Origin of the sequence: Flavobacterium sp. SOK18b, from assembly GCF_014156605.1 — a bacterium.
In the GTDB taxonomy this organism is placed as follows: domain Bacteria; phylum Bacteroidota; class Bacteroidia; order Flavobacteriales; family Flavobacteriaceae; genus Flavobacterium; species Flavobacterium tiangeerense.
In genome coordinates, this window is record NZ_QKNZ01000008.1 from 1 (window position 1) to 40,578 (window position 40,578).

Consider the following 40,578-nt stretch of genomic DNA (forward strand, 5'->3'; position numbering starts at 1 on the left):
AAAAAGGGAGTCCAAAATATTATATTTTGGACTCCCTTTTTTTATGAAGAAGTATAAACTAATTTAAATACTATACAAACATTTAATATGGCTCTTATGGCACGCTTACAGCATTAAAACAAACTAGAGCTTGCATCATGCAACACTATCCATTTCTTGTCACTATTGAGCTTAAAACTACCTATGTGCTCTTTGTTCCACTCATTAGGACCTATTAAGGACAGGAAATTCACTCCTTCGGCATCTCTATATAAATGATAAATTTCGCCTATTACAGGTTCAAAGGAAAATTTGGCACTATAGACTAATTCATTCCACTCATACTCTTGCATTAACTTTTCGTACTGTAATTTGAGTTCGTTAAACTTATTCCCGAGTTCTTTGTTTACATTATCAATTCCTCTGCTTTTCCAGGAAACTACATCATCAACACGTATAGCTGGCGCACCTACATTAGTAGCATACGGCAATACATTAGCATTGAATCCTTTTTCTTGATTGTAAACAACGTTATCTGGTTTCTTATTTTCCATGTTTTTTATACTTTTCAACTCTTCAAATTACTATTTTTGACGGTTGTGTCTTATTATTTGGGGTGCCAAAATAAATTTCAACACCTATGTTTGTTTAATATTTTAGATGCAAAGTTAAACAAAATTCACAAATCTACCATGCAAAATTGAAACTTACCAAAAATAGTTACGATCAATTAACTGTAACAAAAAAACACTATTGATTTCCTAGGATTTCAATAGTGTTTTTATAAAATTTAAAAATAATTTATCTTGGTGAAAGCCAGCCCTCAGGATTATTATAAGTTGTATTTTGAAGTATTAAGAATTTAATTATGGTTTTTCCCGTTTCACCATTCGTACGTACCCTTCCTATACTTTGCTTGATGCTTACTTTATCACCTTTACTCACAGAAACGGAACTTAAATTTTGGTACACCGTAAAATAATCTCCATGTTGTATCATCACCGCTTTATTTACTGGAGAGATTACAATAACACTTGTTACTTCTCCACCAAAAACGGCTCTTGCATTTGCTCCTTTATCAGTAGTAATTTCAACTCCGCTATTGTGAACCGTGATGGTATTGAACATAGGATGCGTTTGATTTCCATATCCTAGTGATATGAACCCTTTCTCAACAGGATAAGGAAGTCTACCTCTATTTGACCTAAAATTATCGGCGATTATTTTTGCCTCAGGAGTTAATTCAATTTTTGATGATGATACAGCCGCTTTTGATACTGGAGCACTAGGATTAGCTTTTGCTTTTTCTAATGCTGCTTTTCTGTTGGCCTCGGCAATTGCTTCTCTAATTAACCTATTGATTTGCCTGTCAATGGTTCTGTACTCTTGCTGACGCTTTTTAATTTCTTGCGCAATCTTGTTCTTGTCTTTTTTAATAGAATTCACTAACTTGAGTTGCTCTTGTTTTTCTTTTTCAAGAGACAAACGTTCCTTTTCATTTTCGGCAATCAACTTTTGTTTGGCCGTTTTTTGAATGTCTAATTTCTGATTGTAGTCTGCTAATTTATCGGTTTTTGTTTTTATTTCTTCCCCTTGCATTTTTCTATAACCGGTATACTGCTTCATGTATTGCGCTCTTTTATACGCTTGAAGAAAATTTTCAGATGATAGTAAAAACATAGCTCTACTCTCAGAAGAACGACTTTTATAGGATTTCACAATCATTTTTGCGTAATCCTCTTTTAGAATTTCAAGCTCTTTTTTAAGTTTATTAATCTGAACTTGATTAATATACATGTCATTTTTTAGCAATTTAGTTTGCTTTTCGGTGGTATTAATTAATTTCTCCTTGAGCTTAATTTTTGTACTCTGAATCACTACTACATTTACCGCAGATTTTTCTTTTTTCTTTACGGTTTGTAATAACTTTTCGTTTTCTTTAATTTCTTTTTGAATTTGTGCTTTGCGTTGTTCTAATTTTTCTTGTTGTGATTCTTGACTCCACAACAATGAAGTCATACAAATACAAATTAGGCTTAGGATAAATTTTGGCATGAGATAAAAAATATTTTTGCTAATTTACTTAATTAAAATTCTTTTGTACCCATTTGGTACACTATATGGAAAAGAAAGTTCCTCATTAAAGGAAACCGAATTGTATTCTAAATTGATTTCTGTACTTCCTTTTTTCTGAAAAGTATTGATCAGTAAGGCTGTAGGTAGTTTCATATTGTCATACTCTTTGCTTCCTAGATAGGCTACTTTTATCATACGCTCTTCTTTAGGTTGCGTAATTTCTTGTTTTTGAATTAAAAACTGATTGCTGTCTAAGAAAAATGATTTTTGTGTGTTTTCATTTGTTACAGCATCTAATCTATAGCATTGATCTAAAATTGTTTCGGTGTATTTGCCTTTTCTCAAATCATCAAGCGCCTGACCTAACAGCAGGTTTTGAATTTTAGAATAATCTAAATCTGTTCCTAACCATTGGCTTAAGCTGCTAAAATCACCTTCAAAATAACTATTATTTATTTTTTCATAATAACTCACTGTGGTAGGAGTTATCAAGGCTTTGGCCATAGTGATTCCTAAAAAACGAATGCTTACTAGAATTTGCTCGTCTTTCTTGATTCGTATTTCGGCGGTTACATTTTGAGTTTGTTTGTCGTCACTATACCGTGCACTAGATTTGATGTACAGGGTTGAAAAATCGGTTTTGTTGTTGTAATGGTTTTCAATAATTTTTTTGGCCGTCATGACATTTGTCTCAACAAGAGGCTCTTTTACTGTGGCTACAGCAACGGCCTTAGATTTACAAGAAACCATTACAAGCGCCAATAAAACCACATATATTCCTTTTTTCATTACTTTTTTTCTTTTAATAATTGATTTGCTTTTGAGAAAAATAAATCTTTTTTCTTAAAATCACCTAGACCATTATAGGCTTCTCCTAGTTGCTTATTAAAATTGATTTCAAGTTCCTTATTTTCTACTACATAATCCATGCCCATTTCTAAATAGTCCTTTGCTTTCTTGAATTGTTGCAACTGGTTGTACGCTAATCCGGCGTAAAAGTAAAACTGTGCTTGTGACGGATAGGTTTCTATCAAAGATTCGGCTTTGGGTGCAAGGCTACTAAAATTTTTCTGCTCCACGTACGCCTGAAACAAAAGTAAATTAGTCTCAAGGACATCACCCAATCCTCTTTGAGCTGATTTTTCATAATATACTACTGCCTTATCCCACTGCTTTTTATTTTGAAAAAATTTCCCAATTTCTTTGTTTACATCCACACTCGTATCATTATTAAACGTGGCGACTGCTTTTTCTAAATCAGGTGCGTACTGTGGATTTTTTTGTGTGAAAATTAAAAATTCATTTAAGATTCTATGCTTGATTTTTGAGTCAATTTTAGAACTTCCTAGAACCACATTCATTGCCGTAATGGCTTTTTGAGCATCATTGCCGTCAAGGTATGTTTTAAACAAACTGACTTGCGCCCACTCTGAATTTGGAATTGCTTTTTCTAACTTTTTTACAATTTCAAATGCTTTTGCATCTTCATTGTTCTTGGTATACAAAAAAATAAGACTGATATAATTGGATTCCTGCTGCGGATATTTGACAATTTGTTCTTCTAGATTATTGATTTCTAGATTTTGATATTTTCCTTGTGCCAAGATCTGGCTTTTGTACAATTCTCTTCTATCTGTTTTTCCTACTGTTTCATTGAGTTCTTGAATCAGTGCCAACGCTTTTTCAAACTGATTGGTACCCATATAAAGTGACGTTAAATCTTCTTTATACTTAGGGTCAAATTCTATCAATTTATTAATTATTGTTATACCTTGGGTAAAGTTTTTAGTTTCATAACTTACATCATACATCCCTATCCAATACCATCTGTTTTTAGGATCAAGCTTGGTAGCCGTTTCAAATGAGGTATAGGCATTTTGATAGTCTTTTAAAGCTAAATAATTTTTGCCCAGCTCAAAATAAACGGTTGCATCATTAGGTTTAAATTTATCAGCTTTTTCTAGAGCAACAATTGCTTTATCATAATTCTCAATCCCTTTTTGAAGTAACGATTCATAAAAAAGTTCTTGAAATTGATCTGTATCAAGCTTGATTTCTTCGGGTTCTGTTTGTGCGCATAGAAATGCCGGGAATACTAAAATTCCAAGTATAAAAAGTAAAAAAGCTTTGTTTTTCATATCTTATTACAACTCAATTATATCACAATTAGTACAAAAACCACATTGATTATTTTTGCCAGCGTTTCACAATTTAAAAAAATTCTTAAAACCTGTAAAACGCTGGTGCTTTTTTTATTCTAAAACAGAATAATCCCCAATACTGATGCTGGTAAAATTACCGTCAAAACTAGCGTAATTACCAATCATGGCATTGTCTAAAACGGCATTTTTTATATGCGAATGCGTTTGTACCAAACTGTTTTTTACCGTACTATTTACAACATGACAACCGTCACCAAGGGAAACATTTGGACCAACAGTAGCATTAATCAACACTACGTTTTTACCAATATAACAAGGTGGTATAATAGTTGCGTCTTCTAGTTTTACACTTTCATCAACTAAGGATTCACCATCATTATGTAAAAATCCTAACATTCTAGAATTGGTTTCTACAGTCACGTTTTTGTTTCCGCAATCCATCCACTCCTCAACTTTACCAGGGACAAATTTCATGCCTTTGGCCATCATTTGTTTTATTCCGTCATTGATTTGGTATTCGCCTCCGTGAATGATGTTATTGTCCAGTACCAACTGCAATTCGTTTTTAAGTACTGCAATATCTTTGAAATAGTAAATCCCGATAACCGCTAAATCTGAAACAAAAGTCGCTGGTTTTTCAACCAACTCAACGATTTCATTGTTCGCATTTAATTTTACCACACCAAAAGCTTCTGGTTGGTCTACTTGTTTTACCCAAATTACACTATCAGCAGTTGTGTCTAAGTCAAACTTGGCACGTATTAAGGTGTCTGCGTAGGCAATTACCGCTGGTCCGCTCAAGGAATCTTTGGCACACATAATGGCATGACCTGTTCCTAAGGCTTCGTTTTGGTAATAAATGGTTCCTTTGGCACCTAGTTTTGCAGCTATTGCCAAAAGTTCTTCTTCCACTTTTTGACCAAAACTTTCATGAATGATAAAAGCTACTTCGTCAATTTGTTGATTTAAAACTCCTGCGATGTCTTCAACCAAACGGTGTACGATTGGTTTGCCGGCAATAGGGATTAATGGTTTAGGAATGGTTAATGTATGTGGGCGAAGGCGTGATCCACGACCAGCCATAGGAACGATTATTTTCATATGAGCCCCCTAACCCCCGAAAGGGAACTACTACTAGGGGTGAGTAGGATTTAAATTTATATTCTTCTATTTGTAATTATAAATTCCCCCTTAGGGGGTAAGGGGGCTTTACTTTACTCCCGTACTACCAAAACCACCTTCACCTCTAGAAGTTTCTGATAATTCTTGAACTACAGACCACTCGGCGCGTTCGTGCTTTGCGATAACTAATTGCGCTATGCGTTCCCCGTTTTGAATGGTAAAATCTTCATTGGATAAATTTACTAAAATTACTCCAATTTCTCCACGATAATCTGCATCTACAGTTCCGGGTGCGTTCAGTACGGTTACGCCATTTTTTGCGGCTAGTCCGCTACGTGGTCTTACTTGTGCTTCGTACCCAATAGGTAGTTCTATAAAAAGACCTGTTTTTACGATAGTTCGTTCTAGTGGTTTTAAAGTAATTGGGTCTGTGATATTGGCTCGTAAATCCATTCCTGCCGAGGCGATGGTTTCATAGCTAGGCAAGTCGTGTTGTGATTTGTTGATGATGTTGATATTCATAATGTATTTGTTTGAGCTAGTTTTCAGGATCAGATAGTCTTTTTTAGGAAGTGCGCTTTTTTAGCCGTGACCGAAGTGGAAAGCCTTTTTTTATAAAATTGTATTTTTTTCGAGGGTGAAAAGAGCGACTGCAAGAAGCTCCTTTTGAGCCGTAGAAAAAAACAATTTTAGGAAAAAGCTTGAAACGAAGGGCGCGATAAGCTCCTAGAAAATTTGATACTACTTTGCTTTACGTTTTAGTATTTGGGTTAATAATTCTTTTTCGTTGTGGTATATAAAATAAAGGAACAGTAGCAATAGCGGGATTCCTACGAAATAATTCTCCCGGAATCCGTAAAATGAAATCGCTGAAAAACCGATTGAAATTATGAGATACATAAAAATTTTACGGCTGTCATACGGTATGGGGTAATATTTGTTTCCGAAATAATAAGAGATGGTCATCATGCTACCATAAGCGGCTATGGTGGCTATGGCCGATCCGTAATAACTCATGGTTGGAATTAGCAGGCAATTGAGCGCTAGTGTGATGATGGCTCCTACGATTGAGATGTAAGCACCTACATACGTTTTATCAATGAGTTTGTACCAAACGGAAAGGTTGGTGTAGATGCCTAAGAAAAAATTAGCCAAAATAATTAATGGCACTACTTTCATGGCTTCCCAATAGGACTCGTCCTGAATCATGATTACCTTTAAAACATCGGCAAAAACGATAACGGAGAGTAATATGAACGACCCAAAAATGACAAAATATTTGGTTATTGTGGCATAGGTTTGTGGTGCATCTTTACTATGAGCATGGCTAAAAAAGAAAGGTTCGATACCTAAGGTGTAGGCCGTACGGTACAAGACCATAAACAAACCGAGTTTGTAACAAGCGGAATATACGCCCACCTCTGCATCGGCAATATTGGCTGGTAGTAGTTCTCCCAATAAAATTTTGTCAAACTGATCGTTGATGGCAAATGCGAGTCCAGCTACCATAATAGGCATTCCGTATTGCATCATGCGTTTCCAAAGCTGGAAATCAAAATGCCATTTTAGTTTTAAATAATCAGGTGACAATACTACAAAAGTGAGCAAACTGGATACAATATTTGACACAAAAATATAGCCTATTTGATATTCTTCTTGGTATAATGTACTAAAAAAATGACTCGGATTTGACTTTGCAAAATGTGGCAAGTACACTAGGAATAACAAATTAAGCAAAAGATAGACTGTTACGTTTCCTATTTTTATAACGGCATACTGCAACGGTTTTTGTTGTACTCTTAACTTAGAAAAGGGAATTATTACTAGCGCATCTAGTACAAGAACCCAAATGGTATAGGTGATGTATTGGACATCTATATTTGACCATAGGGCTAATTTATTGCGAAACAGTAGCGCTAAAAATAGAAAAGATAAGGAGGTCCAAAAGATAGATACTGAGGCAGTTTCTAAAACCGATTTTTTATTGGTCTCCTTGTTGTAAAACCTAAAAAAAGCAGTTTCCATACCATAGGACAAAACAACATTAAAAATAATAAGCCAAGCAAAAATCATAGACACTTTACCAAACTCTTCTACAGGTAGGTATTTTGTGTACAAGGGTACTAAAAAAAAGCTAAACATCCTGGGAATAACCGTGGCTAGACCGTAAATAGCTGTTTGTTTAAAAAGACTTTTATATAATCCCAAAATGGTATGTGTATTAAAATTAAAGCGACAAAAATAAGAAATTCTTTGCTGCAATTGCTTGCGGTGGTGTTTTGTTTTAGTCTACCACCCGCTTGATGTATAGCCTTTCTAAAACGGTTCTTATTTAAGCTATTGCTGGATTACCACGTTTTTTATTTTATAAAAATACGTTTTGTGATTTAATTTATATTCTAAAACGGCTTGGTTAGGTTCTAGCTTAAATTTGGGTTGGTGTATTGCGGGTGCTTTATTGCCATATTCTTTGGCTGGATCTACGTCCAAAATAAGATCAGTGGTTGCTGCAGTGGCTTTCAAGATTCCTGTGAACGATAACTGTGAAGCACTTTGCAAGGCTGCGTGTTGCTTGTTATAATGAAATGAAATGAGTTCTAAATTTGCTAACAATGGTTGATCAAACTCTATAAAAAAAGTGTTTTTTTGGACAAATGTTTTTTTTATTTTTTGAGGAAAGTGCGATTGAAAATCTTGATTTGTTCCACAAGAGATAAAACTACATACGAACACTAAAAATAGGATATTTACAAAGCTTGTTTTCATACCAATGCGTTTTAGCTTAAACCGTCTTCGTTAATAATTTTTAAAAAATGAAATCCTTTAGGCGCGTATCCTTGATTGTAATAAAACCGATGTGCTGTAAAATTACCTGTAAAAGCATCGAGTACAATCATGGTACAGCCTGTTTCTCTGGCTACTGCATCTACATAATCAGTCATTATTTTACCTATTCCTTTTGAACGATGATCTGGATGTACAATAAAATTGTCAATTTCTAAATATTTACCAGACCACAATTTTGTCCCAGACCACAATCCCGAAGTTCCCACACAAACACCATCTTCATAGACTGCTATTTGCCTGTAGTTGTGCGGAATCATCTCGGTGAGATACGCATCGTATTTTTCTAGGGTAAATGTTGGGTACAAAAAACGCATCACCTCAATGTTAGCTAGCATTTCCTGTTTAGTAGTCAGTTCTTTAAGTTCTAATTTCATATTTGCTTTTCAAAAATGTAAAATTAGAGAAAAAGGAATGAGATTAAAAGTGATGATGGGATGAATTTTTGAGAAATCTAATCGAAAATTTTAAAATAAATAAGTGATATCTATAACGTAACTCTTGAAATAACAGCTTACAGCTTGCATTCATGGCTAAAATTATATTTTTTAAAATTATGATTTTCAATAATTTACAAATAAAGATTCATTAAAATTAAAAAACTGCTACTTGTAAAATCATAAACCTTGTTTAGTAAAATAGCAGACTTTATTTCCTAATATTTGTGCGATGTTTATCTCCTGCTATTTAAATAGACTATTTTAAGTGTATTTTTACCTAAACAGTAAGAAACATCCAGATGCAAGAAATTTTAAAAAATCAAATCGATAAAATTGTACCATTAACGGATGCTGAGTTTCAAGTGGTACTTTCTTATTTTTCAATAGGAAAGTACAAAAAACACCAATATATTCTGCAACAAGGAAACTCAGTTCCTTACGTTCATTTTGTTGTAAAAGGATTGCTCAGATCATTTTATTTAGACAAATCAGGCAAAAGTCATATTTTACAATTTGCAATGGAAGATTGGTGGATCACGGATAATCAAGGTTTTTATAACGAACAAAATGCTACATTAAACATTGATTGTTTAGAGGATGCACAAACTTATTACATTTCGCTAGAAAACAGAACTAAATTATGTAGCGAGCTACCAAAAATCGAATTCTTTTTTTTACAAAAAATGACAGCAGGTTCTATTGCACTTCAAAATAGGGTTCTTTCACTAATGAGCAAAAATTCAGAGGAGCGTTATACTCAATTTATTCAATTATATCCAAACTTGATTCAGCGTCTTTCTAAAACTTTAGTAGCCTCCTACCTCGGAATTTCTCGAGAAACCTTGAGCAGACTCTCACATTAATGTGATCTATGTCACTTGTTTTATGTGATATAGATCCTTTGCTTTCCTATTTGTATTGATGAATTTTGTGTCTACAAATTTAAAAATACGTATATGAAAAATATAGCACTTGTAGTGGGAGCAACCGGAATAACGGGAAGCGCACTCTCTCAGCAACTAATAAACAAAGGTTGGACAACATATGGATTAGCCCGCAACCCAAGCGAAGACATTACTAAACTGCAACCCGTAGTTGCCAATCTATTGGATCTTGAGAGTTTAAAACTAGCTTTGCAAGATATAACGCCTACGCACGTATACATTACAACGTGGATGCGTCAAGATTCTGAACTCGAAAACATACGAGTTAACAGCTTAATGATTCGGAATTTATTAGATGTTTTATCTCCTAAAAAATCAGTTCAACACGTAGCTTTAGTAACAGGACTCAAACATTATCTAGGACCATTTGAGGCTTACGCCAAAGAAGGTTTTTTGCCCGAAACTCCGTTTAGGGAAGAACAACCGCGTTTAGACATCGATAATTTTTATTACGCACAAGAAGATGAAGTCTATGCTGCTGCTGCTCGAGATGGATTTACGTGGAGCATTCACCGTCCACATACAGTAATTGGAAAAGCAGTTGGAAACCTAATGAACTTGGGTACAACACTTGCTGTCTATGCTAGTATTTGTAAAGCAACTGGCAAACCATTTCAATGGCCAGGTTCAGAGGCGCAATGGAACGGACTTTCAGATGTGACTGATGCTGAAGTATTAGCAGCACATTTAATTTGGGCTTCTACAACTGAGCAAGCATTTAACGAAGCTTTCAATGTAGTCAATGGCGACTTTTTTCGATGGAAATGGCTTTGGAAAAAAATAGGAGATTCGTTTGGACTCGAAGTAAAAGGATATGATGGAACTACACATCCTCTGGAACAACAAATGCAACAAGATAGCGAAGTTTGGAAAAAAATCGCTGCTGATAATGGGCTTAAAGAAATGGATCTTCACCAACTTGCTTCGCCTTGGCATACTGATCTTGACCTAGGTCGACCTATAGAAGTAAATACAGATATGTCTAAAAGTAGAAAACTAGGTTTTCTCGTTTTTAAAAATACCGAAGATTCCTTCTATGAACTTTTTGCAAAACTTCGTTTGGACCGTTTGATACCTTAGGTTGAAGATGCAAGTTTAATAGCGTTAATCTAAAAAAGGGATTTGCAACAGGATATGAACTGCCCCCAAATAGTTAGACACTATTTGGGGGTGATTTTTTGGAAAAAAGTCAACAAATAAAATAGACAGGAGTTATAAATTCTTTACTTTTTACTCACTTTTTCTGCTAGTTCCATCGCTTTATAAACATTTAATACTTTACCTGATTTAGAGAGTTCAGAAAATTTAGCTTTTTTACCCTCACCACCAGGGATCAAAACCTCGATTTCATAAGCCGTTCCGGATTCTAGAATAATTTGCTTCACTTCCTTTGCCGTAAGTTTAGGAAAATACGACCAAATCAAAGCCGCTGTTCCAGAAACCATAGGTGCTGCTAGTGAAGTTCCTGAATCATACGCATAACTATTTCCAGCTGTAGCGGTATAAATTTTATCTCCAGGAGCAAATAAATCCAAATTTTTTTTACCGTAATTAGAGAATTCAGACACAAAATTACTATCTATTTTTTGAGATATTGAACCCACTGTTATAAAATTTTCTACAACTTCATCTGGGTTTTCGTAATCAACATCACTAGGATAATATGGATTTTCATCAACATTAAAACCATTATTCCCTGCAGCATGAACCAGCAAAACATTATGCTTTTCGGCATATTTATAAGCGTCTATTACCCATTTTTTATGCAAAGAAAATTCTTTTCCAAAAGACATGTTGATGACTTTCGCTCCATTATCAACTGCGTAACGAATTGCTGCAGCAATATCATTATCATGTTCATCGCCATGGGAAGAAATAACTATTGGCATAATTTTGACATCTTGTGCTATACCTTTTATTCCTATACTGTTACTCCTATTTGCTCCAATGATACCCGATACCATTGTGCTATGATTCTCTTCCAAACTTTTAAAAAAAACGGTTGTGTTCACGTTATTATTTCCACTTACTTTCTTTAAAAACTTTTGCTGATCTTCATTTAATCCTCTATCCTTGTACTCTATGCTTAAGGACTTATTTACTATTGAATCAAGTAGCATTTCTTGTTGCTTTATATCTTCAAAAGTTCTCTGACCCACCTCTAGACTTACCATCATGTAAAAAATTAATGCTCCTAAATCTTTGTCATTATCATTGCGTCTCTTACCATAACTTTTATCATTTATTTTGTACTTATTATACAGACTATCTAATTGTTGGTATGTATAGTCTTCTTGTGGGAAAAAATGTTTTAAGGTGTCCTTTACCAATGGAAATACATCAACGTGATGCCTTAACGATTTTAACCAATTCTTATAAAATTTATTTTCGTCATCAAGAAGCTTATGTGCTCTTTTAAATTCTAGATATTTATGTTTTTCTTGAATAACAATTTCTGATTCTGTTTTATCTTTAAATAAAGACCCCCACTCATCCACAATTCGAACAAATTCGTATCTATTCCACACGACCGATCCTCCATTTTTATAACCTAGAAAATTCCAACCATTCCTATCATCCACATAACCATTGCCATCATCATCCACTCCATTATTTGCAATTTCTTTTGTGTTGATCCATATTTGATTTTGTAAATCTTCGTGTTTTAAATCAATTTTAGTATCAATAACTGCTACAATTATTTCCTTTGCTTTTGATACTTTTTTATTTTGTTTATACCATTTATCTAAGGAAATACCTGGAATGCTGTCCTGCAGCTCGTCTTTTTGAAACCAATTATTTAATAAACCATCTTGCTTTGTGGTGAGTAAATTACTGCTAGTCGTGTTCTCTTGAGAAAAACAGTTTACAAAATTTGAAATAAAAAGAAAACAAGTAAAATAATAAAGCGGTAATAATTTCATAGTTAAGGTAATTTTAATGGTTCAAATGTATTAAAGTTGAACGATTCCTGTAAATAGAAATGTAAAGTTGTTACTGGAATTCCGTGAATTCCGATACCTAAAATTCTATTTACTTATTTTAAGACTATTAACTATGTCTCGTTTTACTTAACTCTTTGATAAAAAAGCTAGGCTTGATTTTATACTTTTTATAAAAAGCAGCCGAAAAGGCTTCCGCCGAATTAAAACCAAACTCAATTGCTAAGGAAGCTATGGTATAATTTTGCAAAACAGGTTGTGCTTGCAATTGCAAAACTGCTTCATTTACTCGGAGCTCATTGATGTATTGTACAAACGTTTTCCCTTTTTGTTCATTGATAACTTTAGACAAATATTTAGTATTGGTGTTTAGTTGCAAAGCCAGTTTTTGAATAGAAATTGTGTTTTCTATAAAGCCTTTATCGTTTTCAAATACTGTTAATTTTTCCAGTAATTCAAGTATTATTTCATCTGATAAACTCTGTTGTACTTGGTTTTCTTTTGCATCATGCGTGGTAGACTGTGTTTCTAGAACAGTACTATTTTCTGCTATAGGTATGGCTGGATTCAGAATTGCTTCAAATCGATTTTGGTGTTGTTTTTTTAAGTAAAATTGGTAGCCAATCAATCCTACCACGCCCACAACTAAAACTACAATCCATATATAAGAAGCAGACTGCTTTTTTTCCAAAGATTGTATTAAGGCTTCTTTCTCTGCAATTAAGTGCGGGGTATCGTACTCATCGCGCAAAACTTTACTCAAGTGTTTGTAATTTTTTTGTAGCACACTATCTATTTCCATGTAGGTTGTTAAGTATTTTAGTTGATTCTGCTTATCTCCAGTCTGCTTATAATACTCAATCAAATAAGAATAACCTCCTACAAATTCTGGTGTAATTTTTTTTCTAACGCGGTACATAGAATCCACTTTTATAAAATTTTGAACCGCCAATAATTTATCTCCTAAACCTACATAAGATCTTCCTAAATAAAAATACGAAGCTAGCACATTTCCCGTGTTTTTTACTTTGATTAAACCTGGCAATGCTTTATTGATACTATCTAGAGCAGCTCTAAAATTTCTTTTATCTACTTGATTGGCTCCTTCATTCAAAGTAAACATCAGCTGGTATCGTTTGTTTTTAGTAATCGTAGCTTCTTTGTAGCCTAACTTATTATAAAACGTAGTTGAGTCTGTTTGCTTCAAAGACTTATGACAATCTGCTAATCCAAATATTGTGTTTTGAAACCAATAGGAGTAATAATCCCCTCGATAATCTTTCGTTTTGTAATATTTATAGTTTTCATGGTACAATTGTAACGCTTCCTCTACTTCCCCCATTTCTTCGGATTTCGTGGTCCCAATATAGTCTCGAACTACATAATAATAATCAATATTTGTTTTTAAGGCGACTTGTTCTGCCAAGTTAAAATTTAGCAATGCTTCATCAAATTTACGTAAGTCTACTAGTAGTCCCGCTTTCTCACAATAGGCGGCTGCAGGAAAAAATTTGTTCGGTTCTATTTTTGAATATTTTATTACACTATCAAGATATCTAATGGCTTTGAGTGGTTGATCCTCGTAATAAAGAATAGCGTATAAATAATAGCCTCTAGCTTTTCGGATTGCTTTATTCTCTTTTTTAGATTTCTCTAGATATACTTTAGCCCACGCTAATTGCTTTTTAGCATTTCCTTCAACTTTAAAATAATTATTATCAATAGTATCGTACGACAGTAAAGATTTATCAGATATCGTTTGCGACCATAAAAAGAAAGGAAACAGTACCAGAAGCACTATTTTTAAAAATTGTTGGTTAGTCATTGTCGTTTGGTTTAGTGCAAAAGTAGATTATATAAATTAAAATGCTGTAAAAAACTACATTTCTAGGTTAATTGTATTGTGTTGATTTTCATTATTTTAAAAATATAACTTATCGGAATTCACGGAATTCCGATAACAAGTATTTGCACATCCTCAACAACAATCCTAGTTTTGACCTCAGAAATGAAAAGCATTAAAAAATAAAACGATAGTCAAAAATATAAGCTTTATCAAAAAAAGGGAATAATTCAGCTGGTAGGTAACCCTTAAAAAAAATACAGAGCATGGAGTTTATAAAGCTACGATCTCCATTAAAAAATGAGCATAAAAGTTCTCGAGAAACTTTTTTAAAAAAAGGATTTTAAAAAAATGAAAAAATGAATTTACAACCATTTTTAGATCAATTAAATAGTGCAAAAGTAAAAACTATAAAAGAAACTATTTTCACTGCACTTTTTGTGCTTATTGCTGCATCAGTTGAGATAATTTCTGATTGGGCTAATTTTATGGCTGGACTAATGGGAACAATACCATACGATACCTAACAAATGAAACTACCCAAAAACTTTTATTTATTCTTTGGAATTTTCTTTACCATAAACTTAATTTATTCCTTAATTGAGATCAGAGACACCTACGGATTATTCTCTTTCCCAGTTAATATTTGGGTATACAGAGGCTATAGATTGTTTATCGCTTTAGTGTTTATAAAAATATATTTTAAAATGAGAGTCAACGATATGACAAAACTAAATCAATAAAAATAAGTTCTGACTTCAAGTACCTAAAACCTACAAAATTTATCTGAAAAGTCTATCTTTTCAGTTACTACTAGTATACTGAAGTTTAAAAGCCTCATCTAATGAAATACTTTATTACTCAAACGTTGCAAAACATACTTCTAATTGTGTTCATTTTACTTATCCGAAATTTTTTTAAAGATGAAAAAAACAACGACATCTACAAAGTATTGGACTTAGAACACATATTTTTAATCCTCTTTTTTTCAGTGGCACTAGCCAGCTATGAAACATACAAAAAGATGCGATCAGACTCAAAAAAGGAGCTGAATCCATAAACTTCATTTTAGATCTATCCTATATGACCCTATAGACTTTGAAGTTAAATTAATCTTATACATTAAAATTCATATAGAAATATTTCCTTTTTCACATCTAAAGAATCCTAATAAAATCGTAAAAAAATACTACACATAAAATGATCACACTACTACTGAAAATAATCATACTATACTTAAAACTAGTCGTGAATTTTATTACAGAAACTTTAAGCTAATTAACGAATTGGCATACTATTTGAAATATAATTATAGCTATTTCAGTACAAAAAAAATGAAAAAATACATCTTCTTTTCGATATGCTTCTCCGTATTCACTACAACATCTTACGCCCAAAAAAAAGGTAAAACTGCTTTACCTGAAATAGAAAAAACAGTAAATACAAATCCCTGGCAAAATATAAAAACAGTAAAATATTCTTGGTTAGAGACTATAGATAAAAAACAAATTGACTCCATTATGGGAACGTCCCTAGTCATCACAAGTACAGAAAAACCATTTAAAACATTCAAAAAGAAGAGCTAACCACAAAAAAAAGAGCCAACGTTATGTTGGCTCTTTTTCTATTTGTGTGTAAATAATTACTATCCTTTTAAAGCTTCTGCTCCACCTACAATCTCCAAGATTTCATTGGTAATTGCAGCTTGACGTGCTTTATTATAAGTCAATTTCAATTGATTTCTCAATTCCGTTGCATTATCAGTTGCTTTGTGCATTGCTGTCATACGTGCTCCATGCTCAGAAGCAAAAGAATCACGGATGCCTTTATACAATTGTGTTTTTAATGATTTTGGAATCAAGGTCAAAACAATTTCTTCTTTTGAAGGCTCAAAAATATAATCACCTGGAGCAACAACAACATCTGTTTTCAGAGCTGCTAAAGGCAAGAACTGTTCAGTTTGGACAATTTGTGTAGCAGCATTTTTAAATTGGTTGTAGATCAACTCAATTTTATCATACTCACCAGCAACAAATTTAGCCATCAACTCATCAGCAATCTTTGCAACATTATCAAAAGTAAGATCATCAAAAACAGTACTATAATTTGCAACTACAGGCAAAGTTTTGCTTAAAACGTCATTTCCTTTTTTACCTATTGCAAAAACATCAACTTGTTTTCCTGCATAAAATTCAGAACGACTTTTAGCTTCTTTTATAGCATTGGTGTTAAAAGCTCCAGCTAAACCTCTATTTGAAGTTACTACAACTAATAATACCTTTTTAATGTCGCGTTGTGTGGTATATTCACCACCAGCATCACCTTCTAATGTAGCAGAAAGATTTTGTAGCAGTTCTGTCAATTTTTCGGCATAAGGGCGCATAGCTGTGATTGCATCTTGTGCTTTCTTTAGCTTTGCTGCAGAAACCATTTTCATTGCCGATGTTATTTGCATCGTAGATGAAACGGAAGTAATTCTATTACGGATTTCCTTTAAATTTGCCATTTTGTGTATAGTGAAATGTGAATCGTAAAAAGTGAACAGTTATACTATTCACTTTTCACTTTTCACTAAATTAGTTATATTTTGCTGATAATTCTTTTGCAACAGTTTCAATTACATCTGTAATTTCGTCAGTCAATTTTCCTGCTTTTAACGCATCAAGAGTTCCTCTGTGTTTAGCGTTTAAGAATTCTAAGAAATCTTTCTCAAATTCTCTAACTTTAGAAACAGGTACGTTTTTCAACAAGTTTTTTGATCCTGCATAAATAATAGCAACTTGATCTTCAACAGTATAAGGATCATTCAAACCTTGTTTTAAGATTTCAACGTTTCTTTTTCCTTTTTCAATTACGTTTAAAGTAACAGCATCAAGATCAGAACCAAATTTAGCAAACGCTTCCAATTCACGGAATTGAGCTTGATCTAGTTTTAAAGTACCAGCTACTTTTTTCATTGATTTAATTTGTGCATTTCCTCCAACACGAGATACCGAAATACCTACGTTAATCGCTGGACGAACCCCTGAATTAAACAAATCTCCATCTAAGAAAATTTGACCATCTGTAATCGAAATTACGTTTGTTGGGATGTATGCAGAAACGTCACCAGCTTGAGTCTCAATAATTGGTAAAGCAGTCAATGAACCACCCCCTTTTACAATTGATTTCAAAGAATCTGGCAAATCATTCATGTTTTTAGCAATTCCGTCATCAGCAATTACTTTACAAGCACGCTCTAATAAACGACTGTGTAAGTAAAAAACGTCTCCAGGATACGCCTCACGTCCCGGTGGTCTTCTTAATAATAGAGAAACCTCACGGTAAGCAACAGCTTGTTTAGACAAATCATCATAAACAATTAAAGCTGGACGACCTGAATCTCTAAAATATTCTCCAATAGCAGCACCTGCAAATGGAGCATAAACTTGCATTGGAGCTGGATCAGATGCATTAGCTGCAACAATCACAGTATACGCCATAGCACCTTTTTCTTCTAACATCTTAGCAATTCCTGCTACAGTAGAAGCTTTTTGTCCAATAGCTACGTAGATACAAAATACCGGTTTCCCAGCATCGTAAAATTCTTTCTGATTTAAGATGGTGTCAATACAAACAGTTGATTTACCTGTTTGACGGTCACCAATAACTAGCTCACGTTGTCCACGACCTACTGGGATCATTGCATCTACTGCTTTGATACCTGTTTGTAATGGCTCAGTAACTGGCTGACGGAAGATAACTCCAGGAGCTTTTCTTTCTAATGGCATCTCGTATAAATCTCCACCTATTGGTCCTTTTCCATCAATAGGAAAACCTAGTGTATTAACAACACGACCTACCATTTGTTCTCCTACTTTAAGAGAAGCAATACGTTGTGTTCTTTTTGCAGTAGATCCTTCTTTGATTCCTGTAGATGGTCCTAAAAGTACCACACCCACATTGTCTTCTTCAAGGTTCAATACAATAGCTTCAAGTCCGTTTTCAAATTCAACTAACTCACCATATTGCACATTTGAAAGCCCGTAAATACGAGCAATACCGTCTCCAACTTGAAGTACAGTTCCTACTTCCTCTAGTGTAGCACCAGATTCAAAACCTTCTACTTGCTTTCTTAATATTGCTGAAATTTCAGCAGGTTTAATTTCCGCCATCTTAATTTATAATTTAGACACTTAATGTGTAATAAAAATTAGTTACTTAATTCTCTTTTTAAAACTTGTAATCTGTTTGCAACAGAAGCATTGTACTGCTTGTCACCTATTCTAATAATAAAACCTCCTATAATAGCAGGATCTACCGTATTGATAATTGTAATTTTCTTATCAAACAAAGTAGCTATTTTAGCTAAAACTTTGGCCTCTAAAGCTTCATCCATAGGAACAGCAGTAGTAACAGTTGCTACTTCAACTCCGTTCATTGTGTCAAACAAACCATTGTATTCTAATGCAATAGCACCTAGAATTTCAAATCTTTTGTTTTCAAATAACAAATGAAATAAACTTTTAGTCACAGAATTTGCATCAGCAAAAACCTCTAGTAAAGCACTTTGTTTTTGATCAACTTTTAAAGTTGGATTTTCAATAAAGTTTTTCAATTCTAGATTTTCTGTAACAGTCAATGCAATAGTTTTCATATCAGCATTGACAGCATCAGCCACACCTTTTGACTGTGCGATTTCTAAAATTGCTTTCGCATAACGAATTGCTGCTCTAGTTCCTGACATAATGTTAGTTTAATTTTACGTCTCCTAACATGTTCTCAACTAGTTTAGTTTGAGCCTCTTTGTTAGATAATTCGCTTTTTAATAATTTCTCTGCAATGTCCAAAGATAATGTAGAAACATGAGATTTCAATTCAGCCATTGCTGCATTTTTTTCTGCTGCAATAGCAACTTTTGCTTGCTCAATCATTCTAGCACCTTCTGCTAGCGCATCAGCTTTAGAATCAGCAATCATTTTCTCTCTCATTTCACGTGCTTCTTTTAACATAGCATCACGCTCTAAACGCGCTTCTTGTAAAATACGCTCATTACTAGCAGTAAGATTTCTCATTTCAAGACGAGCAGACTCAGCAGATGCTAATGCATTGTTGATAGATTCCTCACGACTTTTTACAGCTCCTAAAATAGGACCCCAAGCAAATTTTTTGAGAAGCAAAAAGAAAACTACAAAAATAATTGTGGTCCAAAATATTAAACTTTCTGGTGAAGTTAATTCCATATTCTTATATATTTAATAAAATTATTTTTCAATAAAAAAACTTCCTGTAGCCAACCGCTACAGGAAATTTTAGATTTCAATTATTTTGCGATTAACGCAACTACTACTGCGAAAAGTGCAACACCCTCAATAAGTGCAGCAGCGATAATCATAGCAGTTTGGATTTTTCCAGCAGCTTCTGGCTGACGAGCGATAGCATCCATTGCAGAACCACCAATTTTTCCAATTCCTAGACCTGCTCCGATTACTGCTAATCCAGCTCCAATTCCAGCTAATACCATAATAGTAAATTTATATAGTTAATAATTAATAAAACTCAAATTAATGATGGTCATGTTCAGCAACAGCCTGACCAATAAACAATGCTGATAACAAGGTAAATACATACGCTTGCAAAGCAGCAACTAACATTTCTAGAACGCTCATAAACAAAACAAAAGCTCCAGAAATTGGCGATACCCACGCAGTTTCAAAAATATAAATTAATGAAATTAAACTCAAGATAATGATGTGACCTGCTGTAATGTTTGCAAATAAACGAATCATTAAAGCAAATGGTTTTGTAAGCATCCCAATGATTTCTACAGGAATCATAATAGGGTACAATGCTTTAGGTACTGGTGGCGTTAATATGTGTCCCCAATAATCTTTATTACCACTTAATGTTGTTACTATAAACGTAATAAATGCTAATACAAAAGTAAAATAGATATTACCCGTTAAGTTAGAACTGAATGGAAAAAACGGAATTAAACCAATTAAGTTATTGATCCAGATAAAAAAGAACACGGTCAATAAATAAGGCATGAACTTCGCGTATTTTTTTGTTCCAATATTAGGAATTGCGATTTCGTCTCTAACAAAAGTTACAAGTGGCTCTAAGAAACCAGCAATACCTTTTGGTGCCATTTGGTTTTTATTGTAAGAACGTGCAACCAATAAAAATAAAATAAACAAAACTATAGCCGACATGAACATTGAAAAAACATTCTTAGTTATTGAAAAATCAAGTGGTCTTGCATCAAATTCAAAAGCACCATTTTTTTTCTGGTCTGCAGTAAGAGTTTCAAATTTATCTGCGTAATAAATTACTTCATTGTAACGAACTAATTTTTGACCGTTTACATCAATTGCATGGTGAGCTTCATTATCATGGTGAAACTGCTCTGATGAAAAAATTTCTAAACCAGAATTAGTCCATAAAATTACAGGCAAGTAAAATGTTATAGGATGACCATTCCAATCAGCAATATGAAATTCATGAGAATCTCCAATGTGATCATTAATAAGTTCTGTAGCATCAAACTTTTTTTTCTCAGAATGACCCGATTCTCCATGTGGCGCTGCAATTGTAGCTGCACTTTCAGTATGGTTTTGAAGACTATCCGCGCTTTCATTTGCGAAAGTAACCAATGGCATACACGCTAGAAAAGTTACTAACAGGAATTGAAGTGATTTTTTTGAAATTACCATTATTAATTGAGTATCTGATTTAACGTTTTTAAAATTTTTTGCAAAGGTACATATTTAATTGAAAATTGAAAATTATAATGATGATTTTAAAAAATGAATTTTACAATCGCATTGCATTATTTTCAAGTAACTTATCTTTTATTTATCAATCGTATTGAAAATACAGTTTCAAAAAACAAAAATAGGAAATACGGGATAAAGAATGCAGCGATATCTAAATTAGTTTCTCTCCCCTTTGCTTGTATCAAAGGAATTAAAAAAACAACCGAAGCCATCATTTTAAAAAAAGTAATCCCCATAAAAGCAAACCCCGTATATTCTGGTAATTTTGAATGAACAAAAAGCAGTATTATATATAGGAGTAATGATGATATAAATTGAAATAAATAAATACTCCAAGTTGTGTAAAAAAAATCGTGTTGAGATCCTAAAGCCGTTGTTGCATATTGCTGTGCAAAATACAATAGTAAGGTAAAGGGTATACAATATTTTAAAAACGTAATTAATTTGCTCATTTATTATTTTTATTAATGTTGTTCACCTGACGTATGACATTATATAGCCCAACAAAAACAGAAAATAAAGATAGCCCAATGGTAAACCAAGGGGTTGTTCCATGAGTATATTTTCCGTCCAGCCATATTCCTAAATAAGTGAATAAAAAAATGACAATTCCCATTTGGAAGGGTATTCCCATAAATACAAGCCACTTATTAACCGTACTATTTTTTGGTTCCTTTTTCACTGTCATTTGGTGTTTGACTTGTATTCATCATTTTCATGGTACAAGTAGCCGTAAAATCAGCTCCGGGTTCTACAGAAAGTTTCCCCACAAGAACTTCACCGTTAATACGTGCAGTTGCTTTAATGTTTAAAAGTTCCGTTACTTGAATTTTACCTTCAAATTTTCCTTCTATATCAGCACTTTTACAAATTATGTCTCCTTTAACGCTACCCAGCGGGCCAATAACAATTTTACCCTCTGAATGAAAATTTCCAATTAAATTTCCATCCAGTCTAAAATCAGCCTTAGAGGATATGTCTCCAGTGATTGTTGTAGCTTCTACAATTCTATTTGTTTTACCTAAAAGATCAGTGTATGGTTTTTGCTTTTTATCAAACATAGTTTATTTTTTTAGACCTAGATAAGCCTCAAGATTTTTTTTAATTTGGATTACTTTATAATTATCATTGCTAATCACAATGGCATTTGGCACATTTCCAGTAGGTTTTAATGCTAGTATTTTTGTTGTGATGTTCGTTGCAAATGCACTAGAATTAAATCCGTGGATTGTGATGAAATTTTCTTTTTCATTATACACATCAAATGACAAAGACAATTCAGTTAAATCGTTATCTTTTATAAATTTGGTTAATTTAACTGTTAAGAGTTTAGTGGCTTCGGCATCTTTTTTCCCTATGGTGTACAATACTTTCCACTTACCGCTTTCTGTTGTCTTGAAATCTATTTTTTCTAAAAATGGAATTTGCTCTTTTAAAGTAAGCACGGCACTCTTACCTTCTTCGCTATTTGGATAATTATCAGCAACATCTTGCAACGCATTTTTAAAAGCCGTTATTCCTCTTAGTTTACCTATGGTATTGGCCTTAAGCAATTCAAATTTTGACACTATAGCATCACCTGAAAATTGTGTAATTAATGGGTCTATGTTTTCTAATACTGTTACGTACTCTTCACTTTGGAAAATTCTATACCATTTGTTATACGTTGTTTCTGGAGTTTCTTCTACAGCTACTGAACTTGAGCTGGTATTGCTTATAATTTGAGTATAGCGTGAATTAGGGAATTGAGTCTCTATTTTTTGTTTTATAGCTGTTGCTTTACTCACATCAGTAATTTGGTATAATTTATACAAATTATACAAAGTAGGCAATACTAGTTTTTCCTCAGGATTATTTAAAAGTAATTGCTCTAACTTGGCTATTGCCAATTGATTTTCTTTGAATTTTTCTTTGTAGATTATTCCTAATTGATAGTATGCCTCATTTCGGTCTTTATTTAACTTATCCAAGTCGGCTTGTTCAGTAGGTAATTTCTTGATGTAAAAATCAGTAGTGAATTGCTCTGCAAGAGCTGTTGATGATAATCCTTCTGCGCTTGTAAGTGGCGAATTAGTATCACCGTTTGCTGAACTTGCATTTGATATAGCTTTTAGCATTCTCCAATTGCCTATTGCTTCTCTATCTCCCCAATTTTTCTTAAATTCTACTTTTCCAAAAGCTACTGTGGTGGGATTGTAAAAATAAAAGGTGCTGAGTGCTTGTTGTGAAATAGGTGCGTTCCCTGATGGCGGAAGCATAGCGTTTTTTCCTGCTGGGGGTAGCGGACTTAAATTTATAGCTGGATCTGGTGAATTAATCGATGAATTTGCAGCTAAATTTTCAGCAATGCGTTTGTTTTTTTCTTCTAGTATTCGTTTTTGTTCTTCTTTTTCTTTGAGTACAGCAATGTGTTTTTCATAATACGCAATTCTATCTGGTGTACTCATGGCTAAAACCCGCAGGATACTGTCATTTCTATTGGCAATGGTTTCATATAAAATAACCTCATCAAGATCCATTCTAATTTTCTTGATTTTTGCAAACTCTCTAGTCTTATCATTAAGTTTTACCAATGTACTATCATAATACTTAGCTGCAATAGGATATTTTGTATTTCTAAAATACATATTCCCCAGATTTCTATAGTTTGAAGCTACTAGGTAAGGATCTTTAGAATTTGATTTTAAGGATTCATTATACAACTCAACTGCTTGTTCTTGGTTGTTTTGCTTGTCATGAAATAAAGCCATTTGATGAAAAATCAAATCTTTAAATGGGCGGTTTTCTCGGTCATTTATTAATTTGTCAAAGGTTTTAGTGAACAATGCCACATCTCCTTTTTGATAATCAAAAAGCGTTGCTTTTTTTGCTTGTGCTTGAATGACAAATTTGCGCTCCGCTTTTCTGTTCATGTCTATCACATCCTGGTATACGGTTACAGCACTATCTTTATGTCCTAACTCTTGATACAACTGCGCTAATACAAAACGATATCTTGCTCTTTCTTGGTTTATTTTTGTAAAATCTATGGCTAATTTTAATTTGGCCACAGCACTGTCTTTTTGTTCTAAGTTTAAAAAAGAAGAAGCCAAAAGCGCATTTGCATCGGCAAAAACTTGTTTTTTTACTTCATGGTCTTCTAATAACTTACTAATATTCTTGATAACGAGCGGGTCATTGCCCAAACGCATATTGGTTTTTTCACGCCAAATCTTAGCTTCGTAAATTTTACTACTGTTAGGATATTTGTAAAGAATGTAATTGAATGCATCAAGAGCTGGTATAAACCGTTGATCATAGTATCTCGCTTTACCTAGCATGAGGTACGCCTCATCTATTTGCATGTTTTTTTCTCGGCCGTTAATGTTCATGGAGTGTTTTTGAATGGCCTTAGTCGCTTTGGTTTCGGCCAATTCAAAATCAGGGTTTTTAGCTTTGTTTGACGCTGAAAACTCCTCAGAAATTTGCATTTTTTCTATGGGTAGAATATTCCAAAAATTATCATCGCTGTTGTCGTTGACGGTTTTTATTCCTTTGTCTAATGCTATTTGTCCGTTGTAAAGGATGTTGTATTCAGTACTTAAGGCATGGGAATTTCTAGAAATGAAGGTATCTTTTTTTGTAGAACAAGCTACAAAAAAAGTAAGAAGTAACCCGACAGATAATGTTTTAAATATATTGATTTTCAATGGAAAACGTTTTTATCAATTAACTATGAAATACACCTTTTAGTATATGAACTTGTAAAAATACATTTCTTTTTGATAACGTGAAAATTATGACGCTTTATTTGAACTTTACTCGAGTGCGTAAGGGATTGCAGCGGCATCCTTTATTTTTTTCTTTAAAAAAATAAAGATAGAGCGAAAAGCCCGACCCGAGGTCTCGTTTTACTGAACGAGACTGAGGGTTACGCCCAAAAGAAAACGCTAATTCATTTAGTAGATACAAACCTTGGAGCATCTCTTAAGCGAATTAGCGTTGTTTTTTTTATCTAGAACTGTTGTGCTGAATTTATACGGCAAAAAACTGTTCTAATTCTTGTAAGGTTTCTGGTGATGTTTGAATGTCTTTGACCACGTTTCCTTTGTGCATGGCTACAATCCTGTCACTAACCTCAACGGTATGTTGCAAATCATGGCTTGAAACAAGCACGGTCACGTTAGGATCATCGGCTAGATCTTTGATGATTTTTTTCAATCGGAATTGTGTTGTTGGGTCTAAATTCGCAAACGGTTCGTCTAGAATCACTACTTCGGGACTGCCAATAAGAGTGGCAATGATGCCTACTTTTTTCTGGTTTCCTTTTGATAAATCGCGTAAATATTTTTTGTTTTTAAGGATTTCGCCGTTAAAAAATTCTTCGTGTTTGGCTAGTAAAACATCAACATCGGCTTTATTTTGACCGCGTAAATCGCCAATGAAATAAAAATATTCTTCGGGAGTTAAGTATCCTATCAAGAAGCTTTCGTCTAGGAACGATGCTGTAAAAGGTTTCCAGGCTTCGCTGCTGTTTACTTGTACGCCATGGTTGATGATGTTTCCTGTTGAGGGCTGGATTAAATCTAAAAGCAAACTGAAAAAGGTGGTTTTTCCAGCGCCGTTGTTTCCTACTAAGCCAAAGCTTTCGCCTTTTTTTATTTCTAAAGAATCTATTTTTAATACGGTTGTTCCGTTATATGTTTTTGATAGGTTGTTTACTTGTATCATTTTTTGAAGTTTAATCGGTTGATTGGTTAATGTGATTGTTAGTTATCCTTTTTGTTTGTAGGCCGCTATGGTAGCGTATTTCTCTGATTTATATGTTTTTTCAATCAATGAAAATGCTTTTTCTTTGAATGCGAAACCTATTACGCCTAGGGCTGCTACTAGCGCTAAACCTATAGTTGGACTTCCATATTTAGACCCAAGCCAATACAATAATACAGGTAATCCTAATTGTGGTATGGAGATGAGCATAGTTTTTACATTGAAGGCTTTTTTATCACCAAAAGCGCCTTTTCCTGAACTTAAATCAATAGGAGTTTTTGTATACGCTCCTCCTAATAATACAAGATGTGAGTTGACACCAATGTTATAAATGGCACCCACAATAATGGTTAAGTAAACTTGTACACCAAAATAAAGATAGAACGAAGCAATTACTGTAGTAACAATGGTAGCGATTACCATCAACCACCATTTTGAACTCAAATAGCCTTTGTATGGAATATTTTGTGTCATCATGAGCTGGTAATACGAGCTATCCCAACTCGGCACAAATTGACCGAAAGTGATTAAGAATCCACCTGAAACAAAAATTCCCGCAAAAATGTGCATGGTAGGATTGTTGTACATTGGAATTCCATTGGTAAAGAAAAGCAAACCGTAAAAAAGAAACATAATACTCATTCCTACCGTAGTTTTAGAACGTTTGTTTCTTTTAATTAACTTGATATCATTTTTCAAGAAAGTTCCGATGGCTCCAAACTGGTTCAGCCAAGTTAATTCTTCTGTTTTAGCCTCATCGTGTTTGCTGGACAAACCTGCGTCTAGGTACAAGTTCTTTTTGAAATATTGAAAAGTAACATAATACAAAACAACTAGTGCCACCACTGGTATTAAGAATGCCCAATAGGTATTGAAAAGCGCATTAAAAAACGGAGCTACATATGCTGTAATATCAAATATACCATAGTAATGCAATCCTCCTAAAACGGCTGTTGTTCCTAAAAATATAGCAAATAAATTATCTTTATTGCTCAACAATATGTTGATGAAATTATTACAATAGAATAAAGAATAAACGGCCAAGAACCAAAAAACAACTGATGCAGGATCATATCCTTCTATAAGCAATACTATACTAAAAGGAATTAAAAAGAAGGCATGAATAATGTTGAAAAAAGACAAAATAGTTTTCCCTAGTGAGAAATGGACAATGGTTGATTTATTGATGGGGAAAATCAATAAGGGACGAATGTTGAGTACTGGAATTTTTTGAAGCATCAATCGGATAATTAAATCCATGATTACATAGTAAAATAGGAATTGATTTACCGCTACTACAGGATCTAGTTTCATTTTCTTAAGGATATAAAATGCTCCCACACCTATTCCCAAGAAAATTAAAATAAAATAAGCGGCAAAAAATCCGATCACGATTTTTAGTGCAAGATTTGTGGCAAAAGATGCCGACCGAGTAAAGGACTTCCATTCAAGAAAAAGGAATTTTGAAATCATAGTTTGGTTTTTTGGTTTGTTAGTAAGTAGATCGAAATTAAAAAATGTTACAATTTTTCGTATTTATATTCTGGATAGGTTTGTTCTAGATAGGTTTGTGTTTTGGAAGGGATTACTTTGAAAATAATGAAAAGGGTAACAGATAATAACACTAAAACAAAGCATATTGCTACTAAAAAATAATCATTAGTTACGTAACTATCAATACGGTTGAATATTTGTAGAATAATGTTGAACGGTAGAAGTATGGCACCTGAGAAAGCGCCGTATTGATTGATGATTTCTTCAAACAACCATCTTTTTTGTTCTGATTTCTTTTTTTTATTTCTTAGCCTCTGTGATTTAATTATCTCATAAAGTGTAAAACCAAACAGTGAAAGATATAAACCAATTATAGTCCACTCTTGATACGTACTGACTTTTAAAATGATAAATAATAAAAAAGTCATTGCAAGTGTTAAGACAATTTTATGGATGCCAAAAAATTCTTTAAAATGTTCCCAAACGATACTATTGTATTTTTTGCCCAAAGCAGCTTGGCGACTCTGAACAACATCCATAAATCCAAAAACCCCAAATTTCTTGAATTCTTTGTTCAAGACTTCCTCAAAAGTCAGTTTAGGATTTTGCTGCCATTCGGTTTCAATAGCGTTTGCTAAATGATCTACTAATTCTGTTTGCAAATCATAGTATTCTATATAATGCTGACGGGTAAAAAGATAAAGTTGGTTTATTTGTTCAGTAGTTAATTTCATCTTCTAAAGATTAATTCAGTTGGTATTGTTTTTTAACTTTTGCTGTATGTTTAATATCAAGATAGATTCCTGTTGCGCAAAACAAAAGTCCAATGACCCAAAAACAAATAAGCGGTATAATCAAGAGATGATTCTGCTGGATTTCATCTTTAAATCCATTCGACAAGTTAATCCCTATTTGAGGAAATGACAATATGCTGGTTAAACTTAAAGAATAGTAACTAACTGCTAAAAACCGTTTACCTTGAATTTTATAATTCCTAATAAAGTGGTACAGTCCCGGAATTGCAGAAACTAATAACAATGCAAACAATACCTGAAGGTATTTACTAGGTTTCTCAAAGTAAAAAGAACCTTGGTAAGCAAGAATTCCTAACAGTATACTTCCAATAATTTTGGGGAATTTTAAAAATTCCGCAATCAATTTTCGTTGACTTCTATTGTATTCCTTTTGTAAAATATCTTTTCGTTCTTCTTGAATTGACTTAAAACTTGAATGCCCAACAAACTTACTTTCAGCACACTGCTTGACTTGATGAAAAGTAAGTTCAGGATTGTTCTCCCAAATTTCCTCCATACTAGTAACCATGTGATCTGTGAATTCTACTTGCAATTCATACCATTTGATATCTAAAGATTTGATGTAATTAGAGACGTATTCTATTTGTTCGGTGGTTAGTTTCATCTTCTAAAAATTAATTCAGTTGGTATTGTTTTTTGATATTCTCGATTGTTTTCTTTTGCAGGTGGATTGCTGTAACTGAAATCAAAATTCCTAATACCCAAAAACAACAAAAGAGTAATACTAACCATTGGTATTGGAGTAATTCTTCTTTCAGTTGATTACTCATTCCTATTCCCAAAGAAGGAAAAGAAAAGACCAAAAGTTGAGGGTTTAAGGTTTCTAAAGTTAAAAAGTCTTTACCATCAATTTCTTTGCTATTCCACCAATAGTAAAGTGATGGCAAACCAATAATCAATAAAGAACAAAATAGTACCGCTAAATATTTCTGAGGACTAACGAAATAAGCTGAAAAAGTATATGCAAGATATACTAAAAGAATACTTCCAAAAATTTTAGGGAACTTCACGTAATCAGTTATCATTTTCCATTGCACTTTCCCGCACTCTTTTTGCAAAATACATTTTCTTTCCTCTTGAATCGATTTAAAACTAGAATGCCCTACAAACTTACTTTCAGCATACTGCTTCACTTTTTGAAAAGTAAGTTCAGGATCTTTTTCCCAAATCTCCTCCATACTAGTAACCATGTGATCTGTGAATTCTACTTGCAATTCATACCATTTGATATCTAAGGATTTGATGTAATTGAATACATATTGTATTTGTTCGGCGGTTAGTTTCATCTTCTAAAAATTAATTCAGTTGGTATTGTTTTTTGAGTTTGCTTTTAATATTAAATCCAACTTTGTACAGATGCTTCGTTCCTCAGCATGACAAATTTGGAGAAATCTATTCTGTAAAAAACTACGTCAATTTCAATTTTTTTTCTAATTGAAAATGTTTGTGAAATAGTTTTAAATTCCCAAAAATTAAGAATAAATAAATCAAAGTTACAATCAACGAAATAGCTTTTATTTCTAAATTTTTGTTCGACGGTAAAATAGGAAAAAGACCAATCCCAATAAGAACACCGTAAAACAGTATCAAATAAAAACTTTTGTTAAAACGGTATAAATAGGTGCTTTTTATTCTAGATTTTAAAAGAAATAATTTCCCGCTTAACATAAATAATGCACCCACTAAGGATACGATTTTTATAAAAAACACAATGCCCGACAAAGCCAACGGGCTTTGTAATTTATTATTAAGCAATAAAATTGCAAAAGTAACTAAACTGACAATAATTGCTCCAGCAAAAAGTTCTCTTTTCTTGTCATTAGCTAATTTATCTACAATAATCTTTGGAGCCAAAAACCCGTTACCAAGCCATAAATTATGAGAAGCTGGCCTTAATTGTAACTTCCATTTTTGAAATACTTCTTTTAAAATAGTCTCATAAGGTTTCGAGTCATTAATAGTTTTGGTCTCAATTTCTGAAGCGATATGATCAATCAATTCTATTTTAATATCGTCATAAACAACGCCATTTAAAATTAAGGTTTCTTCTATTTGGGCTATTTGTTCGGTGGTTAGTTGCATATTCTATTGTATTGAAAATTTTCTTTGAAATTGTATGTGCTTCATTCCCAAAAAAATGATCGAAAGTAAAGACACAAAAAAACAACCTATTGTTGCCACAAATAAATTTTGATTGGTTAGATCATGAGGAATACTTGGATTAATAATAAATGATAATGAAAAAATCAGAAGGTTAAAACGACTGTCAAACAAATGCTTGTATGTAGAAGTGGCTTTAGATTTTAAATTCCAAAATTTGATTAAAAGTGCTGCAGCTGCTGTTGTACAAAAGGTGTAAATCATTACATCTTTCATTAGACGAATAAATTCTAATTTTTCTTGTGTGTTATAGACTACCTGAAAACTAATAATTAATAGTATTGCCGTTACTACTGATATAATAACTTCCCTTTGAAACTGATTTTTTAATTTACTATTAACTATTTTAGGATAAGTTGATTGTAATGAAAAAAAATCTCTTGTCAATTTGAACTCCTCACTCCAATTGTCAAAAACTTGATTGTAAACTACTGGAAAGTCATTATTAGAAACTTCCATCTCATTTTCAATTTCTGTAGCAATATGGTCTAAAACCTCTAGTTTCAAATCGTCAAACTTCACCCCTTTTGAAATTAAGGTTTGGTTAATACATTCTATTTGTTCGGTGGTTAGTTTCATAAAATAAAGGTTAAACTAATTTCAATTTTTTAACGATTTTAAAATGTTCACTAGCCAACATTAATTGAAAGAAAGAGTATACAAATGGACTACATAATAATATACAGCCTACTAGATTTTGCAAAAAAGAATTAGTAGCATCAAAATGCTTCAATGGATCTCTATAGATGTTAAACTGTAAGCAAAATAAAAAAACAAGCCAACCTCTGAAAAGAAACAATCTTCCGTACATGGTTTTAATTGTAGATCTCCAAATCAAGAACATACTTATACTGGTACATAATATCAATATGGTATAAGCTCCTTGCAACGCTAAACTAATAGCTTTAAAGGTTTCTTTTTGAAATGTATTTGAAACTATAAAAGCCAGTAGAAACCCAAAAACAAGAACTGAAAAAAAAATATGTAAAGCTTCTCGTTTAGAATAAGCGACTAATTTGTCAATTACAAATCGAGGTGCTTTAAAAAATGCTCCTAGCCAATTACTACTAGATGAAATTTCTAGTGCACTTTTCCATTTCTCAAAAACTGATTTATAGACACTGTCAAATGAAATTTCTTCCTGACTCATTATTTCTTCAATTTCTGATGCTATGTGGTCAATTATTTCTAGCTTCACATCTTGATAAACAAGACCGTTTAAAACTAAAGTTTCTTCTATTTGGGCTATTTGTTCTGTGGTTAATTTCATCTTGAAAAAATTAAAATTCTAAACTAGGCTTAGGGTTCACTAAACTCTGCATGTTTCTGATGAAATCTTCGAGTTCTGAGAGTCGGTTTACGGTTTCCTTTTCGCCTGCTTCGGTTAGTTTGTAATACTTTCGCATGCGGTTGTCAACTTTTTCAATTTCAACATCCAGAATTCCCTCAGCCTCAAGCTTGTGTAAGGCGGGATACAAAGCGCCTTCGGTAATATTGAGTTCACCCGCAGTAATAGCTTTTACTTTCTGAGTGATTTCATAGCCGTACATCTTGCCATTTTCTTCCAGCAATTTCATGATAATCGTATTCAGACTTCCTTTGTACAATTGTGAGTTTTTCATTTTATAGGTCATTTCGAGACTCTTGACAATCTCATTTAGAAAAACAAATATACATAAGATTCTTATACATAACATCTCTAGGTATATAAATTTTTCAAAGGCTTTAATTTAAGAAACCTATTGACTTTAGTATCTTTGTAAAAAAATAAACAGATGTCATCCTTTTTAAAACTTATCATAAAAGAAGTTAAACGCGAAACTCAAGATGCGGTTTCTATACTTTTTAATGTACCAGAAGAACTAAAAGCAAACTATGCCTTTGTTGCTGGACAATATTTAAATTTAAAATTAACCCTTGATGGTCAAGAGATTCGTCGTGCCTACTCTATTTGTAGTGCACCGGATAGCAGCGAATTGCGCATTGCTGTAAAAGCAGTCTCAAACGGTATTTTCTCGCAATTTGCCAATACCAAACTCCAAGTGGGCGATGTCCTTGAAGTAGGTACTCCGGAAGGAAAATTTACATTTGAACCTCAGGCTGATCGCCAACGCAACTATGCAGCTTTTGCGGCAGGAAGCGGAATTACTCCTGTGATGTCGATCTTAAAAACCGTTTTGAAAAACGAACCGAATAGTTCATTTGTATTGGTTTACGGAAACAAAACGCCACAAGAAACTATTTTTCACCAAGAGTTACACGATTTGCAATTGCAATACGTAGGACGCCTGTTTGTACATTATGTGTACAGTCAAGTTCAAGTGGAGCCTTCTTTATTTGGCCGAATTGAAAAATCAACAGTGAATTTTGTTTTAAACACAAAACACAAAGAACTTGATTTTGATAAATTTTATTTGTGCGGTCCTGAAGAAATGATCAATGCCGTTTCTGGAGTTTTAAAAGAGCACAACGTAAAGGAATCAAATATTAAATTTGAATTGTTTGCTTCTTCAACCAAAGAAAATAAGATAGAAAAATCATTAGGAGGTCATTCAAAAATTACCATTTTGGTAGATGATGAGGAAACAACCTTTGAAATGTCACAAAAACAAACCGTTCTAGATGCCGCATTAAAACAAGGAATTGATGCTCCATACTCTTGCCAAGGCGGAATTTGCAGCAGCTGTCTGGCTCGTGTTACCTCTGGAACTGCCGAAATGTCTAAGAATTCTATCCTTACTGATAAAGAAATTGCCGATGGTTTAATACTTACCTGTCAAGCGCATCCTACCTCTGAGACTCTTTATGTAGATTATGATGATGTTTAAGAAGTAACTATCCATTATTAAAAATTCCAAATTCCAACTTTTAAAGCTGGCATTTGGAATTTTTGTTATTTATAAATTCTGGTTATCTCATTTACAAGAAAGCATTCCACAAAAACAGGTTTTTTTGACGCTTATTTTCTTCCTTATCTTCCCCATACGTATACCAATCTTTTGTTTTTTCTTCGATCAAGGTTTTTAATCCTACTAAATCATAGGTTTTTTTAGCTGTAATGGACTTGATCGCGGAGCTATCATTGATTTTTAAATCTACCTTAGTTGCAATGTACGAGGTGTATAATCTAGGAATTGAAAGGCCTAAAATAAGTCCTGGCAATCCGTTTATAGAACATGGACCTCCAGAAATGGTGATATCATTTGTATAAAATGCAAAAACATATACATCATCCATTATTTTACCAACTGCTTTTCTACAATTATAGCCAGCAATTTCTCTGTGTTCATTAGTAATCTTCCACTGAATGTTAGGAATACTATCTACCACAACAAAATTGGTTCCTACAATTTGTTTTTGCATGTTCATTTTTCGAGCTGTAAAATCAAAATACCAACTGTTCTCTTCATCTGCGTCTTTTTCGTGTTTCGGGATTCTAGTTTTGGGACTCCAACGGTCGAATTTAAAAATACTTTTATTGTCCTCAAAAGTATAGGTGAAATAGGATATTTTTAAATCAGACATGTTTTCTTTCATTTGCTCATCCCAACTGTCATTGCTCATTGTTTTTTTCAGATTGGTGCTTACTTCATATTCAACTACAGCCTTATCTACAAATTGCTGAGCAAATAATCCTGTAGTGCAAACAAAAGCTACGAGATAAAATAGGATTGATTTCATAGGATCGGATTTTATACTTTTTGATGTTTTCATTTTAGTTATAATGCTTAAAAACGTTATTCAACGCATGATTCTACTTAACAAACGGATTTGTCTATTTTTTTTCTAGGCCATTTTTGTTTTTAAAATTCCATGTAAAACCAATCATAGCATAACGGCGAAGTCTATCATTACGCTCCTCACCTATTGTATTTTCATAGACAAATCTATTGATGCCAATGTTTTGATTCAAAATATCTCGTACCATCACATAAGCGGTAAATTCATCATTCTTGAATGTTCTTTGCAACCTAGCATTCCACAATTGGTTGGTAAGATTGGTTTGAAAATCTACTGTTTTTTGACGAGAATATAAATTATAATCCGTAGATATTTTCCATTTTTCTCTAAAGTAAACCGCAACATCTAATCCTAAATTATTGGTATTAAAAGATTTCACCTCATTGTTTTGAGAAGTAGCATTTCGGCTATTTGAAAAACTATTGTTCAAAGAAATATCATATTTTTTCTCTTTAGATTTATTCAAATAAATAGAGAATGACGAATTCAAAGTATTCGAATTATTGATTTTGTTATTGATACTATTTACAGATCTATTGAAATTAGCAGATGGACTTAGATTGACACTCAAATCGATTTTTTTGATCTTAAAACCATATCCCATATAGAAATTTCCTGAAAAATTTCCGTTTGTGTTGATTGGTGTGGTGATGGTCTTTGCACTTTCAGGATCAATATCTCTATTGAAAGAAATCAAATTTGAAGTTGTTCTAAAAGAAATACTTTGAAACCAATTCGTTTCGGTCAAAATATCATAACTATTATTAGACACATTTATACTATTTGTAAACGATTGTTTCAAATCTGGATTTCCTACTATTTGGTTAAAGAAATCCTGATTGTTACGCAATGGTTGTAATTGGTCAATTGTAGGCTGTCTAGTAGCTCCTTGATACGTCACACGCAAATTGCTGTTGCTTTTGTATTTATACGAAAAATTAGCCGATGGGAAAAAATTAGTAAAACTGCGTTTGTATTCTTTATTCAAAGTTAAATCTTGTAAATTAAAGGAAGTAAAGCCAAAACCACTACCAAAACTGTAATTGATTTTTTTGGCATTATAATTTAATTTTATAACCGGTTTATGGGTTGTAATATTTTGTTCAAACTGATTCGAAAGTGACTCTACTACTACATCATATTTGCCCGTAATATCAGAGAAGTCGTAGGTAATAAAATTGCTATCGCCGCTGTTATTTGCAATTTGATAAGATAATTGCAATGCGAATTTTTTTCCTAAAGGTTCTGTATACGTAGTGTTTACTGTAAGATTCTGCGTGTTTTTTTCACCTATTTTGTTTTGGTCCACTTCATTACTAAAAGCAAAAACACCACCTTCAAAACTTTCATTCGCCGATTTCAAAAAATTATTAGCATTGGTATTCAGAGTATTCCAATTGGTATTTACAGACAATGTTCTGCGGGCTTTAGCAAATTTATGCTTGAATAAAGCGCCAGCTGAAAGCGCTACTTTATCAGATTTTGTAGTAAACAAACGCTCTTGATTGTTTCGTATCAAGCCGTCACTACCGGTTGTATTCCCAGTTGTAAACTCATCACTTTCTGTATTATAAAAATTAGTTTTTGCAGTAATTTTTAAGGTATTTACGGAGTCAATTTTTACATCATAAACCGCGTTTAATTTAAAGTTATCTCTGTTAACATGGCTTACGGTTGATCTATTCTCGTTCAATTGTGTGTCGCCTACCTGAGTCTGTGTACTTCTAGAATTATTGTTCTGGTAACTTTGTCTGTTGTATTTTGGTGATAAATTCAAACTGTGTTTTTCACCCCATTTGTTGCTGTATTGTACACCTGCATTGGTATTCTTTATAAATCCATTTTGAGTATCTACATACGGTTCTTGATCTGTATCGCCACCAGTCCATTCATAGTTTACGTTTCCATCATCATCCATACTCATACTTACATTACCTGATCCGCCTCCAAATTTGTCACTATCCTGCCAGTCCAATCCATCTTGGCCCGTATTTCCATTTAATAAAAACGCAGAGAGCTTTCTTTTTCCTTTAAAACTACTCACCATAACATTGCTATTGTATCTGGAATCTGAATCGGTAAAGGGTTGGTTCGAACCATCTACTTTACCAAAATATCCTTTCTTCTTGTCCTCTTTCAATCGCAGATTGATTGTTTTTTTTGTGTCACCATCGTCTATTCCTGTGAACTCCGCTTGATCGCTTTTTTTATTAAAAACCTGTACCTCTTTAATAGCATCGGCACGTAAATTTTTAACAGCCATTCCTGGATCATCTCCAAAAAATTCTTCGCCATCTACCAATACTTTTTCAACGGTTTCTCCCATCGCTTTGATGGTACCGTTTTTATCAACTTGTATTCCTGGTAATTTTTTTAGTAATTCCTCCACATTTGCGTTGGCATCCACTTTAAAATCACTAGCTCTATAACTAGTGGTATCTCCTTTAATCTTGATAGAACCCGTTTTAATGACTACTTCACGGAGCAACTCCATTTTACTCATTAAGTTGATGTTACCCATGTCCATGTCTTTATCAGTAATGGTAATATCCTCTAAATAATCCGCATATTGATTGTGAGCAGTCATCAGTATGTACTTTCCTGGCTTTATATTTTGTAATAAGAACTTACCGTCTTTGTTGGATCGTGTAAATTGAAATAGGACAGAGTCTACCGGAGTTAATAAAGCTACAACTGAATTGTGAATTGGAGTTTTTTCATTACCATCCATTATCACTCCAGAAAGTTTGGTTTTTTGAGAAAATGCTGAAAAGCAGAAATAAAAGAAAATTACAAGTGTTACAACAATTTTTTGCATAAAGGGTATCTGATTTTGTGAAAGGAACGATTCAAGATTCTTCTAAAAAGTTTGATTATCAAATGAATATTTTCTTCTAATCAAAACAGATTGAAACAAACTGAATTTTTCAAAATCAAAAATAGTATTATTCTTACTGCAAAAATAATGCGTTTTTGTTATTTTAATGTTAAATTTATTCTTACATAAAAAGTCCATGGGTTTAAAAACTACAATTGTAATTTAGAAAGCACTTCTAAAGATTGAAATCATGTTTAGGAAACAGTCTTGTTAAAACGAAAACTCATCTGAAAAGGGCAATTTTTGATGGGTGTTTTGCTTTAAAATTCTAAATGGTTATCCTAAATACCATTAATTTTTAAAACAATAGTTTCCGGCAAAATCGTACGCATGGCATTTTCATAACCCAATACTTTTTTGTTTCCATAAACCGAAGTTGGTAATTTAGGAAACAAATTTCTGTCAGAGACCAAAGCATTCTCTAAAGGTTGGTTAAACGGTGAGAATCCCGCATACGGATGCGTTGCGCCCCAAAGTGTAATGACTTTTACACCAAGCATAGCCGCAATATGCGCATTTCCGGAGTCCATAGAAAGCATTACATCTAGGTTACTGATGAGTTGTAATTCCTCCTGAAACTTAATTTTTCCAGCAACTACAATCACATTTTCTTTGTTAGTAGCTATTGAATTTAAGAGTTCTATTTCGATTTTTCCTCCGCCAAAAAGTAAAATGGTTTGGGTTGTAACCAATGCTAATTGATCAATTACAACTTGCATTAAATCCAACGGATATACTTTAGAATCGTACTGTGCAAAAGGCGCTATTCCAATCAGTTTCTGATTTTTTTTTCCAATTAATTCGAGTATTTCAGGACTCAAAACTGCTTTTTCAGGAAACTCAGGTTGGGAAAGATCAACGGTAAAACCAAGTTTTTCAAAAACTTTTACGTGTCTTTCAAACATCGTAGGCAATTGTTGGAACACTTTATTTTCGGGTTGGGTCAATGCTTTTTTTGCTGCTCTTCCTTTATTCACCAAAGCTGTTTTTTTTCCGCTTAGTGCAAAAAGATTTCGGATAATTTTAGAACGCAAAACATTGTGCAAATCAGCAAAAGCATCAATTTCTAAAGCTTTCAAATCTTTGAACAAACGCAACAATCCAAGAAATCCTTTATGTCTCTCTTTTTCATCGAAAGCAAAAAAAGAAAGATTAGGAATTCCTTCAAAAAAAGGTTCGAAAAAAGGTCGGGAAATAACCGTGATTTTAATTTGTGGATACTGCTTTACAAAAGCACGTAAAACAGGAACCGTCATGGCGACATCTCCCATTGCAGAGAGTCTCATGACGGCTATATTTTGGATTTTTTTTGACAATTAATTAATGTTCAAAATATCTTTTTACTTCTTGTTTTGGTATAAAACAGGATTCAATTCATCATCATTGTACATCTTCATTTGTTTGTACACTTTCATGAATTTATCTCCATTTTCAATATCAGTAAGTAAATCATCAATTGCAGTTGACAAATCTGTTCTTTGCTCTAATAACACATTTAACTTAGCCTGACATTTATCTCTGTGATCTTGTGAAGCCTCGTCACGAGTAGCTTCTTCTTGCATATGATAAATTTTCAATGCTAAGATAGACAAACGGTCAAAAGCCCAAGCAGGACTTTCTGAATTGATTTTTGCATGATCTTTTACCAACACATGACTGTATTTTTGAAGAAAATAACTGTCAATATATTCCACCATATCCGTACGCTCTTGATTAGAAGCATCAATTCTTCTTTTCAATGTTAAGGCAGCAACTGGATCAATATTTGGATCACGAATAATATCCTCAAAATGCCATTGAACGGTGTCAATCCAGTTTTTGTGATACAATAAATGTTCAAATTTATCCTTTGGGAAAGGATTGTTTATAGGTTGATCAACATTATCAAACTGGTGATAATCCTTGATGCTTTGCTCGAATACGGAGTAGGCTAATTTTGAAAACATATCTTTATATATTAAAACACAAAGATACTTTTTATACTTTTATACCATAAAAAATAAGTACTAAGTTTAATTCGAAAAAAACAACCATGCAAATTCATTATTTATCAGAGGAAAACAGTGTCCTTAATCACTTTTTAGGGCAAATTCGAAATGTTACTGTACACAACGACAGCATGCGTTTCCGAAGAAATATTGAACGTATTGGCGAAATAATGGCATACGAATTAAGTAAAAATTTAGAGTATACCAATATTGAAATTCAGACACCTCTGGGAATAAAAAAAACAACTCAAATAGCTGATCAACTCGTATTATGTTCAGTACTTAGAGCAGGTTTGCCTTTACATTTAGGTTTTTTAAATTACTTTGATCAAGCCGAAAACGGTTTTGTATCAGCTTACCGGCACCACCCAAACAATGATGAAGCATTTGATATTTTGGTTCAATACCAAGCCATTACTGACCTCAACGGAAAAAATTTGATTCTAGTAGATCCTATGCTTGCTACAGGACAATCACTGGTAGCTGTTTTCAATAAATTAATGGAAAATATTACACCAAAAGAAATTCATATTGCTGTGGTTATTGCAGCTCCAGAGGGGATTGCTTACCTGCAAGAACAGCTACCTGATAATTGCCACTTGTGGGTTGCCTCACTCGATGAAAAACTCAATGAAAAAAGCTATATCGTTCCTGGACTAGGAGATGCAGGCGATTTAGCCTATGGGATTAAATTATAATTGTGTAAAAAAAGCAAACATACTGCAGGCAATCATCACATAAACTACAATTTCTTGTTTTAATTTTTCTTGTGGTATCTCAATATGACTGGTTGCCATGATAGCTAAGGGTGCAAAAGTAAAAAGAAGTAAATCATTACTTTTATGATCTGAAATTATATAAATAACAACGCCTAAAAAGAAAGAAGCTACTACTTTTTTATAAGAAGTATGAAGTATTTGAGGTCTACTGGACAAACTAGCAAACATAGAGATTATAAAAAACAAAGCAATAGTTGCATAAATAGACATTGCCCCGTTTTGATAATTGTTTGTAAAATAATCTAATGCAAAATTTACACTGATACTGTTTTTAATGTAAGCCAAACTATCAATTTGGAACACCGTTGTAAACAACAAGAAAATGATTCCAGTAACAAAAAAAGCAATAAAAGGTAAAATCCAGTTTCTATAGTCTCTGGCTACGTGAAAAATGATAGAAATAAAAACCAATACTATAAAAAGGACACTCCAAAAATGAAATAAAGTAGCAAGGAAAATCCACAACGAAGCATCAAATATTTTCTCCTTGGATGCTTTTAAAGAATGCAATGAAATTAATCTCCTAAGGGCTAAAAGCAGAAAAAAATTTGCAATAATGAGATTAATATTGTCAAAAATACTTGGGAAAAATAACAAGAACAACAAAAAGAAAAATGTAGTGAAAGTGCTGTCTTTACTCAAGCCATTTCTTTTGGCAATAAAATCAGTTAAAAACACCGAAGCAACTATAAAACAAAAAGATACCCCTTTTTTAAACATTAAAAAATAAGATGTCATCCAGGAAGTTTCTTGGAATTGTACTACTAAAAAGAAAACCAGCATAAAAATTACAACCAATGAAAAATTTAATGGTGTAGATTTTCTAAAAACACTTGTTATCATAAGGATATTTTATACTTTTGT

The 40,578-nt window shown here is 33.1% G+C and carries 41 protein-coding genes; 7 read left to right on the forward strand and 34 right to left on the reverse strand.

Features of this window, described 5'->3' with window-relative positions:
* Positions 1 to 113: 113 nt before the first annotated feature.
* The 9 genes from DNC80_RS01790 to DNC80_RS01830 form a co-directional block, all read right to left on the reverse strand.
* Positions 114 to 533: a DUF2452 domain-containing protein gene (locus DNC80_RS01790; RefSeq protein WP_158728946.1), complete on the reverse strand. Its 420-nt coding sequence runs from the start codon at positions 531 to 533 to the stop codon at positions 114 to 116.
* Positions 534 to 780: 247 nt separating this feature from the next.
* Positions 781 to 2,034 carry a murein hydrolase activator EnvC gene (locus DNC80_RS01795; protein WP_182648709.1) on the reverse strand — a complete coding sequence of 418 codons (1,254 nt, stop codon included), beginning with the start codon at positions 2,032 to 2,034 and terminating at the stop codon, positions 781 to 783.
* 24 nt (positions 2,035 to 2,058) lie between these two features.
* A complete protein-coding gene (locus DNC80_RS01800; protein WP_182648711.1) occupies positions 2,059 to 2,844 on the reverse strand; it encodes a DUF4292 domain-containing protein in 786 nt (261 codons plus the stop codon).
* The gene (locus DNC80_RS01805) at positions 2,844 to 4,193 is read right to left on the reverse strand and encodes a lipopolysaccharide assembly protein LapB (protein ID WP_182648713.1); all 1,350 of its coding nucleotides are present in this window, start codon (positions 4,191 to 4,193) and stop codon (positions 2,844 to 2,846) included. The genes DNC80_RS01800 and DNC80_RS01805 overlap by 1 nt, the downstream gene beginning before the upstream one ends.
* A 114-nt stretch (positions 4,194 to 4,307) precedes the next feature.
* A complete protein-coding gene (locus DNC80_RS01810) occupies positions 4,308 to 5,318 on the reverse strand; it encodes a sugar phosphate nucleotidyltransferase (protein WP_182648715.1) in 1,011 nt (336 codons plus the stop codon).
* 108 nt (positions 5,319 to 5,426) lie between these two features.
* Positions 5,427 to 5,861: a dUTP diphosphatase gene (dut, locus tag DNC80_RS01815; RefSeq protein WP_182648717.1), complete on the reverse strand. Its 435-nt coding sequence runs from the start codon at positions 5,859 to 5,861 to the stop codon at positions 5,427 to 5,429.
* A 219-nt stretch (positions 5,862 to 6,080) separates the two neighbouring features.
* The gene (locus tag DNC80_RS01820) at positions 6,081 to 7,547 is read right to left on the reverse strand and encodes a lipopolysaccharide biosynthesis protein (protein WP_182648719.1); all 1,467 of its coding nucleotides are present in this window, start codon (positions 7,545 to 7,547) and stop codon (positions 6,081 to 6,083) included.
* 129 nt (positions 7,548 to 7,676) lie between these two features.
* On the reverse strand, positions 7,677 to 8,105 hold the full coding sequence (locus DNC80_RS01825; RefSeq protein ID WP_182648721.1) for a hypothetical protein: 429 nt from the start codon (positions 8,103 to 8,105) through the stop codon (positions 7,677 to 7,679).
* A gap of 11 nt (positions 8,106 to 8,116) precedes the next feature.
* Positions 8,117 to 8,560 carry a GNAT family N-acetyltransferase gene (locus tag DNC80_RS01830; RefSeq protein ID WP_182648723.1) on the reverse strand — a complete coding sequence of 148 codons (444 nt, stop codon included), beginning with the start codon at positions 8,558 to 8,560 and terminating at the stop codon, positions 8,117 to 8,119.
* A gap of 362 nt (positions 8,561 to 8,922) precedes the next feature.
* On the opposite strand from DNC80_RS01830, the gene DNC80_RS01835 reads away from it, so the two are divergent.
* Complete coding sequence (locus DNC80_RS01835) at positions 8,923 to 9,486, forward strand: Crp/Fnr family transcriptional regulator (RefSeq protein ID WP_182648725.1); 564 nt, start codon at positions 8,923 to 8,925, stop codon at positions 9,484 to 9,486.
* Between the two features lie 93 nt (positions 9,487 to 9,579).
* Positions 9,580 to 10,647, forward strand: coding sequence for an SDR family oxidoreductase (locus tag DNC80_RS01840; protein WP_182648727.1), 1,068 nt, complete (start codon positions 9,580 to 9,582; stop codon positions 10,645 to 10,647).
* A 143-nt stretch (positions 10,648 to 10,790) separates the two neighbouring features.
* Here DNC80_RS01840 and DNC80_RS01845 read toward each other — a convergent pair whose 3' ends face one another.
* A complete protein-coding gene (locus DNC80_RS01845; RefSeq protein WP_182648729.1) occupies positions 10,791 to 12,491 on the reverse strand; it encodes a S8 family peptidase in 1,701 nt (566 codons plus the stop codon).
* 127 nt (positions 12,492 to 12,618) lie between these two features.
* On the reverse strand, positions 12,619 to 14,334 hold the full coding sequence (locus DNC80_RS01850) for an AraC family transcriptional regulator (RefSeq protein ID WP_182648731.1): 1,716 nt from the start codon (positions 14,332 to 14,334) through the stop codon (positions 12,619 to 12,621).
* Positions 14,335 to 14,711: 377 nt separating this feature from the next.
* On the opposite strand from DNC80_RS01850, the gene DNC80_RS01855 reads away from it, so the two are divergent.
* Both DNC80_RS01855 and DNC80_RS01860 read left to right on the forward strand, forming a co-directional pair.
* Complete coding sequence (locus DNC80_RS01855) at positions 14,712 to 14,879, forward strand: hypothetical protein (protein WP_182648733.1); 168 nt, start codon at positions 14,712 to 14,714, stop codon at positions 14,877 to 14,879.
* 807 nt (positions 14,880 to 15,686) lie between these two features.
* Positions 15,687 to 15,938, forward strand: a complete 252-nt coding sequence (locus DNC80_RS01860; protein ID WP_182648735.1) for a hypothetical protein — start codon at positions 15,687 to 15,689, stop codon at positions 15,936 to 15,938.
* 59 nt (positions 15,939 to 15,997) lie between these two features.
* Here the strand turns inward: DNC80_RS01860 and atpG are convergent, their stop codons facing one another.
* From atpG to atpB, 6 genes are all read right to left on the reverse strand, one after another.
* On the reverse strand, positions 15,998 to 16,858 hold the full coding sequence (gene atpG / locus DNC80_RS01865) for an ATP synthase F1 subunit gamma (protein ID WP_182648737.1): 861 nt from the start codon (positions 16,856 to 16,858) through the stop codon (positions 15,998 to 16,000).
* 70 nt (positions 16,859 to 16,928) lie between these two features.
* Positions 16,929 to 18,506 (reverse strand): F0F1 ATP synthase subunit alpha, encoded by a 1,578-nt coding sequence (gene atpA, locus DNC80_RS01870; protein ID WP_144889987.1) that lies wholly within the window; start codon positions 18,504 to 18,506, stop codon positions 16,929 to 16,931.
* 38 nt (positions 18,507 to 18,544) lie between these two features.
* On the reverse strand, positions 18,545 to 19,078 hold the full coding sequence (gene atpH / locus DNC80_RS01875) for an ATP synthase F1 subunit delta (protein ID WP_182648739.1): 534 nt from the start codon (positions 19,076 to 19,078) through the stop codon (positions 18,545 to 18,547).
* Between the two features lie 4 nt (positions 19,079 to 19,082).
* On the reverse strand, positions 19,083 to 19,574 hold the full coding sequence (locus DNC80_RS01880) for a F0F1 ATP synthase subunit B (RefSeq protein ID WP_182648741.1): 492 nt from the start codon (positions 19,572 to 19,574) through the stop codon (positions 19,083 to 19,085).
* A gap of 80 nt (positions 19,575 to 19,654) precedes the next feature.
* Entirely contained in the window at positions 19,655 to 19,855 is a 201-nt protein-coding gene (atpE, locus tag DNC80_RS01885) for an ATP synthase F0 subunit C (protein WP_031453874.1), read from the reverse strand.
* A 40-nt stretch (positions 19,856 to 19,895) separates the two neighbouring features.
* The gene (gene atpB, locus DNC80_RS01890) at positions 19,896 to 21,047 is read right to left on the reverse strand and encodes a F0F1 ATP synthase subunit A (protein ID WP_220485191.1); all 1,152 of its coding nucleotides are present in this window, start codon (positions 21,045 to 21,047) and stop codon (positions 19,896 to 19,898) included.
* A gap of 93 nt (positions 21,048 to 21,140) precedes the next feature.
* On the opposite strand from atpB, the gene DNC80_RS01895 reads away from it, so the two are divergent.
* On the forward strand, positions 21,141 to 21,383 hold the full coding sequence (locus tag DNC80_RS01895; protein ID WP_182648743.1) for a hypothetical protein: 243 nt from the start codon (positions 21,141 to 21,143) through the stop codon (positions 21,381 to 21,383).
* A 175-nt stretch (positions 21,384 to 21,558) separates the two neighbouring features.
* Here DNC80_RS01895 and DNC80_RS01900 read toward each other — a convergent pair whose 3' ends face one another.
* From DNC80_RS01900 to DNC80_RS01955, 12 genes are all read right to left on the reverse strand, one after another.
* The gene (locus DNC80_RS01900) at positions 21,559 to 21,798 is read right to left on the reverse strand and encodes an AtpZ/AtpI family protein (protein WP_182648745.1); all 240 of its coding nucleotides are present in this window, start codon (positions 21,796 to 21,798) and stop codon (positions 21,559 to 21,561) included.
* Positions 21,770 to 22,171, reverse strand: a complete 402-nt coding sequence (locus DNC80_RS01905; protein ID WP_144889975.1) for a polymer-forming cytoskeletal protein — start codon at positions 22,169 to 22,171, stop codon at positions 21,770 to 21,772. The genes DNC80_RS01900 and DNC80_RS01905 overlap by 29 nt, the downstream gene beginning before the upstream one ends.
* Positions 22,172 to 22,174: 3 nt before the next feature.
* Positions 22,175 to 24,799 carry a tetratricopeptide repeat protein gene (locus DNC80_RS01910; RefSeq protein ID WP_182648747.1) on the reverse strand — a complete coding sequence of 875 codons (2,625 nt, stop codon included), beginning with the start codon at positions 24,797 to 24,799 and terminating at the stop codon, positions 22,175 to 22,177.
* Positions 24,800 to 25,124: 325 nt separating this feature from the next.
* Positions 25,125 to 25,820, reverse strand: coding sequence for an ABC transporter ATP-binding protein (locus DNC80_RS01915; protein ID WP_144889971.1), 696 nt, complete (start codon positions 25,818 to 25,820; stop codon positions 25,125 to 25,127).
* Positions 25,821 to 25,862: 42 nt separating this feature from the next.
* Positions 25,863 to 27,332: a DUF5687 family protein gene (locus DNC80_RS01920; protein ID WP_182648749.1), complete on the reverse strand. Its 1,470-nt coding sequence runs from the start codon at positions 27,330 to 27,332 to the stop codon at positions 25,863 to 25,865.
* A gap of 47 nt (positions 27,333 to 27,379) precedes the next feature.
* Entirely contained in the window at positions 27,380 to 28,087 is a 708-nt protein-coding gene (locus tag DNC80_RS01925; protein ID WP_182648751.1) for a hypothetical protein, read from the reverse strand.
* Between the two features lie 10 nt (positions 28,088 to 28,097).
* Positions 28,098 to 28,772, reverse strand: a complete 675-nt coding sequence (locus DNC80_RS01930) for a hypothetical protein (RefSeq protein WP_182648753.1) — start codon at positions 28,770 to 28,772, stop codon at positions 28,098 to 28,100.
* A gap of 10 nt (positions 28,773 to 28,782) precedes the next feature.
* Entirely contained in the window at positions 28,783 to 29,454 is a 672-nt protein-coding gene (locus DNC80_RS01935) for a hypothetical protein (RefSeq protein WP_182648755.1), read from the reverse strand.
* 121 nt (positions 29,455 to 29,575) lie between these two features.
* Positions 29,576 to 30,250 carry a hypothetical protein gene (locus DNC80_RS01940; protein WP_182648757.1) on the reverse strand — a complete coding sequence of 225 codons (675 nt, stop codon included), beginning with the start codon at positions 30,248 to 30,250 and terminating at the stop codon, positions 29,576 to 29,578.
* Positions 30,251 to 30,253: 3 nt separating this feature from the next.
* The gene (locus DNC80_RS01945) at positions 30,254 to 30,907 is read right to left on the reverse strand and encodes a hypothetical protein (protein WP_182648759.1); all 654 of its coding nucleotides are present in this window, start codon (positions 30,905 to 30,907) and stop codon (positions 30,254 to 30,256) included.
* A 10-nt stretch (positions 30,908 to 30,917) separates the two neighbouring features.
* A complete protein-coding gene (locus tag DNC80_RS01950) occupies positions 30,918 to 31,598 on the reverse strand; it encodes a hypothetical protein (protein WP_182648761.1) in 681 nt (226 codons plus the stop codon).
* A gap of 10 nt (positions 31,599 to 31,608) precedes the next feature.
* A complete protein-coding gene (locus DNC80_RS01955) occupies positions 31,609 to 31,950 on the reverse strand; it encodes a PadR family transcriptional regulator (RefSeq protein ID WP_086453071.1) in 342 nt (113 codons plus the stop codon).
* Positions 31,951 to 32,103: 153 nt separating this feature from the next.
* On the opposite strand from DNC80_RS01955, the gene DNC80_RS01960 reads away from it, so the two are divergent.
* Entirely contained in the window at positions 32,104 to 33,156 is a 1,053-nt protein-coding gene (locus DNC80_RS01960; RefSeq protein ID WP_182648763.1) for a ferredoxin--NADP reductase, read from the forward strand.
* Between the two features lie 91 nt (positions 33,157 to 33,247).
* Here the strand turns inward: DNC80_RS01960 and DNC80_RS01965 are convergent, their stop codons facing one another.
* The 4 genes from DNC80_RS01965 to DNC80_RS01980 form a co-directional block, all read right to left on the reverse strand.
* A complete protein-coding gene (locus DNC80_RS01965) occupies positions 33,248 to 34,009 on the reverse strand; it encodes a GLPGLI family protein (protein WP_182648765.1) in 762 nt (253 codons plus the stop codon).
* A 94-nt stretch (positions 34,010 to 34,103) separates the two neighbouring features.
* Complete coding sequence (locus DNC80_RS01970) at positions 34,104 to 36,887, reverse strand: outer membrane beta-barrel protein (protein ID WP_182648767.1); 2,784 nt, start codon at positions 36,885 to 36,887, stop codon at positions 34,104 to 34,106.
* A gap of 341 nt (positions 36,888 to 37,228) precedes the next feature.
* Entirely contained in the window at positions 37,229 to 38,233 is a 1,005-nt protein-coding gene (locus DNC80_RS01975; RefSeq protein ID WP_182648769.1) for a glycosyltransferase family 9 protein, read from the reverse strand.
* 54 nt (positions 38,234 to 38,287) lie between these two features.
* Positions 38,288 to 38,893 (reverse strand): DUF4254 domain-containing protein, encoded by a 606-nt coding sequence (locus DNC80_RS01980; protein WP_182648771.1) that lies wholly within the window; start codon positions 38,891 to 38,893, stop codon positions 38,288 to 38,290.
* An 86-nt stretch (positions 38,894 to 38,979) separates the two neighbouring features.
* Between DNC80_RS01980 and upp the strand changes: the two genes are divergently transcribed.
* Complete coding sequence (upp, locus tag DNC80_RS01985) at positions 38,980 to 39,633, forward strand: uracil phosphoribosyltransferase (protein WP_182648772.1); 654 nt, start codon at positions 38,980 to 38,982, stop codon at positions 39,631 to 39,633.
* Here upp and DNC80_RS01990 read toward each other — a convergent pair.
* On the reverse strand, positions 39,628 to 40,557 hold the full coding sequence (locus DNC80_RS01990; protein ID WP_182648773.1) for a DUF6427 family protein: 930 nt from the start codon (positions 40,555 to 40,557) through the stop codon (positions 39,628 to 39,630). The two genes, upp and DNC80_RS01990, sit on opposite strands and share 6 nt — an antisense overlap.
* Positions 40,558 to 40,578: the final 21 nt, after the last annotated feature.

Bases quoted from the DNA above. Each gene is read 5' to 3' on its own strand.
- DNC80_RS01790 (WP_158728946.1), bottom strand. From the start codon at position 533: ATGGAAAATAAGAAACCAGATAACGTTGTTTACAATCAAGAAAAAGGA.
- DNC80_RS01795 (WP_182648709.1), bottom strand. From the start codon at position 2,034: ATGCCAAAATTTATCCTAAGCCTAATTTGTATTTGTATGACTTCATTG.
- DNC80_RS01800 (WP_182648711.1), bottom strand. From the start codon at position 2,844: ATGAAAAAAGGAATATATGTGGTTTTATTGGCGCTTGTAATGGTTTCT.
- DNC80_RS01805 (WP_182648713.1), bottom strand. From the start codon at position 4,193: ATGAAAAACAAAGCTTTTTTACTTTTTATACTTGGAATTTTAGTATTC.
- DNC80_RS01810 (WP_182648715.1), bottom strand. From the start codon at position 5,318: ATGAAAATAATCGTTCCTATGGCTGGTCGTGGATCACGCCTTCGCCCA.
- dut (WP_182648717.1), bottom strand. From the start codon at position 5,861: ATGAATATCAACATCATCAACAAATCACAACACGACTTGCCTAGCTAT.
- DNC80_RS01825 (WP_182648721.1), bottom strand. From the start codon at position 8,105: ATGAAAACAAGCTTTGTAAATATCCTATTTTTAGTGTTCGTATGTAGT.
- DNC80_RS01830 (WP_182648723.1), bottom strand. From the start codon at position 8,560: ATGAAATTAGAACTTAAAGAACTGACTACTAAACAGGAAATGCTAGCT.
- DNC80_RS01835 (WP_182648725.1), top strand. From the start codon at position 8,923: ATGCAAGAAATTTTAAAAAATCAAATCGATAAAATTGTACCATTAACG.
- DNC80_RS01840 (WP_182648727.1), top strand. From the start codon at position 9,580: ATGAAAAATATAGCACTTGTAGTGGGAGCAACCGGAATAACGGGAAGC.
- DNC80_RS01845 (WP_182648729.1), bottom strand. From the start codon at position 12,491: ATGAAATTATTACCGCTTTATTATTTTACTTGTTTTCTTTTTATTTCA.
- DNC80_RS01850 (WP_182648731.1), bottom strand. From the start codon at position 14,334: ATGACTAACCAACAATTTTTAAAAATAGTGCTTCTGGTACTGTTTCCT.
- DNC80_RS01855 (WP_182648733.1), top strand. From the start codon at position 14,712: ATGAATTTACAACCATTTTTAGATCAATTAAATAGTGCAAAAGTAAAA.
- DNC80_RS01860 (WP_182648735.1), top strand. From the start codon at position 15,687: ATGAAAAAATACATCTTCTTTTCGATATGCTTCTCCGTATTCACTACA.
- atpG (WP_182648737.1), bottom strand. From the start codon at position 16,858: ATGGCAAATTTAAAGGAAATCCGTAATAGAATTACTTCCGTTTCATCT.
- atpA (WP_144889987.1), bottom strand. From the start codon at position 18,506: ATGGCGGAAATTAAACCTGCTGAAATTTCAGCAATATTAAGAAAGCAA.
- atpH (WP_182648739.1), bottom strand. From the start codon at position 19,078: ATGTCAGGAACTAGAGCAGCAATTCGTTATGCGAAAGCAATTTTAGAA.
- DNC80_RS01880 (WP_182648741.1), bottom strand. From the start codon at position 19,574: ATGGAATTAACTTCACCAGAAAGTTTAATATTTTGGACCACAATTATT.
- atpE (WP_031453874.1), bottom strand. From the start codon at position 19,855: ATGGTATTAGCTGGAATTGGAGCTGGATTAGCAGTAATCGGAGCAGGT.
- atpB (WP_220485191.1), bottom strand. From the start codon at position 21,047: ATGGTAATTTCAAAAAAATCACTTCAATTCCTGTTAGTAACTTTTCTA.
- DNC80_RS01895 (WP_182648743.1), top strand. From the start codon at position 21,141: ATGAATTTTACAATCGCATTGCATTATTTTCAAGTAACTTATCTTTTA.
- DNC80_RS01900 (WP_182648745.1), bottom strand. From the start codon at position 21,798: ATGACAGTGAAAAAGGAACCAAAAAATAGTACGGTTAATAAGTGGCTT.
- DNC80_RS01905 (WP_144889975.1), bottom strand. From the start codon at position 22,171: ATGTTTGATAAAAAGCAAAAACCATACACTGATCTTTTAGGTAAAACA.
- DNC80_RS01915 (WP_144889971.1), bottom strand. From the start codon at position 25,820: ATGATACAAGTAAACAACCTATCAAAAACATATAACGGAACAACCGTA.
- DNC80_RS01920 (WP_182648749.1), bottom strand. From the start codon at position 27,332: ATGATTTCAAAATTCCTTTTTCTTGAATGGAAGTCCTTTACTCGGTCG.
- DNC80_RS01925 (WP_182648751.1), bottom strand. From the start codon at position 28,087: ATGAAATTAACTACTGAACAAATAAACCAACTTTATCTTTTTACCCGT.
- DNC80_RS01930 (WP_182648753.1), bottom strand. From the start codon at position 28,772: ATGAAACTAACCACCGAACAAATAGAATACGTCTCTAATTACATCAAA.
- DNC80_RS01935 (WP_182648755.1), bottom strand. From the start codon at position 29,454: ATGAAACTAACCGCCGAACAAATACAATATGTATTCAATTACATCAAA.
- DNC80_RS01940 (WP_182648757.1), bottom strand. From the start codon at position 30,250: ATGCAACTAACCACCGAACAAATAGCCCAAATAGAAGAAACCTTAATT.
- DNC80_RS01945 (WP_182648759.1), bottom strand. From the start codon at position 30,907: ATGAAACTAACCACCGAACAAATAGAATGTATTAACCAAACCTTAATT.
- DNC80_RS01950 (WP_182648761.1), bottom strand. From the start codon at position 31,598: ATGAAATTAACCACAGAACAAATAGCCCAAATAGAAGAAACTTTAGTT.
- DNC80_RS01955 (WP_086453071.1), bottom strand. From the start codon at position 31,950: ATGAAAAACTCACAATTGTACAAAGGAAGTCTGAATACGATTATCATG.
- DNC80_RS01960 (WP_182648763.1), top strand. From the start codon at position 32,104: ATGTCATCCTTTTTAAAACTTATCATAAAAGAAGTTAAACGCGAAACT.
- DNC80_RS01965 (WP_182648765.1), bottom strand. From the start codon at position 34,009: ATGAAATCAATCCTATTTTATCTCGTAGCTTTTGTTTGCACTACAGGA.
- DNC80_RS01970 (WP_182648767.1), bottom strand. From the start codon at position 36,887: ATGCAAAAAATTGTTGTAACACTTGTAATTTTCTTTTATTTCTGCTTT.
- DNC80_RS01975 (WP_182648769.1), bottom strand. From the start codon at position 38,233: ATGAGACTCTCTGCAATGGGAGATGTCGCCATGACGGTTCCTGTTTTA.
- DNC80_RS01980 (WP_182648771.1), bottom strand. From the start codon at position 38,893: ATGTTTTCAAAATTAGCCTACTCCGTATTCGAGCAAAGCATCAAGGAT.
- upp (WP_182648772.1), top strand. From the start codon at position 38,980: ATGCAAATTCATTATTTATCAGAGGAAAACAGTGTCCTTAATCACTTT.
- DNC80_RS01990 (WP_182648773.1), bottom strand. From the start codon at position 40,557: ATGATAACAAGTGTTTTTAGAAAATCTACACCATTAAATTTTTCATTG.